The 57671-nt window shown below is 38.8% G+C and carries 58 protein-coding genes and 1 pseudogene (2 of these 59 cut by a window edge); 30 read left to right on the plus strand and 29 right to left on the minus strand.

Features of this window, described 5'->3' with window-relative positions; all coding sequences use genetic code 11:
* Positions 1-499, plus strand: the end of a protein-coding gene (locus GQR45_RS11330; RefSeq protein WP_165725949.1) for an NAD(P)H-hydrate dehydratase. It extends 977 nt beyond the left edge of the window; the window shows 499 of its 1476 coding nt (coding positions 978-1476); its start codon lies off the left edge, out of view; the stop codon is at positions 497-499.
* A 13-nt stretch (positions 500-512) separates the two neighbouring features.
* Here the strand turns inward: GQR45_RS11330 and GQR45_RS11335 are convergent, their stop codons facing one another.
* The 4 genes from GQR45_RS11335 to rnk all read right to left on the minus strand — a co-directional run bounded on the left by GQR45_RS11335 (position 513) and on the right by rnk (position 2318).
* Positions 513-950, minus strand: coding sequence for a hypothetical protein (locus tag GQR45_RS11335; RefSeq protein WP_007580023.1), 438 nt, complete (start codon positions 948-950; stop codon positions 513-515).
* 6 nt (positions 951-956) lie between these two features.
* The gene (locus GQR45_RS11340; RefSeq protein ID WP_165725950.1) at positions 957-1391 is read right to left on the minus strand and encodes a VOC family protein; all 435 of its coding nucleotides are present in this window, start codon (positions 1389-1391) and stop codon (positions 957-959) included.
* Positions 1392-1483: 92 nt separating this feature from the next.
* Positions 1484-1765 (minus strand): hypothetical protein, encoded by a 282-nt coding sequence (locus GQR45_RS11345; protein WP_024589563.1) that lies wholly within the window; start codon positions 1763-1765, stop codon positions 1484-1486.
* 139 nt (positions 1766-1904) lie between these two features.
* Positions 1905-2318, minus strand: coding sequence for a nucleoside diphosphate kinase regulator (gene rnk, locus GQR45_RS11350; protein WP_007580029.1), 414 nt, complete (start codon positions 2316-2318; stop codon positions 1905-1907).
* 580 nt (positions 2319-2898) lie between these two features.
* Here rnk and GQR45_RS11355 point away from each other — a divergent pair.
* From GQR45_RS11355 to GQR45_RS11400, 10 genes are all read left to right on the plus strand, one after another.
* Positions 2899-3603 carry an HNH endonuclease gene (locus GQR45_RS11355; protein WP_165725951.1) on the plus strand — a complete coding sequence of 235 codons (705 nt, stop codon included), beginning with the start codon at positions 2899-2901 and terminating at the stop codon, positions 3601-3603.
* A 1222-nt stretch (positions 3604-4825) separates the two neighbouring features.
* Entirely contained in the window at positions 4826-5032 is a 207-nt protein-coding gene (locus GQR45_RS11360; RefSeq protein WP_165725952.1) for an AlpA family phage regulatory protein, read from the plus strand.
* A gap of 167 nt (positions 5033-5199) precedes the next feature.
* Entirely contained in the window at positions 5200-5481 is a 282-nt protein-coding gene (locus GQR45_RS11365) for a hypothetical protein (protein ID WP_165725953.1), read from the plus strand.
* Positions 5481-7976, plus strand: coding sequence for a MobF family relaxase (mobF, locus tag GQR45_RS11370; protein ID WP_346774199.1), 2496 nt, complete (start codon positions 5481-5483; stop codon positions 7974-7976). Before GQR45_RS11365 ends, mobF begins: the two co-directional genes overlap by 1 nt.
* 55 nt (positions 7977-8031) lie before the next feature.
* Positions 8032-8403 (plus strand): MbcA/ParS/Xre antitoxin family protein, encoded by a 372-nt coding sequence (locus GQR45_RS11375; protein WP_165725955.1) that lies wholly within the window; start codon positions 8032-8034, stop codon positions 8401-8403.
* A gap of 541 nt (positions 8404-8944) precedes the next feature.
* Entirely contained in the window at positions 8945-9130 is a 186-nt protein-coding gene (locus GQR45_RS11380; protein WP_240920226.1) for a hypothetical protein, read from the plus strand.
* A 512-nt stretch (positions 9131-9642) separates the two neighbouring features.
* Entirely contained in the window at positions 9643-10038 is a 396-nt protein-coding gene (locus tag GQR45_RS11385; protein ID WP_165725957.1) for an SHOCT domain-containing protein, read from the plus strand.
* A gap of 113 nt (positions 10039-10151) precedes the next feature.
* Positions 10152-10604: a hypothetical protein gene (locus tag GQR45_RS11390; protein ID WP_165725958.1), complete on the plus strand. Its 453-nt coding sequence runs from the start codon at positions 10152-10154 to the stop codon at positions 10602-10604.
* A gap of 110 nt (positions 10605-10714) precedes the next feature.
* Positions 10715-11305 (plus strand): hypothetical protein, encoded by a 591-nt coding sequence (locus GQR45_RS11395; protein ID WP_165725959.1) that lies wholly within the window; start codon positions 10715-10717, stop codon positions 11303-11305.
* A 125-nt stretch (positions 11306-11430) separates the two neighbouring features.
* Positions 11431-12378, plus strand: coding sequence for a putative phage abortive infection protein (locus GQR45_RS11400; protein ID WP_165725960.1), 948 nt, complete (start codon positions 11431-11433; stop codon positions 12376-12378).
* Between the two features lie 180 nt (positions 12379-12558).
* Here GQR45_RS11400 and GQR45_RS11405 read toward each other — a convergent pair whose 3' ends face one another.
* The 9 genes from GQR45_RS11405 to umuD form a co-directional block, all read right to left on the minus strand.
* Positions 12559-12903 (minus strand): hypothetical protein, encoded by a 345-nt coding sequence (locus GQR45_RS11405; protein WP_149615248.1) that lies wholly within the window; start codon positions 12901-12903, stop codon positions 12559-12561.
* 421 nt (positions 12904-13324) lie between these two features.
* Positions 13325-14014 carry a hypothetical protein gene (locus GQR45_RS11410; protein ID WP_165725961.1) on the minus strand — a complete coding sequence of 230 codons (690 nt, stop codon included), beginning with the start codon at positions 14012-14014 and terminating at the stop codon, positions 13325-13327.
* Between the two features lie 635 nt (positions 14015-14649).
* Positions 14650-15468 (minus strand): DUF2971 domain-containing protein, encoded by an 819-nt coding sequence (locus GQR45_RS11415; RefSeq protein WP_165725962.1) that lies wholly within the window; start codon positions 15466-15468, stop codon positions 14650-14652.
* A gap of 237 nt (positions 15469-15705) precedes the next feature.
* Entirely contained in the window at positions 15706-16566 is an 861-nt protein-coding gene (locus GQR45_RS11420) for a hypothetical protein (protein WP_165725963.1), read from the minus strand.
* Positions 16567-16871: 305 nt separating this feature from the next.
* The gene (locus GQR45_RS11425) at positions 16872-17261 is read right to left on the minus strand and encodes a hypothetical protein (RefSeq protein WP_165725964.1); all 390 of its coding nucleotides are present in this window, start codon (positions 17259-17261) and stop codon (positions 16872-16874) included.
* Positions 17261-19045 carry a DUF4041 domain-containing protein gene (locus GQR45_RS11430; protein ID WP_165725965.1) on the minus strand — a complete coding sequence of 595 codons (1785 nt, stop codon included), beginning with the start codon at positions 19043-19045 and terminating at the stop codon, positions 17261-17263. The genes GQR45_RS11425 and GQR45_RS11430 overlap by 1 nt, the downstream gene beginning before the upstream one ends.
* A 552-nt stretch (positions 19046-19597) precedes the next feature.
* A complete protein-coding gene (locus tag GQR45_RS11435) occupies positions 19598-19876 on the minus strand; it encodes an Arm DNA-binding domain-containing protein (RefSeq protein ID WP_165725966.1) in 279 nt (92 codons plus the stop codon).
* 343 nt (positions 19877-20219) lie between these two features.
* Positions 20220-21479: a Y-family DNA polymerase gene (locus GQR45_RS11440; protein WP_165725967.1), complete on the minus strand. Its 1260-nt coding sequence runs from the start codon at positions 21477-21479 to the stop codon at positions 20220-20222.
* Positions 21464-21880 (minus strand): translesion error-prone DNA polymerase V autoproteolytic subunit, encoded by a 417-nt coding sequence (umuD, locus tag GQR45_RS11445; protein WP_165725968.1) that lies wholly within the window; start codon positions 21878-21880, stop codon positions 21464-21466. Before umuD ends, GQR45_RS11440 begins: the two co-directional genes overlap by 16 nt.
* 283 nt (positions 21881-22163) lie before the next feature.
* On the opposite strand from umuD, the gene GQR45_RS11450 reads away from it, so the two are divergent.
* Positions 22164-22901: an endonuclease gene (locus tag GQR45_RS11450; protein ID WP_165725969.1), complete on the plus strand. Its 738-nt coding sequence runs from the start codon at positions 22164-22166 to the stop codon at positions 22899-22901.
* A gap of 108 nt (positions 22902-23009) precedes the next feature.
* Here GQR45_RS11450 and GQR45_RS11455 read toward each other — a convergent pair.
* The 5 genes and pseudogenes from GQR45_RS11455 to GQR45_RS11475 form a co-directional block, all read right to left on the minus strand.
* A pseudogene (locus GQR45_RS11455) lies at positions 23010-23159 on the minus strand (integrase); the annotation flags it as partial.
* A gap of 788 nt (positions 23160-23947) precedes the next feature.
* Positions 23948-25159 carry an integrase arm-type DNA-binding domain-containing protein gene (locus tag GQR45_RS11460; RefSeq protein ID WP_165725970.1) on the minus strand — a complete coding sequence of 404 codons (1212 nt, stop codon included), beginning with the start codon at positions 25157-25159 and terminating at the stop codon, positions 23948-23950.
* Between the two features lie 228 nt (positions 25160-25387).
* The gene (gene groL, locus GQR45_RS11465) at positions 25388-27034 is read right to left on the minus strand and encodes a chaperonin GroEL (protein ID WP_165725971.1); all 1647 of its coding nucleotides are present in this window, start codon (positions 27032-27034) and stop codon (positions 25388-25390) included.
* A 48-nt stretch (positions 27035-27082) separates the two neighbouring features.
* Positions 27083-27370, minus strand: coding sequence for a co-chaperone GroES (locus GQR45_RS11470; RefSeq protein ID WP_007580032.1), 288 nt, complete (start codon positions 27368-27370; stop codon positions 27083-27085).
* Between the two features lie 110 nt (positions 27371-27480).
* Entirely contained in the window at positions 27481-27957 is a 477-nt protein-coding gene (locus GQR45_RS11475) for an FxsA family protein (protein ID WP_007580034.1), read from the minus strand.
* 178 nt (positions 27958-28135) lie between these two features.
* Here GQR45_RS11475 and cutA point away from each other — a divergent pair, with 178 nt between their 5' ends.
* The 5 genes from cutA to accC all read left to right on the plus strand — a co-directional run bounded on the left by cutA (position 28136) and on the right by accC (position 32835).
* Positions 28136-28456: a divalent-cation tolerance protein CutA gene (cutA, locus tag GQR45_RS11480; protein WP_007580036.1), complete on the plus strand. Its 321-nt coding sequence runs from the start codon at positions 28136-28138 to the stop codon at positions 28454-28456.
* On the plus strand, positions 28456-30291 hold the full coding sequence (locus tag GQR45_RS11485) for a protein-disulfide reductase DsbD (RefSeq protein WP_165725972.1): 1836 nt from the start codon (positions 28456-28458) through the stop codon (positions 30289-30291). Before cutA ends, GQR45_RS11485 begins: the two co-directional genes overlap by 1 nt.
* Before the next feature lie 228 nt (positions 30292-30519).
* Entirely contained in the window at positions 30520-30972 is a 453-nt protein-coding gene (gene aroQ / locus GQR45_RS11490; protein ID WP_007580040.1) for a type II 3-dehydroquinate dehydratase, read from the plus strand.
* A 37-nt stretch (positions 30973-31009) separates the two neighbouring features.
* A complete protein-coding gene (gene accB, locus GQR45_RS11495) occupies positions 31010-31468 on the plus strand; it encodes an acetyl-CoA carboxylase biotin carboxyl carrier protein (protein ID WP_007580042.1) in 459 nt (152 codons plus the stop codon).
* 26 nt (positions 31469-31494) lie between these two features.
* Positions 31495-32835 carry an acetyl-CoA carboxylase biotin carboxylase subunit gene (accC, locus tag GQR45_RS11500; protein ID WP_007580045.1) on the plus strand — a complete coding sequence of 447 codons (1341 nt, stop codon included), beginning with the start codon at positions 31495-31497 and terminating at the stop codon, positions 32833-32835.
* A 417-nt stretch (positions 32836-33252) separates the two neighbouring features.
* Here accC and GQR45_RS11505 read toward each other — a convergent pair whose 3' ends face one another.
* Positions 33253-33954: a FadR/GntR family transcriptional regulator gene (locus GQR45_RS11505; protein ID WP_024596672.1), complete on the minus strand. Its 702-nt coding sequence runs from the start codon at positions 33952-33954 to the stop codon at positions 33253-33255.
* 199 nt (positions 33955-34153) lie between these two features.
* On the opposite strand from GQR45_RS11505, the gene GQR45_RS11510 reads away from it, so the two are divergent.
* Together GQR45_RS11510 and GQR45_RS11515 are read left to right on the plus strand one after the other, a co-directional pair.
* Positions 34154-34912 (plus strand): SDR family NAD(P)-dependent oxidoreductase, encoded by a 759-nt coding sequence (locus GQR45_RS11510; protein WP_002958845.1) that lies wholly within the window; start codon positions 34154-34156, stop codon positions 34910-34912.
* Positions 34913-34915: 3 nt separating this feature from the next.
* Positions 34916-35866, plus strand: a complete 951-nt coding sequence (locus GQR45_RS11515) for a 2-dehydro-3-deoxygalactonokinase (RefSeq protein WP_165725973.1) — start codon at positions 34916-34918, stop codon at positions 35864-35866.
* A gap of 59 nt (positions 35867-35925) precedes the next feature.
* Here the strand turns inward: GQR45_RS11515 and glpD are convergent, their stop codons facing one another.
* The 7 genes from glpD to galE form a co-directional block, all read right to left on the minus strand.
* Positions 35926-37431 carry a glycerol-3-phosphate dehydrogenase gene (gene glpD / locus GQR45_RS11520; protein WP_165725974.1) on the minus strand — a complete coding sequence of 502 codons (1506 nt, stop codon included), beginning with the start codon at positions 37429-37431 and terminating at the stop codon, positions 35926-35928.
* 214 nt (positions 37432-37645) lie between these two features.
* Positions 37646-39142, minus strand: a complete 1497-nt coding sequence (gene glpK, locus GQR45_RS11525) for a glycerol kinase GlpK (RefSeq protein ID WP_165725975.1) — start codon at positions 39140-39142, stop codon at positions 37646-37648.
* A gap of 207 nt (positions 39143-39349) precedes the next feature.
* A complete protein-coding gene (locus tag GQR45_RS11530; protein WP_165725976.1) occupies positions 39350-40672 on the minus strand; it encodes a dienelactone hydrolase family protein in 1323 nt (440 codons plus the stop codon).
* A gap of 29 nt (positions 40673-40701) precedes the next feature.
* Positions 40702-41706, minus strand: coding sequence for a Gfo/Idh/MocA family oxidoreductase (locus tag GQR45_RS11535; RefSeq protein ID WP_165725977.1), 1005 nt, complete (start codon positions 41704-41706; stop codon positions 40702-40704).
* A 19-nt stretch (positions 41707-41725) separates the two neighbouring features.
* Complete coding sequence (galK, locus tag GQR45_RS11540) at positions 41726-42874, minus strand: galactokinase (protein WP_165725978.1); 1149 nt, start codon at positions 42872-42874, stop codon at positions 41726-41728.
* The gene (locus GQR45_RS11545) at positions 42864-43928 is read right to left on the minus strand and encodes a UDP-glucose--hexose-1-phosphate uridylyltransferase (RefSeq protein WP_165725979.1); all 1065 of its coding nucleotides are present in this window, start codon (positions 43926-43928) and stop codon (positions 42864-42866) included. The genes galK and GQR45_RS11545 overlap by 11 nt, the downstream gene beginning before the upstream one ends.
* Before the next feature lies 1 nt (position 43929).
* Positions 43930-44943: a UDP-glucose 4-epimerase GalE gene (gene galE / locus GQR45_RS11550; protein ID WP_165725980.1), complete on the minus strand. Its 1014-nt coding sequence runs from the start codon at positions 44941-44943 to the stop codon at positions 43930-43932.
* Between the two features lie 267 nt (positions 44944-45210).
* On the opposite strand from galE, the gene GQR45_RS11555 reads away from it, so the two are divergent.
* Positions 45211-46041 carry an SDR family NAD(P)-dependent oxidoreductase gene (locus tag GQR45_RS11555; RefSeq protein WP_165725981.1) on the plus strand — a complete coding sequence of 277 codons (831 nt, stop codon included), beginning with the start codon at positions 45211-45213 and terminating at the stop codon, positions 46039-46041.
* The gene (locus tag GQR45_RS11560; protein WP_165725982.1) at positions 46041-46397 is read left to right on the plus strand and encodes an antibiotic biosynthesis monooxygenase; all 357 of its coding nucleotides are present in this window, start codon (positions 46041-46043) and stop codon (positions 46395-46397) included. The genes GQR45_RS11555 and GQR45_RS11560 overlap by 1 nt, the downstream gene beginning before the upstream one ends.
* 62 nt (positions 46398-46459) lie before the next feature.
* On the opposite strand, the gene GQR45_RS11565 is transcribed toward GQR45_RS11560, so the two are convergent.
* Positions 46460-46702, minus strand: a complete 243-nt coding sequence (locus GQR45_RS11565; RefSeq protein WP_007580070.1) for a YdcH family protein — start codon at positions 46700-46702, stop codon at positions 46460-46462.
* Positions 46703-46861: 159 nt separating this feature from the next.
* The gene (locus tag GQR45_RS11570; protein WP_007580072.1) at positions 46862-47758 is read right to left on the minus strand and encodes a LysR family transcriptional regulator; all 897 of its coding nucleotides are present in this window, start codon (positions 47756-47758) and stop codon (positions 46862-46864) included.
* Between the two features lie 124 nt (positions 47759-47882).
* Between GQR45_RS11570 and GQR45_RS11575 the strand changes: the two genes are divergently transcribed.
* The 9 genes from GQR45_RS11575 (at position 47883) to speD (ending at position 56888) form a co-directional block, all read left to right on the plus strand.
* Entirely contained in the window at positions 47883-48872 is a 990-nt protein-coding gene (locus tag GQR45_RS11575; RefSeq protein ID WP_165725983.1) for a zinc-dependent alcohol dehydrogenase family protein, read from the plus strand.
* 178 nt (positions 48873-49050) lie between these two features.
* The gene (locus GQR45_RS11580) at positions 49051-49632 is read left to right on the plus strand and encodes an aminodeoxychorismate/anthranilate synthase component II (RefSeq protein WP_165725984.1); all 582 of its coding nucleotides are present in this window, start codon (positions 49051-49053) and stop codon (positions 49630-49632) included.
* A 43-nt stretch (positions 49633-49675) separates the two neighbouring features.
* The gene (locus GQR45_RS11585; RefSeq protein ID WP_165725985.1) at positions 49676-50836 is read left to right on the plus strand and encodes an HDOD domain-containing protein; all 1161 of its coding nucleotides are present in this window, start codon (positions 49676-49678) and stop codon (positions 50834-50836) included.
* A 379-nt stretch (positions 50837-51215) separates the two neighbouring features.
* Positions 51216-52421, plus strand: coding sequence for an aspartate aminotransferase family protein (locus tag GQR45_RS11590; protein ID WP_007580080.1), 1206 nt, complete (start codon positions 51216-51218; stop codon positions 52419-52421).
* A gap of 85 nt (positions 52422-52506) precedes the next feature.
* Positions 52507-53523, plus strand: a complete 1017-nt coding sequence (gene astA / locus GQR45_RS11595; protein WP_007580083.1) for an arginine N-succinyltransferase — start codon at positions 52507-52509, stop codon at positions 53521-53523.
* A gap of 15 nt (positions 53524-53538) precedes the next feature.
* A complete protein-coding gene (gene astD / locus GQR45_RS11600) occupies positions 53539-55008 on the plus strand; it encodes a succinylglutamate-semialdehyde dehydrogenase (RefSeq protein WP_165725986.1) in 1470 nt (489 codons plus the stop codon).
* 132 nt (positions 55009-55140) lie between these two features.
* The gene (locus GQR45_RS11605; protein ID WP_007580087.1) at positions 55141-55488 is read left to right on the plus strand and encodes a DUF3802 family protein; all 348 of its coding nucleotides are present in this window, start codon (positions 55141-55143) and stop codon (positions 55486-55488) included.
* An 85-nt stretch (positions 55489-55573) separates the two neighbouring features.
* Positions 55574-55987, plus strand: coding sequence for an OsmC family protein (locus tag GQR45_RS11610; protein ID WP_165725987.1), 414 nt, complete (start codon positions 55574-55576; stop codon positions 55985-55987).
* Positions 55988-56075: 88 nt separating this feature from the next.
* Positions 56076-56888, plus strand: coding sequence for an adenosylmethionine decarboxylase (gene speD / locus GQR45_RS11615; protein ID WP_007376266.1), 813 nt, complete (start codon positions 56076-56078; stop codon positions 56886-56888).
* A gap of 53 nt (positions 56889-56941) precedes the next feature.
* Here speD and GQR45_RS11620 read toward each other — a convergent pair whose 3' ends face one another.
* Positions 56942-57671: the 3' portion of a M24 family metallopeptidase gene (locus GQR45_RS11620; RefSeq protein WP_165725988.1), read on the minus strand. 614 nt of this gene lie beyond the right edge of the window; the window shows 730 of its 1344 coding nt (coding positions 615-1344); the start codon falls outside the window, past its right edge; it ends in the stop codon at positions 56942-56944.

Below are 57671 nucleotides of genomic sequence, written 5' to 3' on the forward strand. Positions count from 1 at the left end.
AGTAATGCAATATTGCCAAAACAATAAAATGCCATTGGTTATAGATGCAGATGCCCTTAATTTACTGGCTAAGCAAGCTTCATCATACACGTTAGAGCAATGCGTACTTACTCCACATCCCGGCGAAGCTTCGCGACTGCTAAGTGTTAGCACCAGCGAAATCGAATCTGATCGTTTTAACTATGCTCGTCTTTGCTCCAAGCGCTATACCGCGACTTGTGTATTAAAAGGCGCGGGAACATTAATAGATAATGCCCAGCACACGTGGGTATGTGAAGATGGCAACCCGGCATTGGCCGTTGGCGGCAGTGGCGATGTACTTACTGGTATTATTGGTGCATTGCTTGCCCAAGGTTTAACTATTGATGAAGCAGCACGCTATGGTGTAACACTGCATGCTAAAGCCGGTGATATCGCAAGTGAGCGAGACGGGCAAAGGGGAATGCTACCCAGTGATTTATTCGCAATTGTAAGAGAGTTAGTTAATAAAGTGACGTGAGTTTAAGCGTCACTCAACTATCAGTGTTCGGCTTTAAATTGTGGAACGTTATTGCACCCACTAAAAAGCATACACCTACATAAAGCCAAACACTGCTCGCTATAATATTCCACGTATCGGCTCGTATTAATGCAGGGATAATTATTAAGCTTCGTATGATACACAAGGTTGCAATAGCAATTAAAGCGGTTCTAGTAAGTACTATGTTACGCACTAAGCCAATTGCTGATAAGGCGAATGCAGTACAGGCAAACATGAGTCCAGCTATTGCAATACTACCTAAAGGCGCAAGGAATGTACCTTGCTGTGATGATTCTATTATTTGTATTGGGGCGCGAGCAAATATAAACCAACTAGTGCCACCCCATATACAAAGTAAATGCCATACAGCCGCTGCAGATGCAATAACTCCTGCGCTTAATAAAAATTTTGCTTTTATATTTAACAGCATTTTATCTCACTGATTATTAAGCTGTAATAAATCCCATTTTGTACCATACAAGTCTTCAAAAACCGCTACGGTGCCATAGGGTTCTACTCTAGGCTCTTCGTTAAATGTAACGCCTTTAAAAAGCATTAAATTATAATCTCGCCAAAAGTCATCGGTATGCAAAAATAAAAACACGCGACCACCCGTTTGATTACCAATAGCACTCATCTGTTCGGGCGTTGTGGCTTTAGCAAGCAGTAGATTAGTCCTGCTCGAATTAGTCCCATTTGAACTAGCCCCGTTTGAATTTGGAGGTGAAATCAACACCCAGCGTTTACCCTCTCCTAAATCAGTATCCTCCACTAACTCAAAGTTAAGCTTTTGAGTATAAAACTCAATGGCATCGTCGTAGTCCTTAACAACTAATGCAATGCTGCCAATATGCTGTTGAACGTTAGTCATGTTTAGCTCACTCCGTACTATTAAATAAATGTGCTTTTTATCATATTTAGTAAACGATTACGCAGGTATATGCCCGCAGTATGTAATATGAATTAACTTACGAGTTCGTCTTCATCATCGGGTGGATCACCTGAGTCTTCTTTGCGTTTTCTTTGTTCTTGTTTTGCTTTTTGTACATTTTCGTATGTAGGCGGTGGGATAGGAATAATAGAAATAAGCGGAAAGAATGCTAAAAATAAATAAGCCCCCTTAGACATACTTTTACCCCACGTGACCATTTTGAGCATAGCCCAAACTACGAATGAAAATAACCCAGTCACAAGGGCAACAAAAACAAAGAAGATGAATATTCCGTTATTATTTAATAAATCCATTTAATATAAATCTTAGTTATACGTAACTTAGATGTGGGTATAAATTAAACAATATCAATCTGCTTTATAATAAAAAGCAAAACCCAGCCGAGGCTGGGTCTACTTTAAATCGATTTTTAGTACTAAGTGCATAAAGTGTTTATCTGTGTAATTCACCAGCACGTTCTGGTTGATAGGTTACTTCTTTTATTTTTACCTTTATTAAGCCGCCACTCGGTTTAGGCCACTCAATTTCGTCGCCTTGGTTTAGCCCAAGTAATGCGCTACCAACGGGTGATAATATCGATATTTTATCGCCGCTAGAGTCACTACTCTTTGGGTACACCAAGGTTAACGTAAATTCTTCTTTAGAAGACTCAACAATAAAGTTTACAGTTGAGTTCATCGTTACAACTGACGATGGCATATCTTTAGGTTCGACTATTGTTGCTCGTGCCAGTTCAGCTTCCAATTCTTCTTTATTAGCAAAGCTACCTGCAGGCAATGATTCCATTAAGTCATACAATCTATCTGCATCGAGTGATGAGATGATTAGTTCAGGTTTTTTATTCATCTTAATATCCTTAATAATTTTTAATAAATAAAATTAACTCTGAGTATGGCTTGGCATGCATTTAAGAAGCAAAGGGATACGCGAAGTCATTTTATTAATTAGCCACACCTGTGGCTTTTACTTTATTTGTGCCCAATAGCTAAAAACCCAGCCGAAGCTGGGTTTTTATTTGAGCTAGGTGTTTAGGGGATGATTACATCATTCCGTCCATTAGCTTATTTTTAAAGGGGTGCAAGCTTAACTTCTAAAATATACCCCAACTTATACCCCACTTTTCGTATGAGTGTATTGTTGTAAGTTCATACCTATAAAATCAGTTTTTCTGAGGGAAGTAAAGAATGATATTCCCCATTATGATAATTAGCCCTTAGCGTTCTAAATATCAAAAATGCATATTCATAATAAAGTATTGACTGCATTATTTAAAGGTACTAATTAATTTCGTGTGTTATATAGGTACTGACCTCATAATATGAAGCTGTGCACCTAGCAGTGGCGATTATTTTAGGGTATCAATTTAATGGCCAGTGTAAGCCGCAGTTAGGGTGACCACTATAATCTAAAAAGGAAATATTACATTATGAGCTATAAAGATTTTAATAGTTATGAAGCTATTATACATGCGATACAGGAATACAGGTCACTAGGGCGTGAAGAGTATCTTATGAGATATAGAGGTAAAGCTACACCATCCAATAGCTTTACCTACTTCGTTTGTTACGAAGGTCTATTGTATGAATGTAAGCCTATTTTTCTAGGTGCATATTTTCATCAATTTGGTAAATATTTAGAAAATACGAGTACTAGCGGTGTTAAAGGATTCATAAAACCTATTTTGGAAAGTTTGGGCTTTTCTGTTTACTCTGGCGCTGATAGCGAAGTACCAGAAGACATTGCTGAACTAATTGCAGAACAGCCAAAGAGAGCTCCAATATTCGTTAACCGAATCATTCGGAACTCACAGATCGCAGAAGATATAAAAGAATTATATGGTCACAAATGTCAGATATGTGACGAAGTATTAGAAACACCAAAGGGGTTTTATGCTGAAGGGGCACATATAAAGCCATTAGGCTCTCCTCATCATGGTCCAGATACTAAAGAAAACCTATTGTGCCTTTGCCCAAATCACCATGCGCTTTTTGATAAAAAAGCTATTGTTATCCATGATGATTATACAGTGGAGTTTATAACATGCCCCCAAGGCAAAGAAATAAAATTGACAGTTCATGTCGGACATAAAATTGATCAAGCTTTAGTCAAATATCATAGAGAAGAAGTTTAATAGTAATTTAAATTCTTGCCTCTAAAGAGATAACGGTGGCTTCAGTTGTAGTACATGTATCTTTTATAAGGCAGACATGAGTGTCTTTAAAGGTAGCGTGAGTGCCTTTAAAGGTAGCGTGAGTGCCTTTAAAGGTAGCGTGAGTGTCTTTAAAGGTAGCGTGAGTGTCTTTAAAGGTAGCAAGCTAACATTGAGTTTTCGGCATTTTGTAAAAAAAGAAGACGCGGTTTTTTCCTACGTTACTTTTATTTATAATTTTATAATTATTTATAATCGTTATATTAATTTATAACATATTAAATTCTGTCCGTAATATCTAAATATGGTTTTAATTCACATTTTAAAAATAATTTTCATATGGATGGCATAATCAACTCCGGCAAAGGTGAGATTGTTTTTATATTTTCAGTCTAGCCTTACTTCTGATTACAGGGTGGGCTGAGCTTACTCCCAAGCTATTCTTAGGGGGGAGGGCAACTAACCCTACTTATTAGAGTTCCTGAGGCCTTAGTACCTTACTCCTGAACTATAAGAGTAGCTGAACGTTACTTCTGGTCGGCAAAAGTGAATTGAACTTACTTCCAATATTTTTAATACCTTACTTCTGAGAACAAAGAGGAGGAGCTAAGCTTACTTCAAAGCGATAAGGATCGTTGAGTCTTGCTAGAGCCTATTCTTAGAAGGTGGGGCAACTAACCCTGCTATTAGAGTTCCTGAGGACTTAGTACCATACTCCTGAACTATAAGGGTAGCTGAACGTTACTTCTGATCGGCAAAAGTTAATTGACCTTACTTCCAATATTTTTAATACCTTACTTCTGAGCACAAAGAGGAGGAGCTAAGCTTACTCCAAAGCGATAAGGAGCGTTGAGTATTGCTAGAGCCTATTCTTAGAAGGTGGGGCAACTAACCCTGCTATTAGAGCCCCTGAGGACTTAGTACCTTACACCTAACTATAGGACTAGCTGAATCCTACTTCTGATATTACTTTAGTCGCTTATTCAAAATCGTAAATTACATTGCAACTGCTTGTAAGACATATAGCCCTCTGCATGGTTTAGTCATATCTAAAATTAACTCATTTAGTCTAGTGGACTAGTTATTGATGAGAGATATCTCTCACTTTTGAAATGATCCCCAGTAAACACTTTTGAAACCTTATATTATTCTTTGGCTTGCTGATTTTCAGCAAGGGTAAATTATTAATTTATAAGGTTAAATTATGAAGTTTAAAAATAAAATCATTCGTTTGAAAGAGTTAAGGGAAGAGCTACAAGTTAGTAAAAGTACCTTATGGCGCTGGCGGCTAGATCCTAACTTTCCAAAACCTATTTTACTTGGTTCTCGCTCTGTAGGCTTTTTTGTGAAAGATGTAGATGCGTGGCTTCTTACACGTAAAAAGATGGCAGAGAAGGGGCAAGTTCAATAATCAGTTCTATTTGTCTCTAGACATTATGCACGGTTTGTATTTTTTAAAAAAATAAAAATAAAAAACCGTTACTAAACAACAGCATAAGAAAATAACCATGTAATACATGGTAACTCGAAAATATATTTAAGTGGCTAATTTAAAAGAAGAAATCAAGGTTTTCAAATATGAACGATAAATTAGAGAAATCAGTAACCATTAGGTTTACTAAAGATGATTATAACAAGTTAGAAGTTAAGGCTGAGAATGATGGTACGACTATAGCTAACATCATCCGTAAATCTTGCCTGAATTATTTTGAACAACAAAAAATAGAAAACCAGTTAACCCTTATGGAACAAAGACAAAGTGAACTTTTGATAGAAACATTTTCGGCTATGCTTAATTTGAGTGAAGATAAAAAAGAGGAGGCCATTGATCGTCTACTTGAAAATGGAATTAAAATTTAGTGATTTCGATATCGAAGCAATCACGTCTGGAATATTATATGGAAGACGATGAAGCTGGTAGTAATGCTCTGCCTATAGATGTTCTTTATGCAGGGGAAGTGGCAAAAGCGCTTAAGTTAAAGCCGAAAATGTATTTTAATGAGTTAGTTAATATATTTTCGGCATGCGATATTGATGGAACACAACTTATTGGTAGTAGTAAGAGTAAGAAGTTAAAGATACTGGATTTAGTTTTTAATGCACCTAAACCTATCTCTAAAGCTTATGCACGAGCTGATGATTTACTTCAAAAACATATAGATGACGTTCAATTTAAATCTGTTTTAGGGGCTCTAGAGTTTTTAGAGAAAAAAGTATCTTTTACTCGTACTGGACAGGGTGGGAAACATTTAGAAAAGACTAAGGGGTTTGCAGCAATACTGTTTAAGCATTACCAGTCTAGAGAAGGCGATTTTCATTTACACACGCATGTATTACTCTCCCGACTAACTTTAAGACAAGATAACAAGTGGGCTAGTTTAAAATCCCAGTTGGTATACCGTTGGCAAAAGGCTGCGGCAAAGATTTATAGAGCATTACTTGCCAGTGGCTTAAGAGAGCTAGGGTTTCAAATAATCAGGATAGATGAGACAGATTGTTTTACATTTTTAGGGAGTAACCTTGATATTTGTAGGTTTTTTTCCAAACGTAGTGAAGGAATCAAAAGTAAACTTGAAGAGATGGGGCTTGAAGATAGTAGTCCAGCTATAAAGAATAAAGTTTCACTTTATTTGAGAAAACCAAAGGTAAAGAAAAGTAGGGCTAGCCAAGTAAAGGCATGGCGTGCAGCTTTAAGCCACCAGGGCTATACAAGAGATGATTTTTATAAGAACCTGAATACAGAAAAAATACCAGCCCTAGAGGCTATTCCAATATTCCAAGTTATTAAAGAATTAACAAAATCAAAAGCAATTATTGATATCCATAAAATATATGAAATAACAGCTACTGAGGCTCAGTTTTTTCATGTGAACTTATCTGAAATTTTAAATACCGTTGATACTATCCTCAAAAACAAAAGACTACTTGGCCCACTAAATGATCCTTTTGGCAAAGAAATATACACTACGAGCTCCATGTTAAGGTCTGAACGTGAATTAATAAGTATTACTGATTTACTGCGAAAGGATACTACTTATCAGTTATCTGAAAATGTAGTTATGGTGGCCATAGAAAAGCAAGAGTTAGAGCTGGGGTTTAAGTTATCTTTTGAGCAAAAGAATTCAGTATTGGAGTTGTGTAAAACAAGGCTCGATATTTTACAAGGTAGGGCAGGCGCAGGGAAGTCTACTTCAATGGGAGCGCTGCGCATTGCTTATGAGTTATCTGGTTATAATGTGATTGGCGCTACGGTATCTAAATCTGCTGCAATTCAACTAGAAGCTGATACGGGGATAAAAAGTAGTACTTTCGAAAAATTGCTAATAGAGATCAAACACAAAAATAGAAAATTTGTAAATACAGTAGTTTTAATTGATGAAGCTGGATTAGTCCCTTCATTAGCTCTTCTAGATTTGTTAAAAGGTTTAAAGCAAGCTGGTTCGAAATTAGTTTTAGTAGGAGAAGTTGAACAATTACGCGCGATAAATCATGGTGGCTGCCTGTTGTATTTATCTAAAAGATATAGTTTTACTGAGCTACAAACAATATATAGGCAACGAGAAAATTGGGCAAGAAACCTTGTAACTTTGCTGAGAGCCGGTAACTCTGAAGAAGGACTCAAAGTAATGGCACAAAAAGATTTATTGCATATAGCTGAATCTCGAGACCATGCATTAGAAAGTTTGATTGAACATTGGGATCGATTTGTTAGAAATACTCCTAAAAAGCAGTGGATGGTTTTAGCGTATAACTGGAAAGATATCCAACCTCTTAATGGACTTATCCGAGAAAATCTTCAGCAACAAGGTATGCTTGGTAAAGAGGAGATTGAGGTTAACTGTACTGTCTCTGATAAATATTTTAAACAAAAATTTTCTAGTCAGGATCGTGTAAGGTTTACCCAAAATAATCCTGGATTAGGTTTAATCAATGGCCAATTAGGTCGGATTATAAAAGTTGAATATACCAATTCAGATATTCTCTTTATGGTAAAAAAAGACTGTGGAGAAAAAGTAACATTTTTAAAATCAGAATATTCGAACGAGAAAGACGCACTTCAGTTAGTACATGCATATGCTTTTACGGTATACAGTAGTCAGGGAAGAACGATAGATGGCGATACTTTTGTATTTTATAACAAAGCAATGGATAGGGCAGCTTCCTACGTTGCAGGCTCAAGACACAAAGATCGTTGTCATTGGTTTGTAGACGGCAGCACTTTAGATGTTCATTATGGTTTAGATGCAGTAAACGGAAAAGACCAAAATACTATTAAAGTAAAAAGGCTTGCTGAATATATGGGTTCTGAACGCTCAGAAGTAATGGCTTTAGAGTATTGGGGAAATACGGCTTAATACTGCTATAAATTTTTATTATTAAGAGACAAGTTTTTAAGGCGTAATTATACATATGGATAAAGATCTTCAACAAAACCCTCAAAGAACTGCCCAAGTGGCATTAAAAACTTTTTTTAATATAATGAAAGCTTGGCTTATCGAGCCGTATGAGCAAAAGTTATTACTGGGTAGCCAAGGTAGCCATATATATGAGAAGTGGCACCAAGGAGATACTGGAAGCCTTAGTGAGGATGTATTGATACGAATCTCTTACATCATTGGAATTTATAGAGGGCTAGGCTTAATATTTAATGACCGCTCACAGGCTGATAGTTGGATAAATAAGCCTAACGAGCACTTTAATGGCTTTTCGGCACTTGAATACATCCTTGATGACGTAGATGAGGGCTTAGAGAGTGTACGTACTCTAATAGATATCATTTAGGTAAATTGCAACTACTCCATTCAGAGCTTCCTTTTCACTGTTGTTCATTTCTTTATTTCTTATCTGTTCGCACCACACTACTTTAGATCAGCTTATTAATTCGATCGAGCGACGTGTGCGGTGCAACAGCTTGGCTCTTTGGTTGCTGCTGGATACTATCCTAGTGGGATTTCTTTCATTTTGTCATTAAAAACATAGCGAAAAAAACACTTTGCTTCTGCCTTCTTTACTGAAAAGTATAAATATTAAATAAAAACCCTAAAAGAACCTTAGAGATTGCTTTGCGTGTTTTTTAACATCATGACGAAATGAGAAGCTACAAAGATTCTAAAACTGTGGCCAAATTTTATTGACCACTACAGACCGGCAGCTATGAGCGAAAACCGGACACCGAAAAAGTTAAATTTATTTCTCTTCTTTGAGTAGGAATAAATTTTGTCCAATAACATTATTAAACGCCGTTTTGGTGTGTTATATGCCACCAAAATGGTGTTTAATAAGCTGTTAGTAATACACGAATATTTCGCATATGGAGTTGTCAATGAATAATGAAACAAATAACCCTCGCATTAAAAAAGGTATTGAGCCAACAGACCTAATTAAAATGCAAACTGAAGTCGGTTTAATTGAATCAATGTTTCAGTCGAAGACGCTTACAGCTATAGTCATCATTGCAATTATTTTGCTGGGTGGCTTTTTCATGTTCTTGTCCAAGGTGACAGGTTAGCCGCAACAGAATGTATTGCTAACAAGCATCTAAATCCGACATTGCCAGCTGCCGCACTTTTAGCAAACAACGCAAAAAGCCCGCCAGTGCAAGGCGTATTAGGCGGGCGTTATCAATGTCCGCAATTAGCACTTTTACGAAGTTTGATGACCCCGTGAAACTAGAGAAAGTAAAAAACCCATGTTATCAGTAGTTTAAGGTGGTTAGCTATGCAATTCACTCTTGGATAGCACACGATTAGCATGGGTTAACATAATTTCATACCCCCCGTTTTTGCTGGGATGTAGCGTTGTCATAGTTAAACATGAACTATGAACGGGACAGACCCAGCATGGACCCCCCCCCAAAAATAGACCCAAAATGAGCCCACAGTGGACCCACTTTTTTGCGTCATCCAGCTTATATCTCTTTTGCCATTTTTTTAGTTGTTTACAAAGTTAATCAATGGTGAAATTATTACTGTTAATAGTAAATTTGTTCCGACGTGCTATAAACCACTAAAACGGGACGTAATGGATTGTCGAAGTACTAAACAGGAGCAACAATTGAAAATCATACTTAGCGCATTCATCTTAATCCCCCTTTTAACTATTTCAGGCTGCGCGTCACCGCCACAATCTGACCCTTCCAAAGTTGATGTGGAGTGTGCTCAGCAATGTTCAAGTCATTTAGCTAGTTGTTCAAGTGGGTTTAAACTATTCCCAGTAGTCGCACAAGGGCAATGCAATGACACCTACGATGTATGCATAAAAGGGTGTCCTACCAGAACCGTTGCTGAGGACGTCGAAGAAGATATTACGTCAAACGTGACTGAACGACTAAATAAACTAGAATCTCTATTAAATTCAGGTGTTATCTCTAAGGCTGAATATGATAAAAAAAGACAAGAAATATTGGATTCTCTTTAATAGTTATATTTCTTTGGTAATTTGTTAAAACTATATAAAGCAATGGGCGTTAAGTCGGCAGAAATATGCGCGATGAGCGCACTATAAAATTGTTATGCATATAAGGAAGTATGGTGAAAATTTTAAGTTTAGTGTCATTAATATTAATTGTTTCTTTTAATCTGAATGCTAAAGATTATCCTGAAGTGACACTTTCAAAATTAATAACTCCTGCGGAGCAAAAAGCCCTCGGAGTCACCAAATTATCTCCTTCTGAAAAAGAAACTTTAAGGCTCGTTTTAATCCAAAAATATCTAGCAGGCTTCGAAGAGGGCAAGAAAAAGGCTAAAGTCGTTCAACCAACCACTCCTTCAAGCATTGAGAGTCAGATTGATGGAGATTTTGAGGGCTTTGAAGGTGAAACAATCATAAAGTTAATGAATGGCCAAATTTGGCAACAAACTGAGTATTGGTATCATTACCATTATTCGTATATGCCTAACGTCTTAATTTTTAAATCTGGTGGCGGTTATAAAATGAAAGTTGATGGAATAGATAAAGCCATCGGCGTCATGCTGTTAAATTAATATGCATATCAAGCTATTCAAGTGGGACAAATTACAGTTGGCTGGTTCCGCTTCGCATTTCAGCCAACTATAACTTTCCCCTTAACAGGGCGTTAGCTTTAAGGTGCAATATGAATAATTTTTGTATTCTATTTATTACACTATTTGTGTCGATTCAGACATATGCGAGTAGTGAAATTGCAATTTTAGGAGAACCATTAAGTAAAGAGTATGCGCTTAATGGGGATTATTATAAAGTATTCTACCAAACAGGAAAAATGGCTACTTCTTACAGTGCAGTATGTGATATGGGGCAAGCTATCCAAAATTCAAAGCAAAAAGATTGGTATACCAATAAACCAATACAGGGATTAAAACTAGAACTTAGAGCCAGAGCTGCAATTATTGATATTGACGGCAAAGTGAAACCAATTGGATTTGTTGTTGTTACAAAAAATAAAGATGTATTGATTACATTTTCCCCATTGGGGGAAATGGTAAACGGAAAATGGGAAGGTGATATCTTCAGTTCATGGTCTGGAGTTTCAACTGATATTAAAGTTTTTAGTGGCTACATAGGAAGAGCTGGGTCAGCAAATTTTGATTTGTTGGATGGTAATGGTTTTTTTTACAAAACTGGCAATACCAATCAACCTGACTATTTTCTATCAAATTGCAAAAGAATTACGAAAAACAATTTACCTATCTACAATTGGAAATAAAGCTAACAAGCGCTTTAAACGGAACAAAAACAGTTGGTTAGTTTCCGCTTCGCTCCACATTATAACCAACAATTTTTGTCCGTTTAATGCGGCGTTATGCATTCAAAGAGGATATGTCATCTCATATGTTAAATAAAAAACTCTTAAAAAATCCAATATCGTGGTTTGTGGCTTTCGCCATTGGTTTTGCAGGGCTTATATTCGGACTTTACTTTAATAATTTTTCTGGTGAATTCAGTGCTAGCCAATCCGATTGGGGGAGTTTTGGTTCATATATTGGAGGTACTATCGGGGCTGTATTTGCATTATTATCATTCCTAGCATTGGTATATACAGTTTGCTTACAGAGAAAAGAGCTGAAGTTAGCAATCGAAGCCCTTAATACAAGTGCCGATGCCCATGAACAACAAGTAGAGAATAATAAGCTCCAAAAGTTTGAATCCACGTTTTACTCCCTATTGGAACTTCATAATAATGCATTGAAAGACTTGATGTCATCAGATTCTAAATACAAGAGTATTCCAAATCGTATTGAAGATCAGTATTTAGCTTCAGTGGAAATGTTTTTGGAAAGAAAACAGAAACTAATTTTAGAAGATGAATTGCTATCACAATACTTTAGAATTCTTTATCAACTGCTAAAATTTGTAGCAAAAAATAATGTAAAAAATTCAGGTAAACGCTTTAATGCAGAAATACTTAGTAATAATAAATCAATTAAAGAAAATAATAACGAAGAAAAAATGTACGTGAGTATTATTCGTGGGTTTGTACCAGTCAATTTGTTACCTGTTCTTGCACTAAACTGCATCCCATCTTACAACTGCATAAATAATCTTGACTTGTACTGGGAAATGTTAGAAAGGTACGAGTTCTTAGAGCATATTAAGCTCGAAAACCTAAACATAGGACTATCTGCATTTACAATCCTAAATAACTACGCATTTGCACTTGGTCATAATGATTCTATAGAAGAAAAGTACCATCAATTAAAGGGTGAATTTTCATCTTTATTTGACTCAGAGTTAACAGAAGGATGCTATCTTCATGTTAGGTATAAAGTTGGAGTGTGAATGCATAACAAGGTATTTAAGCGAAACTAAAATAGTGTGTGGTGTTCCGTTTTTATTTACAGAATGACACGCAATTTAAGTCCGTTTAATGAGGTGTTACGAACGTCCGGAAATGGCACTTTTGCGAAGTTCGGCTTAGTGCCATGAGCGGACTGTCGTAACCTTAGACTCTTGTTATGTTTATTTGCTAATATAATCTAAAATACTCACTTCAAATTGGTCAATACCTTCAGTATTCAAGGTCTGACTATTATTAGCCATATGTTTAAATGAGATAGATAATAATCCAGTAAAAACATCTGTATATTTATTTGTTAGCATCAGAAGCTTATCTATGAACGCGGATAATCCCTCGACATCGGCTTTACCTGCCAACAAAAATTGACTATGTAACTTATGAACAAATATATTTCGTAAGCTGAGTAGCTCCTGAAACTCTTCATTATCAAAGCTAGGTAATTCAGTTTTAATTACTTGTACAAAAACACCTAAGGTTTGCTTTCTGTTAGCTACAGATTCATCCAAAACATTACTTAGAGATAAGCTCTTTATTCTAGGATGCCTTTTTTTAACGTCATCACTAAGTGATGACGTATATATTTGAATTAGTTTCTCTAGAAATTGAAGCTTAATTAATAACTTCCCTAAAGTTGAAAAATCGCTCTCAGATAGATTCAAATGCAATACTCTCGATAACGAGACTGTAGAATAACTCCAACAGCCAAATTTAATTAAAAAACGAGCTCCTGAAATTAACTCTAAGCGTTTTTAAAGCATTAGGTAATGCATTTGGAACCCATAAAACAGGCTGTTTTTCTTAAAAATGAGTAATTCTACAGCCTCAACGCCGTTTTAAGCGGCAAATTGCAGTTGGCTAAAATAAGTGAGGCACGAACAAAAAACCAACTGTAATTTGTCCGACTTGAAAACCCTTGTTAGGTGCGTTTTATTTACTCAATATGAAACATGCCGCGGCATTGTCATATACTGCGCCATATTCTTTGAAGGTTTTGTACGGAATATATAGGCTAGAATATAAATATATTATCAAAGCGATAAAAAGGCTAACAGTTGTTAAAACTCTTTTTCTCTTTTTAACACTCTCTCTTACCTTCTTATCCTTAAAATCATCATTAGTCATGTTTCTAATAAAAATTGCTAGAGCAGTTATCAAAGCTGAAAAAACCACAAAAAACCAAAAGGCAGGAACAAAGTGCACCACTCCATAACCTGAAACCCCTAATCCAATCCCAGATGTAGCAAACAAAAAAGTGTAAAACGCACCAGTCATAAACACTGGAATAAAACCTAAACCCGCTTTCCCAATCTTTGTTAACAATGATTTTTTACCAACCATATGAAAGTTATATGAAAAAATGAGGAAGATTGGAGGTAACACAACAAGAAAACGTTCTACCCATACATCTTGAAGGTCTAAAATACTCTTTAACTCATTACATACCGATTTAGAAACATCAGAAATTTTCTCAATAATCCCAGTCCCAGCGATTTCATAACCTAAAAGACTACTAATGCCAACAACAATAACAAGAGATGAATAAAATATTACTGCTTTATATTTACCGTACCACTCAGAAAGAGAGAATGACTTTTCATTAGTTGGAACAGCTGACATTGATAACCTTATTTAATTTATTATTTTGACAAAAACATAATGAATGTGCAGTAACTGAGCACCTAACAGCTTATTGAACACCACTTTGGTGGTTTATAGCACACCAAAACGGCGTATATTACATACCCTGATAATTTCAACAATAATTACTCTTGTAAACAAGTAATTAAAACAGCTAGGAATTAAGCATGTTATTTTGCCCCAAAACGGCGTTTAATAATGTTATCGGACAAAATTAGGCTCCTACTCAAAGAAGTAGGAATAAATTTAACTTTTTAAGTGTCCGGTTTTCGCTCAAAGCCGACCTATAGAGTATATGCGTTAACTCATAAAGGGGCAGAAACGAGTTTGGATTTCCCAGCTTTCACCAGACACCGGCTTATAACCTTAAAGTACAAAACGGAAGTAAACTTCCGATTTTAAGCTTATATTGCTATATTTCGGAAGTAAACTTGCGCTTCCAGGGCTTCAAAGGTAGTTATCGGAAATATACTTCTGTTTTTTGATAGCGTTGTTAACCTAGATAGCTATATGAGCTACTTTTTAGGGTCTTACTTGAGCGATAACCGGTCATTGAGATTGGCTAAATACGATAGAAAACTGTGAAAGTGACATCTTAGGTAATTTAGGTCTTTTTATAGCTTTTTAAACTCTATTTCATATTCAGACTTAGATATTGATGCCTTAAATACTGGTATGGAAATATTGTGATATTTAAGAGCATTTAAGATCCTTTCTTCTGTATCTTTGTTTGAGTTACTACCTAAATAAACACTAGATATTGCTTCAATAGGAATATCGGATAGCACAATGTCCATTCCGTAGTCATCTTTTCCAGAAGAACGGCGGTCATCAACATGGTTTAAGAAAATACGCTCTTCTTCTTCATAAGACCAATCTATTGATTTCTTACAAAACAATTCAAGACATGTATTATTAGTTTCATTAGAAATTTGACGTTTTGTTGAGTAGATAACAGGCTTAGGCTTTACTATTTCACCTCTTAGATTCCTTTGGTTTAAAAAAGCATGTGAATCATGAAACCCTATAATATATCCCTCATGATTCGATGCATAATGTGACCACATTAATATGTTTGAATTTGTTCTTGATAATGACAAAATGCACAAATGTCTCAAATACTCTATTAAACTTAAACCAAATGAATTAGGGCTAGTGTTTTCATAGATTTCATTTGCAAAACTATTTTTGCTATTTTCAAGTATCTTTTTATTTTCGGGGGTTCTATCTTCGTCAGGTGCATTTTCCCATATATTATCCATTTCTTTTAAAGTATTAGCTATCATACGATCATAAGTGCCATCTATGTTTTCTTGTATTTTAACAAGTGGAGAGGACTCAAATGGGTCATTTAAAGACTTAAATGGAGAGAACCTAATTGAGAGATTTTCAATAACATCTAAACGTTCAATTGGTAGGTATTTGAAAAGCATAATATCTTACTTTTACATCTAGTTATGGCAAAATCTATCATAAAGCTCTTATTAGAACAATTAAGGTAGATCTAAGATATGGTAACTATTTGTTAGTACCATTGTCCACAATTGGCACTTTGGCGAAGTCCGCCTAGAACGATTAGCAGTCGGTCGGGTAAACTCGTTTTTGGGCAAAAACGTTTTATAGCCGCCAGTGGGGCATTTGTCTTTTCAAGTTAGAAAAACTATTGTTACTTACTCTCCAAAACCCAATTCAGCCTTAGTTAGCTCAATGATATGAATATGTTGTTTGTCTATTTCTGCTAAAAACTTTTCATTTTCTTCTATAGTATGTTCCGACCATTCCCACTCTGAAATGCCCTCATCGTAATCAAATGTTTGTGAACTGGTTAACTTATCTTTGGCATGTTCAAAAAAATCACATAATTCAACAGTATTTTTGGACAATATAGCTTGATGCAAACTTATTCGATTCAATACAGAGCTAATAGAACTGATGACTGACGTAAAAAGTAATTTATCCTTTTCCTTATATTCTGGAGAAGTATACTTTTGCTCGTGTTTTGATTTTTCTGATTCAATCTCTTTTTCTGCAAATGCCCAATACTCAGCCTCCATGCGTTCGGCTTCTTCTTGATACTTTGGATCAACACCAAAAGGGGCATCAAATCCGCCACCAGAAAAACCACAGTGTTCGATATATATATTGTGGTACATTAAATGTTCTTGATTGCGTGAATAAACCAACTCTCTTAAATCTGTGATCGCTTTAGTCACAATCTGCATAATCTCTTGTCTTATTGGGAAAAACTGTTGATTAACCCACGATTTATTAGAAATTTCGTTCTGAATTGTTTCCACTAACTTAGTTGTCGATGCCAACTTACTAAGAATATTTGGGAAGTTAGCATCATCCAATTGGTCTTTAAGTTTCCGCAGCTCTTTGGCTGTTTCTTTGTCTTGCTTTTTCTTGGTGCTATAGTTTGCAGTATCGATTTTGCCCTTTAACCAATATGTCGAAATAGCTATAAATATTGGAGATATTAATATATTTCCATACTTAAGAATCTCTTGGGGGAGTAAGCTATCAGCCACGTTAATAAAGTCCTATTTTAATTGATCCGCTTTATTTCAGTCTATAAACAGATCTGAATGGTATTCAGATCATAGCATAATGGAGCATTAAAAAATCAGGTCAACTTGAAACCAAAAAATTTCTAAATATTGAATGTAATAACAAGAAATGGGGCAAAGGCGAGCTATATTTATGCCCCCCCCCTTTGGACAATTCCGCGTTATAGCGAACAATCGGCTCCATAACATCAGAGGATATTGAGGCTATTCACAATTTTAGAATTAAGTCAGTGAATGCGATTAGTTGTAGTCTTATCTGTACTAGCTCAAACTTTGATGCTTTCTATAATTTGCTTGAACATTTGAACTGAAGATAAAATAACTGCTGGGCTTTCACTGAATGCCTGCCCATACTCTTTTAAGTCTCGCCTAAGTTCCTTTTCATCACCCTCTAATTCTTTTATGATTTTATTAGTTTGACCTAATAATTCTTTAATGGATCGCGACATACACTTTTCAGAGCTTTTATCTGATACATCGATATTAATGTCTGTATAATCAAAAACAGTTGATGATAGCTCAAAGGTAAACTCTTCATACTCGAATTTACATAATAAACACGATATTTCTGCATTTGAAAAGCACTTCTCTATGGCTCTAGTTATTACTGAGGAAATGCGTTGAATGCGTTTTAGGTCGTTCGTTATCTTAGCCATTACTCTGTCAGCTCCTCTTCCAGAAGCATCGACTCCTCGTACTGATCTGAAGTTATATCACTCACTATGTTGAAATCTGTATCTACAAATTCAGTTAAAGCTTCTTCTATTTCTTTGATTGTTAATTTAAAAAACTCTCTGCGTTGGTTAACTTTGTTCACTCTTTTTGAAGCAAACTTGGTATGCAATCTATTTTCCAAAGAAGGCGCGTCATCCGATGGTATTAAGGCGTGGACATCAAAGTGGAACGGCACAGATGCACCACTCAACTCTCTAACTCGATCTAATGGCTCTAGCCTTCTGGTCATGCCTATTTTATATATATTCTCACCAAAGGATCCTTTGTTCGAAATTACATAGACATAGCCTGAGCGAGTTAACTGCGCCATGCTAAGCGCTCTATCTTTTTCATTTGTCGCACGCTCTAGTTTTACTTTAAGCTCTTCAATATGAGTGTTTAGCTTTTCAATTTCTTCTTGATTAGCGGTTTTGATCTTACTTAAAGCAGCATCGAGGCTTTTTTGGTATGTCACTTCTTCTTTTTCACGATCAGTGATAAATTTTTCTATCTCTTTTTTTACTTTAGCCTCTTCTCTCAAGGTTTCTCGCATATAACGCTGCTCATCAAGCTCCATTTCCTTTTTATATTTAAATTCAAAAAAGTGGCGTTGTTCTTCTAATCTTAAAGCTAGCAAATCTCTACTCAATTCAATGTAGCTGTCTTTACCACTTTTGTTTACTCGATCAAACCATTTTTCAATCTTTTTGGCACTGCTAGCAAAGTTGCGAGCAGTCGTGTTAGAGATTATATTATCTACCTCGGCATTGAATGCTGTTATCAAAAACTTTCCGTGCCTATTCTGCCTTGCTTTGCCGCTGGCAAGGTTATCATTCCACAAGATAAACTCTTTAAGTTTAAATCCTTTTCCTTTTAGTATTAAGGACTTTTGTTTTTCTTTAACTTTCTCTAGCTTGGACTTTATTTGATCACTCACAGGACCATTTACTAGATATTTGTATGGTGTAATCGTTTCTGCGATTTCTCGGTTTTCTGATTCGGTTTTAAGTTCTTGTTGCCTTTTTTCCAGTCTTGATACTTCTTTAGACGCTTTTAATTTTGATTCTTCCAATGCCCTAATTTCAATTTCAAGTCTGTTGAGTTTGGCTTGAGCTTCTTGTGATTGTTGCTCAGCCTTACTTTTGGCAGAGGCAATAAACTTTTCACATTCTTGAGCTGTTTTATTTATTAATTCATTAGCGCTATCTTCGGCCTTATTGATAATAATAGAGGCGTTTTCTTTAGCCTTAGTTATAAGTAATAGTGCTTTGAGTGATAACTGCACAGCTTTGCTTTTAGCAGTGGTAATAAGCTTTTCATTTTCTCTATCTGCAATTAGTTTAGTGTTATCACACTCTTGATTTGTTTTATCTATTAACTCTTTAGCACTACCCTGAGCCTCGTCGATCATAGTCGAAACACTCTCTTTAGCGGCTGTTAGAACTAGTGTTGCTTCCCGCGAGGCTGATGTAAGAATTTTATCCCTTTCTTTTGAAGTTTCGACTATTGTTTCTTCAAACTCTAATTTAGCCGAATCTATTTTTGAACGAGTTGTGGCTAACTTTTCATCCAAATCTTTTAATTTCAGACCACGGAGGTGTTCCGTAGTTGCAATTTCATTTTGAATGGCTTGTAGTTCAGACCTTGAGTGCTGAAGTTCCTTTTCAAGTGAGCTAACCCGCTTTTGTTCTTTTATTAACCTTGACTCTCTAACAAAACCTAGCATTCCCTTTCACCCGCGAATTTCATTCAAATACTAAACCACTCAAATCTAATTGAGCGCGATTACAAAATTAACTCCTTAAATGATTCACTTTTTCAGAGTTTCATTTGCATATTCTATAAACTTATTAAGTTATTGCCAATACAATTAAAAATTACTATAGCTCGTTTTTATTCAAGTACAAAAATGCGAAATTTTCTCTTTTTCTTGAATATGGGGGAAGGTCATTAAAACTGGATGTAAGTACGATGAGGCTAAATATTTAAAGGCACTTAAAGAGGGTGAGGTAGGATTACCAATTATCGGCTAATGCATTCGATACGATGATAGTCTTCTTGTTCGTTTAATAAAGTTGAAGCTATGCCATTAAAATCACGAGACACAATATCATCCATCTTATAGCCCAAACTTCATAGCTTATTATTGATTATATTTCATAATCTACTAATTCTTTAAGGCAAGTAGTTTAGCCAACAACATAGTAATTTTGCTTGTTGGCTATAATTTTAAACGTAAAAGTGAAATTTAGTTAAACTTTAAATTTTCACGAGGTCCTTAACCTTTTTGAATCTTACCTTGAGCCATAGGATCAGTTGAATTGCTAAGAAGTAAGCGGACTTGGTTCGCTTTGGTGCGAGCCTGCTCGAGAGTTGTTTGAGGGTAATTCCCCAAGACTATGTCTTTATGCTTATCATCAAAAATATAACGGAAACAAAATAGTTTTAAGCCTGTATTTTTTACTAATAAATATAAGTTTTTATCGTCATATTTTTTAATTTGTTTCTGCCCCGAATTGCATTTTAAGTTTTTAATTTCTTGATTATTTAATTTCATTTTCTAAACACCTTTTTTATTGGATTAGGTGTATCTTAATGAAAGATGGATCTATTTATATCTCGAAGTATGTGAGAAACCTCACATAAACGTATAAAAGTTTCTGTGACACCTTATGAATTTATGACTTAATAAATGTTTAGCTGGCATGGCAGCATAATTTTTAGTAGCTAAAGCTCTGTTCAATAGAGTTAAATCCTATCAGGAAGAGTGGTAAGAGCGATAAGTTGATAGTCAACTTAGTATGTTAGTATTTACTGGTTGATAAAGTAATTACTAATATAGAGCTTACTGAAAGCATGCAAATTAAAGGTACACAATACATTGATGAATGTAACCCAATTCAATCACAATCTATGATTGGAATATCAGACCAGCGTGTTGTGTAGTGGGGTGATAAAAAAGCCCGTTTCATAGTCCATGACTGTGTCAGCTTTTCACTTCCTAAAGACAAAGTGCCGACCCCATAGCGTTTATTTATAGCATCCAAGCATGCCATTACTTCTGGATTATTTTTACTCACAGCGAACATATCTGCTTGTTGAAATAACTCACTTTCTAATTCTATTGCGCCAATACCGCAGCGATAAAAGCGGGTGTTAGGTTTAAAAATATCATTAATAACATCTGAAACAGCATTGGCTATGACATTGGTATCAGATGTAGGTATAGGAAAATCATAGAGCAAAGACTTTTTATAATACATGTTTTCGTGTGGCGAGCTTGCAGCGAATATAACGAGTCGTTTTGCTAATGACTGCTGTTTCCTTAGCTTACGACCAACAATCGCTGCGTGTGTTACGAGGGCTGATTTTAATGCATTTAAATCACTCACTCTTTCCCCGAAACTTCTTGTAGAGTAGATTTCTTTTTTATCCTGTTTTACTTCATCCCAGCTCAAACAAGCGATGCCATTGAGTTCACTTACAATCCTCTCAACAACAACGCTAAAAATACGTCGCATTGCTTTTGGGTTTTGATTCGCTAAATCCCATGCACTTTTAATTCCCATCACCTTGAGTTTACTACCGAGTCGAGAACCAATACCCCAGACATCGGTAACATCCATACGTATAAGTACTTCTTGGCGTGATATATCATCATTAATAACAGCAACCCCGTTATAGCCTGACAGTTTTTTTGCTGCATGATTGGCTGCTTTAGCTAACGTTGGAGTAGTGCCAAAGCCTACCCCAACGGGCAGTCCTGTCTCACGCCATACAGCCCGGCGTATAGTGTGTCCGTAGTCAGTCCAGTCGTTAATAATTTTAGAAAAACCAGTAAAACGTAAAAATGACTCATCAATACTATAAACATAATGGTCATCACAAAAACGATTGATGACTGTCATCATTCTTTCACTCAAATCAGCGTAGAGTTCATAATTCGATGAGCGCACAACGACATTATGCTGCTCTAAATAGGGTTTTATTTTAAAGTAAGGCTCGAACTTAGGGATGTTAAGCTTTCTCGCAATAGGACATATAGCGCAGATACAGCCATCATTATTTGTTAATACAACAACGGGCTTGTGCCGTAAAGAAGGGTCAAACACCTTTTCTGCACTTGCGTAAAAGGCCACCGCATCTACGAGGGCAAACATCGATTTAACTCAACTTTATTTTTGTGTAGACGGATACTCGTAGTAACGACACCTTCGAGTTTAAAGTCATCATCTTTAGAAATATAAACAGATTTATAATCGTTAGATGCAGAGATTAGTAAACGCTTTGATTTATCTATGATTTTACAAACAAATGTACCGTTATAGTTTGCAACAATGATATCGCCTGTACTTACATCTTCAGCTCTATCAATAACTAACAAATCACCATCGAATATCCCTACGTCTTGCATAGAATGGCCTGAAGCTAGACCAATAAAAGTGGCGTTAGGATGTTTTATTATCAGCTCATCGATTGAAATATCTAGCTCAATATATTCTGCGGCAGGAGATTCAAAGCCGGTAATACCTGCTTCTATGAAAATTGGAATAATGTACATACGCACCTCTATACTGTTTATATGTACAGTATAGTTTGAGAGCTAAAACATACCAATACTTTTTTAATTTTAAGTTAGGGGGGCAAATTAAATTTGAAGATGAACCTTTATGTTAGGTAATAAATTCCTATCATTTTGTATACCACCCCACGATTATCAAGGGTCCAAGTCTGTATTCATAAAGAAGCCAGTTTATTTAAATTTATCTCTTGCCACTCTATATATTGAACTCCTCTACAGTTACAGGCATATTCATAGGAATAACTAATTATCAGGTAACACTATGAAATTATTAATAACCTTACTACTAACAATACTAGGCAGTTCAGAAGTCTTAGCTGAAAATCAAGAAATCGAATCATTTAGTAAAGCGAAAAAGATTTTAGAAAAGCAAGTTTATAACAATCACCGAAGTACGCTTTACTGTGGTGCTGAATTTGATTCTCAGAAAAAAGTAACAGCACCAAAAGGCTTTACCACGACTAAGTATCTTAAGCGTGCCAAAAAAGTTGAGTGGGAGCATATTGTGCCTGCGGAGAATTTTGGCCGTACTTTCAGTGAATGGAGAGATGGACATAGCCAATGTGTTAGTAGTAAAGGGAAGTCATTTAAAGGTCGAAGATGTGCGGAGAAAGTTAATACTGAGTATCGCCTTATGCAGGCTGACATGTTTAACCTTTATCCTGCTATAGGTGCTGTTAATGCGTTAAGAAGTAATTATAATTTCACTGTACTGCCTTCAGCACAAAGTGATTTCGGTAGTTGTGCGATGAAGATAGATAACAGAAAAGCAGAACCGCCTGAATCAGCTAGAGGAGAGATTGCACGTACTTACCTTTATATGGAGAGCGCTTATAAACGTTATAATATGAGCTCATCACAGCGACAGCTAATGAATGCGTGGGATAAAATGTACCCTGTAGATGACTGGGAATGTACTAGAGCAAAAAAAATATCTAGCTTACAGAAAAGCGAGAACAATGTAGTTAAAAGTCGGTGTGAAGCAAGTGGGCTTCTATGAGTGCTTTCATAGCTAAGTATTTACAATCTGCAAAGTGATGTTTGGGCAATTGAAAGGTTGTAACTCGTAATGGGGCAAAGGCAGTATAAGAACACTGCCTGTGTTAAATCAACAATCGGTTTCTCTCGATATCTTAATGGCGTCTTCAATCTCTATTCCCAAATATCTGATGGTGTTATAAATTTTTGTATGACCAAGTAGTAACTGAATGGCCCGTATATTTTTCGTTCGAGCATAAACCAAAGTTGCTTTGGTTCTTTGGGGTTTTAATAAAGTACTTTGCTAAATTACGGACAATTGCCAAGCCTGCCGAACTATAACGGTAAGAACTGGGTTCTAAATCTGACTTTTAGATTACCTTTGTAGAGTGGCCCAACTAGCAGTGTATGGAAAGCTGATCACCTTTTATAGAATAAACCCGTTCGCAGTGTGTGGGAAACTGATCACCTTTCCACTAAGTTACTGATACTCCTGTCTACCTGCCTAGCGATAACGACTAAAACTGGGCTCTTAATCTGACTTTTAGATCACCTTTTTGTAGAGTAGGCCAGCTTGTAGTGTGTGGGAAACGGCTCACCTTTTGTTAAATCACCGGCAATAGCCCTGTCTACCGCGCTATAATGTTAAGAACTGTGCCATTTAATATAACTTTTAGATCACCTTTTTGTAGAGTGGCCCAACTAGCAGTGTATGGAAAGCTGATCACCTTTCCACTAAGTTACTGATACTCCTGTCTACCTGCCTAGCGATAACGACTAAAACTGGGCTCTTAATCTGACTTTTAGATCACCTTTTTGTAGAGTAGGCCAGCNACTTTTAGATTACCTTTGTAGAGTGGCCCAACTAGCAGTGTGTGGAAAGCTGTTCACCTTTTACACAGAACAACTTATAGGGACCTAATAGTGAAGTCTCGGTTCATAATGTGGGAAGTAGATCACTTTATTACCTAACTTCCCGTTTTCAGTTACTTAAACACAGATAAACTAGGGGAATTACCACATAACATCAGTATAAGAACTGCTGGAAAAGTTAAACCGCAAGCCCCATTAAAAATGAGGGGGCACCGCTTCATCTCGCAATTTTTCGAGTAAGTCAGACCATCGCTGCATCATAGCTCTGCGTTGCTTTAGAAATTTTGCGTGATTATACGAGCGAGATGTTGAGTTACCTATTTGGTGAGCTAATTGCGTTTCAATATGGTGATAATCTTCTTCTAGCTCGTTTAGTATGGTAGAAGCTGTGCCACGAAATCCGTGTGATACTATTTGCTCGCTGGTGTATCCAAGAGCCTTTAATCTGTTATTTAATACATTCTTACTCATTGGCAGACATGGATTTTTTTCCGAAGGAAACACATATTCAGAGTAATTAGTGTTTTGATGAATTGCTCTTAAAAGAGCTGAGGTCTGCTGCGTAAGTGGAACAATATGTTCATTTCGAGCTTTCATCAAAAAGCTAGGGATCTTGATATATGCACTCTCAAAGTCTATATACTCCCATTTTAGATGCCGAAGTTCATGTGGGCGAATAAATAAGTGTGGCAGCAGTTTAAGTGCCTCACGAGAGCAATAGTTGCCAAAAGTGTTATTCTCGATATCGTATATCAGTTGACCTAGTTGCTTAGAGTCAGTAATAGCCGCATGATTTTTAACTCTCGGCATTTTACCTACTAATTGTGTGTAGTCGAAATTAATCAGTGGGTTGTTGTCTGTTATATTTTTTGTACTAGCATATTTAAAAATTCGATTTAACATTGACAACAACGGAGGTACTTTTTTCTTTGTATTAGCATCTACTAACAGATTAACGATTTTGATTAAGTGTTGTTTTGTTATTTGATCTATTTGTAGCTTACAGAGATTTTTTAGGTCATTGTTCAGCCATCGGGCAAGCTTTTTATAATTGTCCTCACTCCACTCGGTTTCGTTTAGTTCTAGCCATTGATGTGCAATTACGCCAAAGTTTAAATGTTCACAATAACTTTGATGTTTCTTAAGCTTTCGCTCAGCCATTGGATCAATTCCATCGAGGAGTAAAAGGCGAGCTTCATCAGCTTTTTTTCTTGCGTCTTTGAGGGGGGTTGTGGGGTATTTTCCTAAAGCCATTAATTTATGTTTTCCCCCGTACTTGTATTTAAGACGCCACAGTTTCGATCCTGTGCTATTTACTAATAAATACAAGCCATTACTATCGAACTTCTTGAGTTGTTCTTTATCTTCTGGGCACTTTAGCGCTTTGATTTTTTCATTGTTTAGCATGATTTCTTAATACCTATTTGATTAGAGTAGGGGTATTTTATTAAAAATTAGATCTATTTTTATCTCGATGTTTGTGAAGTACCCCACATAAGTACCCTAAACTTTCGAAATTTAAAAAGATCTAATGAAACCTTGTGAACTTATCAAAGTTATAAAAAAACCCGCAAAACAATGTCTTGCGGGCCTTATAAAGCTTTATGAACGCTTATGCGATCATGGGGGAGCGGTTTACATCATGCCGCCCATACCACCCATTCCGCCCATGCCACCCATATCAGCGCCACCAGCTTCATCTTTTGGGATTTCAGCTACCATTGCTTCAGTAGTGATCATTAGACCCGCAATAGACCCTGCAAACTGTAATGCAGAGCGTGTTACTTTAGTTGGATCTAGGATACCCATTTCAATCATGTCGTTGTATTCGCCAGTTGCTGCGTTGTAACCAAAGTTACCGTCGCCGCCTTTAACTGCGTTAATTACAACAGATGCTTCTTCGCCAGCGTTAGTTACGATTTGACGAAGTGGTGCTTCCATTGCACGAAGTGCAACTTTAATACCGTGGTTTTGATCTTCGTTGTCGCCAACTAAATCTACCAGCTTGCTAGCTGCACGTACAAGTGCAACGCCGCCGCCAGGTACTACGCCTTCTTCAACCGCTGCACGAGTTGCATTTAATGCATCTTCAACGCGGTCTTTTTTCTCTTTCATTTCCATTTCAGTAGCAGCACCTACTTTGATTACTGCAACACCGCCAGCTAATTTAGCCATGCGCTCTTGTAGTTTCTCTTTATCGTAGTCTGATGTTGCTTCTTCGATTTGTGCTTTAATTTGTGAAACACGACCGCTAATACCCGCTTCTTCACCAGCACCATCAATGATTGTTGTATCATCTTTAGTGATAATTACGCGCTTAGCTGTACCTAGGTCTTCAACTGTTGTTTTTTCAAGCTCTAAGCCGATTTCTTCAGAAATAACAGTACCGCCAGTTAATACAGCGATATCTTGTAGCATTGCTTTACGACGGTCGCCAAAACCAGGTGCTTTAACTGCTGATACTTTAACAATACCGCGCATGTTATTAACTACTAATGTAGCTAGTGCTTCGCCTTCAAGGTCTTCTGCGATGATTAGTAGTGGTTTGCTTGCTTTAGCAACCGCTTCTAATGTTGGTAATAATTCGCGGATGTTAGATATTTTTTTATCTACAAGTAGAATAAATGGGTTATCTAGTTCAACAGTGCCTTTTTCTGGGCTGTTGATGAAGTAAGGAGATAAGTAACCACGGTCAAACTGCATGCCTTCAACAACATCTAGTTCGTTTTCAAGTGATTGACCTTCTTCTACAGTAATAACACCACTGTTACGGCCTACTTTTTCCATTGCTTGTGCAATGATGTCGCCAATCTCTTTATCAGAGTTAGCTGAAATAGTACCTACTTGTGCAATTGCTTTAGTATCAGAACAAGGAACAGATAACGCTTTAAGCTCTGCAACAGCAGCAATAACTGCTTTGTCGATGCCGCGCTTAAGATCCATTGGGTTCATGCCCGCTGCAACAGCTTTAAGGCCTTCATTAACAATAGACTGTGCAAGTACTGTAGCGGTAGTTGTACCATCGCCGGCTGCATCATTTGCTTTAGATGCAACTTCTTTAACCATTTGTGCGCCCATGTTCTCAAACTTGTCTTCAAGTTCGATTTCTTTTGCTACAGATACACCATCTTTAGTGATAACTGGTGAGCCAAATGATTTATCTAGTACAACGTTACGGCCTTTAGGGCCTAATGTAACTTTTACTGCGTTTGCCAGGATGTTTACGCCAGTTAGCATTTTAGCGCGTGCGTCACCTGCAAAAAGTACTTCTTTTGCTGCCATGTTTTAAATTCCTCTAAATTCTTAAATGTTTATAAACGAAAAGTAGGTTTAGCCTACAATGCCTAAAATATTATCTTCACGCATGATCAGGTACTCTTGACCTTCGATCTTTTCAACTTTTTCAACATATGAGCCAAATAACACAGTGTCACCGGCTTTAACTTCTAACGCTCTCACGTCACCGTTTTCTAAAACGCGACCATTACCTACGGCTACAACTTCTCCGCGAGTTGATTTTTCAGCTGCAGAGCCAGTTAATACAATACCGCCAGCAGATTTTGTTTCTTCTTCTAGACGTTTAACGATTACGCGATCTTGTAAAGGACGAATGTTCATGTTTTTTAGTTCTCCTAACAGTTTCTGAACAGTACAGAAAAAAGCTTTTCTAATTTGCATTCATTAATGGGGGTAGAGTGAAAAATTCCAAGAGAAAAAACGATAAATTTTTAATCTTTTCGCTCATATTCACCATCAATAGTGGTTGGTCGTTCCATTTGCCCTTGCTCTCGTTCAGCATGTTGCTGCCCAGCAAACGGCGATGGCCCTTGTTGCATGCCTGCGCTCATTCTAACAGTTGCTTGGCTAGCAAGGCCTGCAGCCAATTTGTTACGAATTGCAGGGGTTAATAATAGTAGCCCAAATACGTCAGTCATAATGCCAGGAGTAAGGAGTAATACACCTGCAATTACAACGCATATTCCGGTAAATAATTCTTTGGCTGGCATTTGCCCTTGCGCCATTTGCGCTTGTACGTTTTGCAGCGCCCCCATACCTTGTGTTTTAACCATTTTGGCACCTAAAATCGCAGTAATAACAACAAGTGCAATTGTTGCAAATCCGCCAATCACGTCGCTTACTTGAATCAGTAAAGCGATTTCGATAATAGGGATGATAATAAACAACACAAATAAAAATCTAAACATAGCGCTCTCTAAATAATGACACTCAAAAGAGTTGATGAAATATAAATGAGGGTGACGAGGTCTCTTTTCAAGGTTAGGGCATAGGTATCGTCATTTTACTGATATTTTAGCGTCTACACATTGTATCGGCTATCAGATACTATGATGATAGACACTGTCCAATAAGTATAGGTTCATAATGACTACGCATTTTAAAATGATTTTTACGACCTGCAAAGACGAAGCAGAAGCACGCACACTTGCAAGGGCGTTGGTAGAAAAAAAACTAGCTGCTTGTGTAAATATTTTACCTAACATGGGCTCTATTTATATGTGGGAAGGCGAAGTTGCAGAAGCAACTGAAGCTAAGCTACTTATAAAAACGAAATCAGATAAAATGAACGATGTGTTTCTAACAATAAAAGAGTTACATAGCTACGAAGTGCCAGAGATTCAGGTTTTAGAAGTTTCTACGGGAAATTTGGCGTATTTTAATTGGATGGACGAGGTACTGAATTAATGCGTTTTTTCTTTTTATTGTTGGTTACATTATTAACCGTACCTGTAAAGGCTGCGACTAATAATGTGCTTGGTGATCTACTTGGGCCTCCTCAACACACTTTTTTACCTGTAGACCAAGCGTTTGTATTTGACTTTGATCAGCAAGGCAGCACCTTGTTTGTAGGTTGGGATATAGCACCAGACTATTATTTATATAAAAAGAAAATAGAAATCATTGCCAAGGGCGCAAACATTCAAGTAGGTGACTCTGGTAGTGGCGAAATTATTGAAGATGAATTTTTTGGTAAAACAGAAGTTTTTTTTAATATCGCGAGCGTTGTTAGTAAGTTAAGTAATATCACTGAGGGAGCGGTTGTTAAGGTTCGCTATCAGGGCTGTGCAAAAGCGGGGCTTTGTTATCCACCAGAAGTGATTAGTATCCCACTTAGTGTAATTAGTGGCGCACAGATTAAAAATGTAGATCAAAATAGCGCTACAGATGAAGCGGCAACAGCGCAAAGTACATTTGCAGCACTCAACGAGCCAACTACTGAACCTACAACAAATTCAGGTGACACCGAAAAAGAACTGACTTTTACTGAGCAATTAGCCAGTCAGAGCTTAATAACTAATTTACTCATATTTTTTGCTGTTGGTGTAGGCCTTGCTTTTACGCCATGCGTATTCCCAATGTTTCCAATTTTGTCGAGCTTAATTGCGGGTCAGCAAAACCTTTCAACTAAAAAAGCGTTTGCGTTGTCGTTTGTATATATACAAGGCATGGCAGTTACCTATGCAGCACTAGGCTTAGTTGTTGCGGCGCTTGGTGGGCAAGTGCAGGGGTATTTACAGCATCCATTTGTGTTAATCAGTTTTAGTTTATTGTTTGTATTATTGGCTATGTCGATGTTTGGTTGGTACGAAATTAAACTGCCAAGCAGTATGATGAGCAAGCTAACCCAAGTAAGTAACAACCAAAAAGGCGGCAACTACGTTGGCGTGTTTTTAATGGGTGTACTTTCAGGATTGATTGCATCACCTTGCACTACGGCACCACTGTCGGCGGCACTGTTATTTGTAGCGCAAAGTGGTGATTACTTAGTAGGTGGTTTAACACTGTACGTGCTTAGTTTAGGTATGGGGTTACCACTTTTATTACTTGGTACATCTGGCGGTAAACTGCTGCCTAAAGCAGGTGGTTGGATGGAGCAAGTTAAAACCTTGTTTGGTTTTGTGATGCTCGTTGTGCCGCTTATATTACTTGAGCGACTAGTAAGCGCCGACATTATATTATTAATGGCAGGTGTGCTTGCATTAGCAACAGCACTGTACTTACATCATTGGCAAAGTAGCCAAACACAAAGCAAGTTAAAAACTGCATTATGGTTTGCTGCAACTCTATTAGTTATTACAGGCTTTACGTTAACTAAAAACTACTTTTGGCCAGTTCAAGTACAAACAGTACAGGTAAGCTCACAAAATAATGAGTTTAAACAGGTTGCTGATTTAGCAGAATTAAAAGAAGCAGTTGCACAAGCAAACGACGAAGGTCGAATGGTTATGGTCGATTTATATGCCGACTGGTGTGTGGCGTGTAAAGAGTTTGAACATTACACCTTTCCTGATGCCAAAGTGCAAAGTGAGTTTAGCCACTATCAGCTTATTCAAATTGATTTAACTGAGAGTGATAATAAAACAATTGAGCTAATGGAAGAGTACACGGTGTTTGGTTTACCTAGTATTTTGTTTTTTAATACTCAAGGACAAGAGCTTAGTACGCAGCGCGTAACGGGCTTTTTAAATGCTGAGGACTTTGCTAAACACCTAGCAGTTGTGCGCGCCAGCGCACAATAATAGTGCAATAGTGCCACTTGAATTGACTAAGTGGCACCTTCTTAATTCTTCTTATATTTGTACCCACGACACTGATAAGACCAGTATTTTGCTGCTATTTACGTCGAAATCACTATAATAGTTGGTTAACGTGAGAAATTGTTGCTACATTGCTTTTTCTGCTTACTTAAAAGTGAAAAACTAGTTAGTAACCGCTTAACTCATTACTTATAGGATATATCGCGTATTATGGCTGCAAAATTTAACCTTTTAGTTATAAATGGTCCAAATTTAAACATGCTTGGTAAACGTGAACCGGATAAATACGGTTTTCAGACGCTGAGTGAGATTATGGAGGAGCTAACCAGTGCTGCTAATAGTCTAGATGTTGAGTTAACGCATTTTCAAAGTAATAGTGAGCAAGCACTCATCGAACGAATTCACGATGCTTGGCAAGCGGTCGATTACATAATTATCAACCCAGCTGCATTTACGCATACTAGCGTCGCATTACGTGATGCACTGTTGAGTGTTGATATTCCGTTTTTTGAGGTGCACTTAAGTAATGTGCACGCACGTGAAGCCTTTCGTCATCATTCGTATTTTTCTGATGTGGCACAAGGCGTGATATGTGGATTAGGCGCAATGGGTTATCACGCAGCATTGAATGCCGCTGTGAGCCGGTTGCAAAGCGCAATTTAATTTAAATTAACACACAAACTAACAGGCGGGTCGTGTAATGGATATTCGCAAGATAAAGAAGCTTATCGAATTAGTAGAAGAATCAGGTATTGCTGAGCTAGAAATCACTGAAGGTGAAGAATCAGTACGTATTAACCGTAACAACATGAGCGCAGGCCCAGGTTACCCGCAATTTGCTCCACAGCAATATGCACCAGCGCCAGCAGCACCAGTTGCAGCGGCTCCTGTAGCTGTTGAAGCAGCAGCACCAGCTGAGCCTACGGGTCATCAAGTTAAATCACCAATGGTTGGTTCTTTTTACTCAGCTGCGTCTCCTGAAGCTCCAGCATATGTAGAAGTTGGTCAGCAAGTTAAAGTTGGCGATACACTTTGTATTATCGAAGCTATGAAAATGATGAACCAAATTGAATCAGATAAAGCCGGTACAGTAAGAGCTATCTTAGCTGAAAATGGCGAGCCAATAGAATTTGATCAACCTCTATTCATCATTGAATAATAGCGTAACCTAAAAGGCCAACTCTAATGTTAGATAAAGTAGTCATTGCAAACCGAGGTGAAATTGCACTTCGTATATTGCGCGCCTGCAAAGAGCTTGGGATCAAAACGGTTGCTGTGCATTCAACGGCAGATCGCGATCTTAAGCATGTATTGCTTGCAGATGAAACCATCTGTATTGGTAGACCATCAGCAACTGAAAGTTATTTAGATATTCCGCGCATTATTGCTGCGGCTGAAATAACTGACGCTGTAGCGATTCATCCTGGTTACGGTTTCCTTGCAGAAAATGCTGATTTTGCCGACCAAGTTGAGCAAAGTGGTTTTGTATTTATCGGTCCTCGTGGCGACACTATTCGCCTTATGGGTGATAAAGTGTCTGCTATTGCAGCAATGCGTAAAGCCGGCGTTCCATGTGTTCCTGGCTCTGACGGCCCGGTATCAGATGATAAAGAACGCAACATGCAAATCGCTAAGCGTATCGGTTACCCGGTAATCATCAAAGCCGCTGGTGGCGGTGGTGGTCGTGGTATGCGTGTTGTTCGCAGCGAATCTGAACTTATTGATTCAATTGCATTAACACAGCAAGAAGCTAAGCAATTCTTTGGTAATAGCATGGTTTACATGGAAAAATTCCTTGAAAACCCACGCCACATCGAAGTTCAAGTATTAGCAGACGGCCAAGGTAATGCAGTACATTTAGGTGAACGTGATTGTTCTATGCAACGTCGTCACCAAAAAGTAGTTGAAGAAGCTCCAGCACCAGGAATTACTGCTGAAACGCGTAAATTCATTGGCGAGCGCTGTACACGTGCATGTATCGAAATTGGATACCGCGGTGCAGGTACGTTTGAGTTTTTATACGAAAACGGCGAGTTTTACTTCATCGAAATGAATACACGTATTCAGGTTGAACACCCTGTAACTGAAATGGTTACTGGTATCGATTTAGTGAAAGAGCAGTTAAAAATTGCAGCGGGTCAACCGTTATCATTCACTCAAGACGACGTTGTTATTCGTGGTCATGCTATTGAGTGTCGTATTAATGCTGAAGATCCTGAAACGTTTATCCCGTCACCGGGTAAAATTACACGTTTCCATCCAGCAGGTGGTTTAGGTATTCGTTGGGACAGCCATATTTACGCTGACTACACGGTTCCACCACATTACGATTCAATGATTGGTAAGTTAATTACTTACGGTGAAAACCGTGATGTAGCTATTGCCCGCGCGCGCAATGCACTTAACGAGCTAGTAATTGACGGAATTAAAACTAATACTCCTTTGCATAAGAGAATTCTTGCAGATGAAAACTTCCAAAATGGTGGTACTAACATCCACTACCTTGAGAAGAAATTAGGATTGTAATTCTAGCCTGTAAAAGGCGTTTTATCTCAGTTAATAACCTGAGTTATTAAGTTGATTTAAATAACTAAAAATCCGATATCAGGAGACTGATATCGGATTTTTTAATGTCTGTAATTTATACCAATTCGCTTAATTAAACGATCTATTTTGAGGGCGGAAAAACGTGTTGGTAGCTAGGCAAAAAATTCGCTATTTAGTTGTTCTCGGCAATTGCTCCTGCATTGCTCTACCTTCTGCATCCATGCAGTCGTAAATGAGAGTTTTTTAACGCAGGTAGCGACACGTTCAGCCCCGCAAAATGATTAAGTATTATTGCGGATTGGTATTAAGCCTTATAGGCAATAAAAAAGTCCATAAAATATACTGCAAAGAGTAAATTTGATGGACTCAATATTTATACAATATGTTGAAATAACATTAAACTAATTTAGATTCAATTAACTGTAGTGCTTCTTCTAAAATTGTTTCTACTGCTTTTTTAGCGCGCTCAGGATCGCGTGACTTTATGGTCTCTAAAATATCAGCGTGCTTAGCAACGTCTGCGCCCGGTACACCTTTAATGTGGTTTGTATAACGAATACTTACTCTAAGGGCAGTACTAATAAACTCAGTTAACTGCACAAAAAAGCGATTGTTACTGGCAACTAATATACTGGTATGAAAAGCAATGTCAGCTTCGAGTGGATCGTCCAAGCCTTCGTCTGCTTCAGCCATACGGGCTAAGGCACTATCTATATCAGCGAGTTGTTCAGCAGTTGCATTTAGTGCAGCAAGAGCGGCTGCTTGTGGTTCAAGCGCGACACGTACTTGAGTAAACTCTTTTAATAATGACAGTGATGGCTTGCTGCTTAAAATCCAACGTAGTACGTCGGTATCAAACATGTTCCAGCTACTTTCAGGTAATACACGAATACCTTGCTTAGGACGCGATGAAATTAACCCTTTAGCAGAGAGCATTTTTACCGCTTCGCGGGTAGCGCTGCGACTTACATCATACTTTATACATAAATCGGCTTCAGAAGGCAGGCCTTCGCTTACAGGGTAAACACCACGCACAATAGCAAAACCCAAATCGTGGGTTAATTGTTGTGTTAAATTTTGACGGGGTTGGCTTTTCATTGCGCAGGATTCCGAGTTGATATATTGCTTTATTATATATCATATATCATATTAATGTACTCAAGGATATGATATAAACTTTTAATTAGCTAAATATTTTAACACAGCAATAACGACTTAGTTTGGCTCTTTATACTGTAAATGTAAGTTTATAAAGAGTTTAAATAAAATTGAAAATGCGCTGTATGGAGAGTTGAATTTGAACACCCTAGCTCAATATCATAGTCTTTCTGGTAAAGTTATTTTTATTACAGGCGGTGCATCAGGCATTGGTAGAGCAATGGTTAAGTCCTTTGTAAACCAAAATGCAAAAGTAGCATTTATAGATATTGATGATAAGGCAGCGCAATCGCTTATTCGTGATTTACCCAATGCAAAACTATGGTATAGGCAAGTTGATGTAACTGACTCTCATGCACTTCAGCAATCACTTGTGGATGCATGCGCCGCTTTTGGTGCCATTAATGTACTAGTTAATAATGTAGCGAACGACCGCCGCCAAGCGAGCGAAGACGTTACAGTGCAAGACTGGGATCAGTGCTTACAAATAAACTTAAACCCTGCATTTTTTGCCTCTCAAGTTGCTATGTCTTTTATGAAAGGCGATGGAGCCGGCAGTATCATTAATTTTAGCTCTATTAACGCGATTATGGGCCAGCCACAAATGGCAGGCTATGTAACCGCAAAAGCAGGGCTAATTGGTATGACTAAGGCATTGGCTCGCGATTACGGCGAGTTTGGTATTCGCGTTAACGCTATTTTGCCAGGGTGGGTGGCCACCGACCGTCAACTAGCAAGTTGGTTTACCGAAGAAGAGCAAGTTAAGTGGATGGAAGCCATGGCGCTTAAAAAATTAGTTACCCCTGAAGATGTTGCTAATTTGGCACTCTTTTTAGCCGCCGATGAAAGCAGTATGATCACCGGGCAGAGTATTAAAATCGACGGTGGGAGGCTTTAAAGCTTGGCTAATTCATCTCTTTTTATTGCTGTTGACTGGGGCACGAGCCATTTACGTGCTTATTTGTGCGAAGTACAAGCGCAATCAACACTTAAATTATTAGCACAACGTGATGGCCCTGGTGTTGTTAAGGCAAATCAAAATTTTGAACAAACCCTAATCGACACCATTGCAGTGTGGAAGCAAGAATATGGCAGTTTACCTATATATATTGCAGGACAAATTACCTCAAGTATCGGCTGGCACGAAACGCCATATTTAGAATGCCCAATTAATCCCGAAGGGCTACTTAATGCTGCGGTTAGCTTTGGTTGCGATGGACATATTATTAAAGCGTTACCTGGCACAAAGTGTACGCTGCAAAATAGCTTATTTGATGTAATGCGCGGCGAAGAGCTGCAAATTTTAGGGTTTTTAAAACAAAATCCAGAGTATCAACAAGGTAAAATATTACTCTGTTTGCCTGGCACACATACCAAATGGGTGCTTATAAACAACGGCGAAATCATTTGCTTTAAAACAGCCATGACCGGCGAGTTATATGATTTGTTATGTCATCAAAGTGTTTTAATTCCTAACGACTGTGTAGAAGGTGAGTTTGACTTTAAAGCATTTGAGCAAGGCTGTGAGCTAACTTTAGGTAGTGATAGCGGTAACTTGGCACATGGTATTTTTAGTGTGCGTACACGCCAGCTTTCAAAGGAGTTAACGCCAGTACAAGCCAAAGCCTATTTGTCGGGTGTATTAATTGGCAGCGATGTACGAGCAGCTCGCCACGCTAGCGAATGGCAATTATTAAGTGATACACAAGTTGTGGTGATTGGCACAAAGCAGCTGAATAAGTGTTTTACTACGGCGCTTAATCAAATAGGTGTGAAGTGTGTTGAGTTTGATATTAAAACAGCGACGCTTAGCGGTTTTAATTATTTATTTAATTTAGAGTCAAAAAAATAAACCCCTCTATAAAAATTAAATTATAAAGGGGTTAACAGGAAGCTATTATAACTTAATAGTTAAGCGCTTTTAGCTGCTTGGTTATGCTCAATGTAATCATTGAGCGCAGCAACTTGTGCCTCATTAAAACGTAGTCCTAATTTGCTGCGGCGCCATAAAATATTGTATGCGTTTTCTGCCCACTCTTCATTAAGCAAGTAATCTACTTCTGCTGCAAATAAACCATGGCCAAAATCTTGGCCTAAATCACTCAACCCAGTTGCACTACCTAATATATTTTTAGCACGAGTACCATAAGTGCGTACAAAGCGTTTAAGTGTTATTTCAGGTAACCATTCATATTTTGCTTTTAGCTCTGATTTAAGTGCTTCTACAGAGCTAAAATCACCACCAGGGAGCGAGCTATGCTTGGTCCAAGCTTTGCTCATTTGTGGGTAAAAGTCTTCAAGCTTATTAACCGCAGCTTCGGCAAGTTTGCGATAAGTTGTAATTTTTCCACCAAACACACTCAGTAGAGGTGTTTGCTTAGCATCACTCGAAAGCTCTAATTTATAATCGCGAGTAACGGCTTGTGCATTAACTGATTCGTCATCAAGTAATGGGCGTACACCTGAAAAGGTATGTACTATGTCTTCGCGTTTAATCGGTTGTTTAAAGTAGGTATTAGTAATATCAATTAAGTAATCAATTTCTTCATCACTAATTTTAACGTCTTGTGGGGCACCTTTGTGCTCTACATCGGTTGTGCCAATAAGTGAGAAGTCATCTTCAAACGGAATAACAAACACAATACGCTGATCTTTATTTTGTAAAATATAAGCTTGTTTTTCATCGTGAATGCGAGGCACTACAATGTGGCTACCTTTTACAAGGCGAATATTTTGTGGTGATTTTTCTGTTAGGGCTTCATCAAATAATTTAGCTACCCAAGGACCCGCAGCATTAACAATGCCTTTGGCAGAAATAGTGTATTTAGCTTTGCTCTTTTGCTGCTCAAGCGTTACCTGCCATTTACCTTGCTCACGTTTAGCATTTACACACTTAGTTTGTGTGGTAATAACGGCGCCTTTTTCCTGCGCTGCAAGGGCGTTTAAAACGACTAAACGAGAATCGTCAACCCAGCCATCAGAGTATTCAAACCCTTTGGTAATAGAGGGTTCTAAAACGCTATTTTCACCAAATTTAATGCTTCGAGAACCCGCAAGTGTTTCGCGTTTCGCTAGGTTGTCATACATAAACAAACCAATGCGAATCATCCACGCAGGGCGTAAATGCTTTTGATGCGGCAATCTAAAAGTAAGTGGCCACATAATGTGAGATGCGTTCTTAAGTAGCACTTCTCGCTCTGCTAGGGCTTCTTTTACTAATCTAAATTCGTAATGCTCAAGGTAGCGCAGACCACCGTGGATCAGCTTAGAACTGTTTGAAGATGTTGCACAGGCAAGGTCTGATTGTTCGCACAAGAGTACTTTTAATCCTCTGCCTGCTGCATCAGCTGCTATTCCAGTGCCGTTTACACCGCCACCGATGACTAGTAAGTCATATTCGTTATCTGCTAATTCCACCGAGCTAACCTTTTTATTTGTAATATAAATAAGACATAAGCATCATAAAGCTGCTGTTTTCATTTGACAATAGAAAACCCAGATTTTTATTCGTTAATTTTGACGCCAATCCATTTTCAATTTAAAGCAGTAAAGCATGCTTTTTAAATCTAGCATTTAGCTAAGTTAAAAAAGCAAAGTGGTTAAAGTATTAGCCTTAACCACTTAGTATTTACTATGGGCAGTTTTTATTCGTTAAGCATACTTGAGCTACGCAGTGCTGCCATTTTGCGTATAGATCGTTACGCTCGTCGGCACTCATGGTTGGCTCAAAACGACGGTCGCATGTCCACATTTTAGATAACTGCTCAGTCGACTCGTACACACCTGTTTGTAAGCCAGCTAAATATGCTACGCCTAAAGAAGTGGTTTCGGTCACAGTTGGGCGCTCAACTGTTGCGCCTAAAATGTTTGATAAAAAGGTCATAACCCAATTATTTTTTACCATACCGCCATCTACACGAAGCACACTTGGGCGAAGACCATCACGCTCCATCGCTTTTTGTAAATCTTTTGTCTGGTAACCAACTGATTGCAGCGCTGCAGCAACTATGGTGCTAATACCCGAATCGCGTGTTAAGCCTAAAATAGCGCCACGTGCATTAGGGTCCCAATAAGGAGCGCCTAAACCCGTAAACGAAGGCACTAAAAATACACCATGATCGAGGGGGACATCTTTAACCATCGATTCACTTTCGCCAGCATGGCTAAGTAGTTTTAAGCCTTCAACAATCCACTGCATAGTTGCGCCAGCCATAAATATACTGCCTTCAATGGCGTAAGTTGGCTTGCCGTTTAATCTATAAGCAACAGTGGTTAATAAGCGGTTTTCTGAGGTCAGTGCTTTTTCGCCAGTGTTAAGCATTAAAAAACAGCCAGTACCGTAAGTACTTTTAGCCATGCCTTGTTCAAAACATGCGTGGCCAACAAGCGCAGCTTGCTGATCGCCTGCAATACCACAAACACGAATTGGCGCGCCAAAAATATCAGCGCTGGTTGAACCAAACTCGTCAGCTGAATCCATTACCTCTGGCAGCATAGATTCTGGGATATCGAATAACTCTAAAAGCTCTTGATCCCACTGCTGGGTATGAATATTAAATAACATGGTGCGCGATGCATTGGTTGCATCGGTGCGGTGCTCTTTGCCGCCTGTTAGCTGCCAAAGTAGGTAAGTGTCAACCGTACCGAAGTCGAGCTCACCTGCAAGGGCTTGTTCGCGTGCGCCTTCAACGTTATCTAAAATCCAACGAATTTTAGTGGCCGAAAAATAAGGGTCGAGCAATAAGCCTGTTTTATCGCTTATCGTTTGGCAAAGCTCATCAGTTGTTAGGCTTTCGCAATAGTCACTGGTGCGACGGTCTTGCCATACAATAGCGTTATAAATTGTTTTGCCTGTTTTTTTGTTCCACACCAAAGTGGTTTCGCGTTGGTTGGTGATGCCAATGGCAATAATTTCTTCAGGCTTTACATCGTTTTTAGTTAACACTTCGCGACTAGTGCTAAGCACTGTTTGCCAAATATCGTTAGGGTCGTGTTCTACCCAACCATTTTGTGGAAAATGCTGCGAAAATTCTTGTTGTGCTGTACCAAAAACGTCTGCATCTTTTGTAAACAAGATGGCCCGAGAGCTTGTGGTTCCTTGATCAATTGAGAGTATGTATTTGGACATGATATTTGTGTTATTTATCTTATCTTATATATGACTAGATTGCCTTTAACCGAAGTTAATGGCAATGGTTTTTTCTTAAAATAGCAGATTAAAAAATAAACACGCTAATATTTTCTGGTAACTCTTTTATATAAAAGGCGTTTTATTTTTGCATTATTTTAAGGGCGTACGCGGCTATTGATTAAAACAGCCGCTTAAAGCTTATTATTACTTGGTGTGAGGTTTAGCTTGTTGCCAATCCATACCGGTAGAAAAGCGATTATCAAACCCGCGCCACTGTGGCAGCGGTTTACCATCAACAACAGCTTGGTCGCCGTTTTGTGGTAAATCTAAGTATTTACACTCGCTGGCTATGCCTTTTACGTGGCAATCCATCATGGCAAGTACAAAGTGTTTGTTGATTTCGTTTAGTGTACGCATAGACCACGAAGGCTCGTAGTAATGCCCTATATCTAGCTCACTGCTGCTTTGTGCAATAGCAGGGGCTGGGTGTGGTGCAATATTATGGCGTGCATTTTTGTAAGTAAGCATGTACTTATCTTTGCTGCCTGTTTGTTCATAAAGACTTCTAATGCCTTCATAGCCTGAAATGTCATCTAGGTTACCGGCTACATAAAGCGAAGGTACTTTAATATTTTCCATTGCTTTGGCATCAAATATAGCGTGCTGTCCGCCCCATGGTGCAAAGGCCACCATCGCTTTTATACGCGGGTCTATTTTTGGGTTTTGGTATTGCCCACCAGCGCAGCTGTTTAGTAATTGCTGTACTTGTTTAATTTGAGCTGGGTCTTTCATACCCGTAAACATAGCTGTAGTTTGCTCATTAAAAGCGTAACAACCACCTATTGTATTTACCGCGCCATAGCCACCCATTGAGTAACCAATTACGCCTGCGCTTTTGTTGTCTACTTGCTTGCTTGCAAAGTTGTTTTGCTCATTAAAGTAATTAATAACAAACTGCTGATCGCGTGAGCGATTTATAAGCGTGCTAAAAAAGCCAGAGAACGGCGCATTTTTAAAATCAACATCGGCGTTGGTTGAGTCAGTATGATCAATTGCTACAACAATGTAACCGTGCGACGCTAAGTGCTCGCCAAGGTAGTACATAATTGTACGGTAACCGGTATAACCGTGCGAAAGCACTATCACAGGGTAGTGTTCTTTATTATTAATGGCGACATCACGCATTGCATCGGCTTGCAGAGTAAACTCTTTACCTGAGCGAGTTTCATCTGTGTAGCTGGTAAGTGGCGCTTTTGCTGTATTTACAGCCGGATACCACACCTCTACTTTTAAAGGACGATCTTTTTGGCCTTGTGTAGCTGGGTCAAATTGCGCAGGGTTAACTAAATCAAGTGTTTGCACACCTACATTGTAGCTACCTTTAGCTGCAAGCTCTGGGAGTACTTCGCTAGTGATTGGCGGGTATAGCTGCTCTGGTTTATTAGATTCAGCAACAGCTACACTGGCAGATAAACTGCACGTAGCAAGTAATATAGCTTTTGAAAGCGCCTTGAGTGTGTGTGTCATTGTGTGTCCTTGTTGTGTATTTTTATTTTTTAATTAGTCAGTTCAGCCGACTCGACGGCATTGCTATATTGCAACTGCCATTGTGCTCGTAAGGTATCCATTATGTTCATAACTCGTAAGCTAGTACCGAGGGGCAACACGCTGCTTTGGGTTTGTTTTTGTAATATACACTGCGTGACATGTGCAATTTCAAACTTAAAATTTTCATCGTCGCTAAAGTCGTATTCAAAGTATTGCGGGTCTTGGTCGTTTATGTGTAGCTCTAGCGTTTTTGCACCTACAAACTGAGGTATTCGAATATAGCCAAGCTCACCATTAATACATGCTTCTGTTGGGCCATTTTGCTGCAGTGCGCTGGCAAGAGATGCAAATTGCCCGTTACCGTAATCAACTATAGCAGTGCTTCGCTCATCAACACCGGTTGTGCTTTTATGTACAAAGGATTTGATGTGTTCAGGGGCTTTATTAAATACCACATCAGCAATCGAAATAGGATAAATACCTAAATCGAGTAGGGCGCCACCCGCTGTTACAGGGTTCATTAATCGGTGAGTGTTGGCAAAGCTGCCAGGTAAACTAAAGTTGGCATTAACACTGTGCACATTACCAATAACACCTTCACTTAGGAGCTGTTGTAATTTTACTATAGCTGGTAAAAACCGCATCCAAACACCTTCCATTAAAAAGCAGTTTTGTTGCTTGGCAAGCTTAGTGAGGCTTTGTAACTGCTCAGCATTAACGGTAATTGGTTTTTCGCTTAGCACGTGCTTATTGTGTGTTAAGCATTGAGCGATAGTTTTAAAGTGTTGATCGTGCGTATTGGCAATATATACGGCATCTATATTTGGGCACTGCATAAGAGCTTGATAGCTCTCATAGCCTTGAATATTGTACGGTGTGGCAAATCTTTTAGCGCGCTGCATACTCGTTGATGCAGCGCCAATAAGCTGTGCATCACTGCAATGCGCAATGCTTTTAGCAAAGGTGTGAGCTATATTGCCACACCCAATAATTCCCCAATTAACCTTTGCCATGCTTATTCCTTAAGTTTATTTAAAAAGACGTAATTTGTAATCCTGAACCCGCTGAACATACGTAAATATCAGCATTTAGGCTAAAACGCTCAAAGTAATGCTTTTCTACCGCAGCTTTAATTAGTGGTACTTCCGCATCGCGACACAAACATACAATAGCACCACCAAAGCCGCCACCCGTCATACGAACTGCGCCAAGCTCGCCCATCGCTTCTTTACAGATTTCTACTAGGCCATCGGTTGCAGGTACGGTTACTTCAAAATCGTGTTTAAGTGATTGGTGCGATGCAGCCATTAGCGTACGAAGTGCATCCATATCGTTATTTTGTAGTGCAGTAGTTGCTGCAATTACACGGTCGTTTTCGCTAATTACGTGGTGTGCACGTTTATATTCGTTTTCGCTTAATGTCGCTTTTACTGCTTGCAAGCCAGTCATGGTTGCTTGGCGAAGTGTTTCTACACCCATTTTTACAGCAGCTTGTTCGCAGTCAATACGGCGCTGGTTGTATTCGCTATCAACCAACTTGCGCGGGTAGTTAGAGTTAACAATAACAATATTTAAATCATCAGGAACTTTAACTGATTTAGTTGCTAGGTTTTCACAGTCGATTAATAGTGCATGACCGTTCTCGCCTTTAGCTGAAATAAGCTGATCCATAATGCCGCATTGGCAATGCATAAAGTCATTTTCGGCTTCTTGGCCAAATAGCGCAATTTGCTCTGGCGGTAAACCAAGCTGTGCAATATGGTTAAACATACCGCCAACTGCAACTTCTAGTGCTGCCGATGACGACAAGCCACTACCTTGCGGTAAGTTACTGTCAATTAGTAGGTCGGCGCCACGTAGTGTGTAGCCCGCTCTTTTAAGAACATAAGCCACAGCACGAATGTAGTTACCCCATTGCGACTGGCCTTCAGTGATTTCTTCATCAACACTAAAGCTGTCTTTTTCGCCTGGGTAATTTAAAGAATGCACAGTAATAATATTGTCGTCGCGCTCTTTAAACATTACTTGGGTACGAAACTCTAACGAACACGGTAAAACAAGACCGTCGTTGTAGTCGGTAAATTCGCCAATGAGGTTTACACGCCCCGGTGCTGCAGCAATACCTTGAGCAGGCGCGCCATACAGTGACAAAAATTGTTGTTGGAATTCGTTAAGCTTCATCTGTGTGTCCTGCTGTATCTTTATAGTGTGTTGTACTGGCTGCTTTTAAAATAGAAGCAGCGGTTTCTGCGCTTAAATCGCGTTGGCTTTCGCCTAGCATTTCGTAGCCTACCATGTGTTTTTTAACAGTAGCAGAGCGAAGTAGCGGCGGATAAAAATGTGCATGCAAACGCCAATGTTGCTCATCAGAGCCTCTATTAGCCGGTGCATTGTGCCATCCCATTGAGTATGGGAAGCTGCAATTAAATACGTTGTCGTACTTAGTGGTTAATACTTTAAGTGCCTGAGCCAAAGAGTCGGTTTGCACATCGTTTAGCTGGCTAAAGTTTTGAATGTTATCTTTAGTTACTAGCATTGTTTCAAACGGCCACGCTGCCCAAAATGGCACAACAACAAGCCAATGTTCGTTTTCAAATACAACACGTGTTTGATCTGCTTGCTCTTTTTGCGCGTAATCGGCAAGCATGGCTGTGCCATGCTTTTTATAATAGGCAAGCTGCTGGTTATCTTCGGCTTCTATTTCGGTTGATAAATGCGAGTGAGCCCATACTTGGCCGTGAGGATGAGGTTGCGAACAACCCATGATCTCGCCTTTATTTTCAAAAACTTGTACGCATTCGTACTGCTGTGCAAGCTCTGTGTAATTTTTTTTCCAGGTTTTTACTACTTCGTGCAATGCGTTTTGGCTAAGCTCTGGTAGTGTTTTATTATGCTCTGGAGAAAAACAAATTACGCGGCATTCGCCGCTGGCTTCGTCGGCAATAAATAAATCGCTGTCTGATTCTAAGCTTTGTAATTGCTCGCTGGCATTAGGTGTTAATGCGCCAAAGTCATTTCTAAATACGTGTGTGTATTTGTAATCTGGATTGCTGTCGCCATTTGCACGGGTATTGCTTGGGCAAAGTGGGCAGCTGTCATCGTGTTTTGGTAATACGTTTTCGTTAACGGCTTCTGTTGCGCCTAACCATGGGCGGTTATTACGATGTGGTGACACTAATACCCAACGACCCGTTAGCGGATTTTTACGTCTGTGAGTACTTTCTAATAAAGCCATATTAACTCTCCAACCCACTTGGGTAATTAGTTTGCCAGCGCCATGTGTCGTTTGTCATGTCGCTAAGTGTTAGTTCTGCGTGCCAGTTAAGTGTGTTTTGCGCTTTTGTGGCATCGGCGTAGTTACAGGCAATATCACCTGCACGGCGTGGTGCAATCTTATACGGAATATCTTTATGGGCTGATGCGCTAAATGCCTTAATCATATCAAGCACAGAATAACCTTGCCCTGTGCCTAGGTTGTAAGCATGGAAGGCGGTATCTGTTTTATGTTGCATAAATGCCGCAACATGACCTTTCGCTAAATCTAAAACATGAATATAGTCGCGCACGCCTGTGCCATCTTCGGTGTCGTAGTCGTCACCAAAAATATTAACCACGTCGCGTTTGCCTACTGCAGTTTGAGCAATAAATGGCATTAAGTTATTAGGAATACCATTAGGGCTTTCACCTAATAAACCACTTGGGTGTGCACCTACTGGGTTAAAGTAACGAAGCGCAATACCCATAAATTGACTGTTGGCATTACATACGTCTTGCATGGCTTGTTCAACCATGACTTTAGTCCAACCATAAGGGTTAGTTGCGCGTATAGGATGCTTTTCGTCAATAGGGAGGTAGTCTGGCTCGCCGTACACAGTAGCCGATGAGCTAAATATAATATGGTTAACGCCTTCATCTTGCATGTTTTGTAGCATGCTTAATGTGCCCGACACATTATTTTGATAATAACGCAGCGGTTGCTCGGTAGATTCGCCAACGGCTTTTAAAGCCGCAAAGTGAAAAACAGCTTCGGCTTTAGTATGTTTTAGGGCGAGTTTAAATTGTTGCTCGTCTTGAATGTCACCCAAAATAAACTCAAACCGAGTACCTGTAATCTTTTCGAGTTGGTCAAGTACCCGCGCACTTGCATTAGACAAGTTATCATAAATAACAGGCGTAATACCTGCTTCATGCAATGCAATACATGTGTGGCTACCTATGTAACCCATGCCGCCAGTAACTAAAACTTTCATGTTATTTCTCGAAAAGTGTATTTATATGATAAATACTACTATTAAGGGGGTTTAAAAACAATAGTTATGATTACTGGTTAATTCAAATAAAAGCATAAAAAACATTCAGCTTAAACACTCACCTGTCTTTTAAAGGAATGCTTTTATATTAACTAACATAGGCTTAGCTTTATCAATTAATTCTATAAACTGATTCAACTATTGGCCTAATTATCAGCAGTAAGTCGGGGTGCTAATATAGCGAAAATAAAGTAAGGAGAGATCAACATGAACAAAACAATTTTACTTACCGGCGCTACCGATGGCATTGGGCTAGAAACCGCAAAGATGTTATTAGCACACGGTCACACCGTATTATTACATGGCCGCAGCCAAGCAAAGCTCAGCGCGCTACAAGTAGCTTTAACCGAGCAATACCCAAATGCGAGTACACATACTTATATTGCTGATTTAAGCGATATGAGCCAAGTTCAAACTTTGGCAAAAAATGTATTAGCCGATTTGGCCGAAAATAATAACCAGCTCGACGTACTTATTAATAATGCAGGCGTTTATCAATTAGTTGATGCTACAACAATTGACGGCCTTGATGCTCGCTTTGTTGTAAACACGATTGCGCCATATCTTCTTACAAAACTATTGTTACCTGTTCTTAGTCGTAATTCGCGAGTGGTTAATGTCTCATCAGCTGCGCAATCAAGCGTTAACTTAAATGCACTTATGGGTAACACTGAACTTTCTGATAGTGCGGCTTATGCACAAAGTAAATTGGCTATTACTATGTGGTCGCGTCATTTAGGGCTTGAGCTTAAAGATACTGGGCCATTAGTTGTATCGGTAAACCCTAAATCGTTACTGGGAAGCAAAATGGTAAAAGACGCTTACGGTATAGATGGTGGGGATTTAAAAATTGGCGCAAATATTTTTTGTCGCGCAGCGCTTAGTGATGAATTTAAAGATGCCGCAGGCCTGTATTTTGATAACGATACAGGACGCTTTGCGCCTCCTCATGTTGATGCACTTGATAATGCTAAAAATCAACAACTAGTAGATACGTTAGGCAGTATTTTAGCACAGCTTAAATTAGGCAAAGCATAATGAAAAATCATGTTACCTGGACAGTACAAGGCCAAATTAAAGAAGGTAAATACGATGAGTTTTTACTGGTAATGGCACAATTAGTTACTTTGGCTAAAAGTGAAGCGGGCACTTTAATGTATGAGTGGACAGTAAGTGAAGACAAGCACAATGTACATATTTACGAGCGTTACCAAGATGAAGATGCTGCTAAAGCGCATCTTGCTGGTTGGGGCGAAAGTGGCCCACTATTTTTAAGCGTAGTTGATATGGATAAAGTAACGGTATTTAGTCAATTATCAGAAGAGTTTGCACAAACCTTTGCAGGCCCAAGCAGTGTATTTATGAAACCTGTGGGTGGCTTTGTAAAGTTTTAGAGAAAATACCCATTGTTGATCTAAAGAGCTCACCTCATCAGTGAGCTCTTTTTTTAGTGGCATTACTGCTCTTGCTGCAAGCGTTCGTATAGCCAATCTTTTAGTTCTGTACGTTCGTGTTTTAGTTGATGCATTTGCTCATCGCTTATGGGCGCATCTTTGAGCTCTAATACTCTAATCTCTTTATCTAGCTTGTCGTACTTATCTGCTTTTTTTGCAAATTCAGTATCGCTTTCATTTAACTCGGCAATGGTCTTTAAGTACTCTGGGAAGTCATTAGTTAATGAGTGGTCTTCGCCTAACATATTCGCTCCTTAGTAGGATATAAATGAGCTCACAAATAAGTGAGTTGTATAAGTGAATTACTGCCTTTCATATAATACACTGGGGCTTACATAGATATAATTCAACCATTGAGCCGCTAATGTGATGTAGCGCAAACAACCGTTTTTACTTTTTAGCCGTTACTGTTTTTCCCAATAAGGGACTTCACCAAAGTAGGCAATAAAATGATCGATAAACGCACGCACCTTAGGGGCTAATAATCTATTGCTTGGATATACAGCCCAAATATCGGCATTAGCTACCAGCGGAAAGTCTTTTAACACTTCTACTAGGCTGCCATCTTCTAAATATTTATAGCTACACCAATTTGAACTAATAGTAATACCTAACCCTTGTACGCACGCATCACGAACGGCTTCACCGTTATCAAAACGAAGTGCGCCTTTGGTTTTAATATTAAGAGTGTCTTTACCTGATTTAAAACCCCAGCTCTCTATACTGGCTAAGTTAATAGTTTGATGATTAACTAAATCTTGTGGTGTTTTAGGCAAGCCATTTTTAGCTATATACTCAGGCGATGCGCATACAATACGGTTATCTGATGCAAGTTTGCGAGCAATTAGGTTTGAATCTTTAAGTGCCGCATCGCGAATTGCAATATCAAAACCGCCTTCGACTAAATCAACAATAGTATCGCTAAAGCGGCAATCTATAGTCAGCCCTGGGTATTTTTGCATAAAGCTTTTTAAGGCAGGGACTATATGCATGCGTCCAAAAGAAGCAGGCGCAGTGATACGTAATGTACCTTGGGGCACTAAGCTTCCTGCACCTACCGAGGCGCGTGCGGTTTCTAATGTTGCTAGCACCTCTTGTGCATGAGGTAAAAATGCCTCGCCTTCTTCGGTCAGCGACACCTTGCGCGTAGTACGATGAATAAGTCGTACTCCTAAGTTCTCCTCAAGCTTACTAATATATGCACTCGCTACTGCTGGTGATAAATCAAGCTCTCTTCCTGCTAGGCTTATATTATATGTATTAGCAATGCGTACAAACAAAGCAAGATGGTCATTATTCATACTTGATTCTCAATATTATGTTGAAACAGATTGTGTATTTAGCCTTATTATCATTTATTAAAGGCAAAGCTACAATGAAACCTCATTACACATTAACTATAAACAGCTAATAGAGGCAACACTCATGAAAGCAATGACAATTAATAATTTTGGTGGCACTGAAGAGTTTGTAGCAGCAGAGGTTGCAAAACCACAAGTAACCGCAGGTAACGTATTGGTTCGCATTGCTGCAACTAGCGTAAATACAATTGATATGATGATTCGTCAAATGGGTGCCGATTTACCATTTGCTCCAAAGTTACCAGGCATTTTAGGTATGGACTTTGCGGGCACTATTGAAGCTGTGGGAGACGGTGTAACAGAGTTTACTGTAGGTGATGAAATTTACGGTTGTGCTGGTGGCCTAGGCGATTTACCAGGTGCACTTGCTGAGTTTATGCTTGCTGATAAGCGCTTAATTGCTCACAAACCTAAAAATTTAACCATGAAAGAAGCAGCCGCTATTCCACTTGTAGGTATTACTGCACTTGAAGGCTTAACGCGTGCAAATGTAAAAGCAGGTCAAAAAGTGTTAGTGCACGGTGGCGCAGGTGGTGTAGGCCATTTAGCAGTACAACTAGCTAAGCACTTTGGCGCTGATGTTTACTCAACTGGCGGTAACGCAGAGCAACTAGCACTAATAGAAAGCTTTGGCGCTACAGGCATTAACTTTAAAGACGAAACTGTAGAGCAATACGTTGAAAAACATACCAGCAATGTGGGCTTTGATATGGTGTTTGACACAGTAGGAGGCGGTAACCTTACTAACTCGTTTGCAGCAGCAAAGCTAAATGCCCAGGTATCTACAACGCTCTCTTTATTAGAAGTAGACTTAAGCCCAGTACACTTTAAAGGGCTATCGTTAAACGTAATCTTTATGCTTATCCCGATGATCCACGACTTTAACCGTCAAGACCACGGCGACAAACTTACTAAACTTGCGCAAATTGTTGAAGCAGGCGGTATGCGCCCAGTACTTGATGAGCAAGATTTTACATTAGAAGATACAGCTAAAGCGCATGACCGCTTAGCAAGTGGCCAAGCACTGGGTAAAGTGGTTATAAACGTACAATAATGCATTCAAGGCCGGCTTTTTAGCCGGCTTCTTTATAATTCTAATATTCCTTCTAAAGATAGCTCTAACGTAAGATAAACAAACCTCATTTATGTTGACGAATTAATAGTGGTAGAATGCAGCGCTTAGTACCACTTGTGTAAAGTAGTGGTCAATAATTTATAAGGTCTGTTGTGTAATGCTGTTGATGATCGACAACTACGATTCGTTTACTTACAACTTAGTGCAATATTTTCAGCGTTTAGATCAAGACGTTTTAGTAAAACGTAATGATGAGCTAAGCATTGCGCAAATAAAACAGTTAAACCCGCAGCACATCGTGTTATCGCCAGGGCCATGCACCCCTAACGAAGCGGGTATTTCACTAAATGTTGTTGAGCAACTAAAAGGGCAATATCCTATTTTAGGAATTTGCTTGGGGCATCAAACTATTGCACAAGCTTTAGGTGGAGATGTAATTCGTGCTAAAAAAGTAATGCACGGTAAAACATCACCCATAGTTCATACTAATAAAGGGGTGTTTAAAGGCTTAGCTAACCCGTTAACAGTATGTCGTTATCATTCTTTAGTGGTTAAAGAGCAAACTCTACCTAAAGAACTTGAAGTAACCGCATGGACTCAGACTGAGCAAGGCGAGTTTGACGAAATTATGGGGTTGTTACACAATGAACTAGCAATCGAAGGTGTGCAGTTTCACCCCGAAGCTATTCTAACTGATCAAGGCTTAGAACTGCTTGATAACTTTTTAACTCGCTTCTAATGTTATAATACACAGAGCATTTAATACTTTATAAATGGATGTCATGATTGAACTTGTAGCGCAACAGCGTACTGCCAAAATACTAAGCCAACGGGCTCATGACTTATTGCTTGGGCACAGCTTTGCGCATCAGCAAATTGGTTTCATCCATACATTAGATATAGATTACGGCGAACCCATGAAGCAACGTACTTTGCTTCAGGTTGAAGTGGCCGCACAGAATAAACGCCAGCAAAGCAGTACTGCACATCATAAGTACCGCGCTCAAGCGAGTGAGCAACTGCACAAAACAATTGAAACAGCTATATATAAGCAGCTTGAAGATATAGATGGCGTAATTCACAGTACTATAGGTATTGAAGATGGCATTGCCAATATACTCGATATATTAGCTGTAAAGTCGGCATCGGTAGGACGTTTAGAGCCACTGGTTAATGATATAAGCTGGTTGGGTAGAGAATTAGTAACGCTCGTTAATTTACCTTACTATCGTAATCAGCGTAGTAAAAATACGTCTGTAAAAGTAGATAAACCATCGCTTGCCCTTCGTTATATTGGCCTTGATAACTTACAGCTAGTTATTCCTACATTTGCAGCGCGTCATTGGATGCCACATAGCACCGAACCATTTTCATTATTAAAACGCCGGCTACGCGACAGCGCGATGGCAAACGCGATTGCAGCGCAAAAAATTGCACAAATCAATAATGTGAATGACGTACATGCATTTACCCTTGGTATGCTTTTAGATGTAGGGCGAATTGCATTAGTGCGCTTGTACTTAAAAACGTTTGAGAAAGTATGGCAACGCAAAGTGCAGTTAGCCCGAAATGAAAACCAAAAAGATTTGCACACCGCATTATTAGAGCTACAGCCCGACCCGCTATTTTTAACCACTCTACTTAGCAATAAGTCGATAGAAGTAAGCGCCAAAGTAATAGACAAAATGGCTTTTAAATATTTACCGTTTAAAGGTGTAATGCAGCAGCTAGTAAATGGGGTAGATAAAGGCGATACATTACTGCCGTTAACAGAAGTAATGCTAAAGGCACGTTGCTACTCTCAATATCTTAATTTAAAAGAGCATCAACTTATTGAGCCTGATGAAACTCTAAGCTGGTTTTCGTACTTTAAGTTCACTAAAACGGAACTAAAAACCCTCCAATCGAGTAATTTTACCAATTTAGCTATTCAAATTGACTAAAAATCTGAATTTTTTGTTAATTTTTTTGCGACTAACCATTCATTCTCACTCTATTGTTATATTGCATATTTGCCGATTAAAGCATGCGCGCCTTGGTGCTCATGCGGTTAGTTGTTTAAAAATAAGCATAAATAGCTATGCAAATAGTTATTCACTATCTATGAAATAATATCTTTAGCCCTTTATTTTCAAGGGATACATGAAAGTTTTTAACGAGACAGATATAAGTAATTCTGAAATAATGTGCGTCTGAAAATTGAACCACAAAGCAATTTTGCGCAATTATCAGGTTACTGATCTTGCCTATAAAGTTGGTTACAAATATTAACCAAACACCTATTTTGATGTTTTGTGTTGCTCACAATTAAGAGGAAATAAAATGACAGTCAATCGCGAATTATTTGATCACGTAATGGTTCCTAACTACGCACCTTCAAGCGTAATTCCTGTTCGAGGCGAAGGTTCTCGCGTATGGGATCAACAAGGTCGAGAGTTTATCGACTTTGCTGGTGGTATTGCAGTTAACTGTCTTGGCCATTGCCACCCTGCATTAGTAGGCGCATTAAAAGAGCAAGGCGAAAAAATCTGGCATCTATCAAATGTAATGACCAATGAGCCGGCACTTCGCCTAGCTAAAAAAATGGTTGATGCTACATTTGCTGAAAAAGTTTACTTTGCCAACTCAGGCGCAGAAGCAAACGAAGCAGCGCTTAAATTAGCGCGTCGTTTTGCACTTGATAAGTTTGGCGCAGAAAAATCACAAATCATCGCGTTCAACAAAGGTTTCCACGGTCGTACATTCTTTACCGTAACTGTTGGTGGCCAAGCTGCATATTCAGATGGTTTTGGTCCTAAGCCTGGCGACATTGTACATTGTGATTACAACGACCTAGCTGCTTTTGAAGCGCTTATCAGCGACAAAACATGTGCCGTAATGATGGAACCTCTTCAAGGTGAAGGCGGTATTGTTTCACCAACTGACGAGTTTGCTCAAGGCGTTCGCGATTTATGTACTAAACATAACGCACTGCTTATTTTTGATGAAGTTCAAACTGGTGTTGGCCGTACTGGCGATTTATACGCATACCAAGGCTTAAACATAGTACCTGATATTTTAACTTCAGCTAAAGCACTTGGCGGCGGTTTCCCTATTGGCGCTATGATCACAACAACTGAAATTGCACAGCATCTTAAAGTAGGTACTCATGGTTCTACTTATGGCGGCAACCCGCTTGCGTGTGCTGTTGCAGAAGCTGCATTTGATACAGTAAATACCCCAGAAGTACTTGCTGGCGTAAAAGCTAAAGCAGCATTATTTAATGAACTACTTACTGCGGTTAACGAAAAATACAACGTATTTAGCGAAATCCGTGGCCAAGGTTTATTAATTGGTGCAGTAGTGAGCGAGCAATATAAAGGTCGTGCAAAAGAGTTTTTAGTGGCAGGGACTGAGCAAGGCCTTATGTCATTAGTTGCTGGTGCAGACGTAATACGTTTCACTCCATCTTTAGTAATTCCTGAAGCGGACATTCGCGAAGGTATGGCACGCTTTGAAAAAGCAGTAGCAAGCGTAGTAAACGCATAAGCGACTTAAGCCAACCAATTAAGGGCAAGCACTGCTTGCCCTGCAATTCCTATTTACCGTTATTTATAAGGGAGCAAGCGGACTCATGATGATCCTTCGCCCAATCCAGCAAAATGATTATTCAGCATTACTGAAAATTGCCCACGAATCAGGGCATGGTTTTACGTCTTTGCCATTAAACGAAGAACTATTGCAAAAAAAGATCGACCATTCAGTAAGCTCTTTTGCTAAACAAACGTCACAACCTGGTGACGAAGGCTACCTGTTTGTTCTTGAAGATAGCGAAACCGGTGACGTTGTAGGAACATCTGCAATTGAAGCTGCGGTAGGGCTTGATGATGCATTTTATCATTATCACTTAAGTAAAGTGATTCACTCTTCGCGCACATTAGACGTATACAAAGCGGTTGATATTCTAACGCTATGTAACGACTACACAGGTGCTACAGAGCTTTGCACATTGTTTTTAAAAGATGGTTATCGTAAAAATTGTAACGGTAAGCTACTTTCAAAAGCGCGCTTTATGTTTATAAAACAGCATCAAGAGCGTTTTGCACAAACAGTGATCGCAGAAATGCGCGGTGTGTCTGATGAAAACGGCAGCAGCCCTTTTTGGCAGTGGCTTGAAGAGCACTTCTTCTCAATGGATTTTCCAACAGCCGATTACCTAACAGGTATTGGCCAAAAGGTTTTCATTGCTGAATTAATGCCTAAATACCCAATTTACGTAAACTTGCTAAGTAAAGATGCGCAAGCCGTAATAGGTAAAGTACACGACAACACTCGCCCAGCAATCGAGTTATTAAAAAGCGAAGGCTTTACGTTTAATGGCTACGTAGATATTTTTGACGGCGGCCCAACGGTTGAAGCAAAAGTAGATAACATTGCGACTATTCGTAATGCAAATCACTTTAACGTTGAAATTGGCGAAATGACTGGCGACACCATGGTGTTACTAGCCAACGAAAAGCTTGAAGATTTTAGAGCAACCGTTGCACCAATGACATTTGACGAACGCGCAAAAAGCCTTATTTTATCGCAAGAAATAGCAGATGCACTGCATTTGCAAACTGGCGATATTGTTAGTGCAACCACGATTTAATTTAGGAGAAAGTATATGACTCATCCTGCACAATTTATAAATGGTCAATGGTCACAAGGCCAAGGCACAGAATTTAATTCAGTAAACCCTGCAAATAACGACGTTATTTGGCAGGCTTCATCGGCAACTGCGGCGCAAGTAGACAACGCAGTAAATGCAGCGCGCGAAGCGTTTTATGCATGGGCTGATAAAAGCTTTACTGAGCGCTTGGAAATAATTAAAGCATTTGCAGCGCAATTAAAAGAAAACAGCGAAGAGCTCGCTATTACTATTGCACAAGAAACAGGTAAGCCACTGTGGGAAACTCGCACAGAAGCGGGTGCTATGGTTGGTAAAATTGCCATTTCTGAAAAAGCATTTTTAGAGCGCACTGGCGACGTAGAAAACGCAATGCCACTTGGCCGTGCGATGATTCGTCATAAGCCACATGGTGTTGTAGCCGTATTTGGTCCGTATAATTTTCCGGGTCACTTACCTAATGGCCACATTGTGCCAGCGCTTTTAGCAGGTAACACGGTTGTGTTTAAACCGTCTGAACTTACTCCTAAAGTAGCTGAGCTTACGCTTAAACTGTGGGAAAAAGCAGGTTTACCAGCAGGTGTCATTAACCTTGTACAAGGTGAAGTAGAAACGGGTAAAGCCCTTGCTGCTCACAAAGGTATTGATGGCTTGTTCTTTACGGGTTCTTCGCGTACTGGTCATATTTTACATGAACAGTTTGCGGGTCAACCTGGCAAAATTTTAGCGCTAGAAATGGGTGGTAATAACCCACTTATTATTACTGACGTTGAAGACACTAAAGCGGTTGTTCACGATATTATTCAATCAGCGTTTATCTCAAGTGGCCAGCGTTGTACGTGTGCACGTAAACTATTTTTACCAACTGGTAGCAAAGGCGATGTGATACTGGAGCGTTTAATCACAGCAACTAAAGCGATTAAAGTAGGTAATTATGACGATGCAGACCAGCCATTTATGGGCTCTATGATCTCATCAGCTGCAGCTGCGGGTATGGTTAAAGCGCAAAACGAGCTTGTTGAACTTGGTGGTGAAGTATTAGTAGAACTTGAGCACACAGCTAATACTGGCTTTGTAACACCAGGTATTATTGAGTGTACAAATATTAGTGACTTCCCAGATGAAGAGCATTTTGGACCACTTTTAAAAGTATTCCGCTTTGACGACTTTGACCAAGCAATTGATAAAGCAAACGATACAACCTTTGGTTTATCGGCTGGTTTATTAAGTGACAGTGCAGCAGATTACGACCATTTCTTACGTCGTATTCGTGCAGGTATTGTTAACTGGAATCGCCCAATTACTGGCGCATCAAGCGCAGCACCGTTTGGTGGTATTGGCGCATCGGGCAACCACAGAGCAAGTGCGTATTACGCAGCTGATTACTGTGCATACCCAGTTGCTTCGGTAGAGCTTGAAAAAGTAGCTATGCCAGCAACACTAAGCCCAGGCTTAAAAATAGATTAAGTAGTAATACTACTTAATTATTATAAAAGCAGCTTCGGCTGCTTTTTTTGTATTGCTAACGCGCAAAGCTAGCAATCAACAGCGCTTTCTGCTTAAATCAAAAATAATTAATTATACAAAGGTGGTACAAAAATGGTTTTAGATAGGCAAGGGTACGATGATTTGATCATGTATCTAACTCAAAATTTAGCATTGTTTGAGAAGCCAGGCGAAATAAAACCAGGTGCCCCAACAGTAATGGAATTAATCGAAGACGTTATTGCACAAAATGTGATGCTCATTTGCGAGCAGCACACAAACCTCAACACAGAGCAGCGTAGTCAAATTGTACGCGAAGTTGATGGCATTGTTTACGATTTAGAAGAAGTCCTCAGCAGCATCACCTCACAGCCTGTCACGGTTGAACAGCATGCCTTTATAGATGAATTTGCAGGTTTAGTAAAAAACCTCTTTGATAGCGCTTTAACACAACAATCTTAGCCATTTTATAGCCCTGCGTTGCATTTTCATTTGCAACTACGGCTAACTTGCTTACAATCAAGAAAATATTTTTTGAGATATAACAATGCAAGAAAATGTAAAATGGGTTGAAGGCGATACGTTTATTGGTCGTTCTAATTCTAACCACAATGTTGTGTTTGATGGCGGCAGCGATAGTGCAGCACCAAGCCCAATGGAAATGGTTTTAATGTCAGTTGGCTGTTGCTCATCAGTTGACGTGGTTAGTATTTTAAAAAAAGCCAAACAAGATTTTTCAGATGTACAAGTACAACTAAGTGCAGAGCGCGCCGAAACAGCCCCACGTGTGTTTACCAAAATCAACTTACACTTTGTTGTTAAAGGCAATAATGTGTCTGAAAAGCATCTTGCACGCGCGGTTTCACTCTCTGCTGAAAAGTATTGCTCAGTTGCATTAATGCTTGATAAAACAGTAGAAATTACGCATAGCCACGAAGTTGTGCAAGATCAAGCAAAATAACGCTTTTTCCACGAGGGAAATTCGTATAAAATCCGCGAACTTTTCATTCTGCAGGTGCAGAACCCACTAATTTATAGGTTGGTTTATTATGAACAAACCCTTCGATAAACTTAAACTTCATGGCTTTAACAATTTAACCAAAAGTTTAAGCTTTAGTATTTATGATATTTGTTACGCAAAGACCGAGCAACAACGTAAAGAATATATTGAATATATCGATGAGCAGTACAGTGCAGATAGACTAACCGACATTTTAGGTGAAGTTGTTGATATTATTGGTGCTAACATTTTAAATGTAGCGCGCCAAGATTATGAACCGCAAGGCGCAAGTGTAACTATTTTGGTTTCAGAAGAACCAGTAGAAGAGCAGCAAAATTACGATGCTGACGAAGCACCAGGCCCATTACCTGATTCAGTTGTTGCGCACCTAGATAAAAGCCACATTTGTGTACACACATACCCAGAAGCTCACCCTGATGATGGTATTTGTACATTCCGTGCTGATATTGAAGTGTCTACTTGTGGCATTATTTCGCCACTTAAAGCGTTAAACTTCTTAATTCATAGCCTTGAATCAGACGTAGTAACAATTGACTACCGCGTTCGTGGTTTTACCCGCGACATAAACGGTGTTAAGCACTACATTGATCATGCTATTAGCTCGATTCAAAACTTCATGACAGAAGATACAAAAGAAGCGTACCAAATGATGGACGTGAACGTGTATCAAGAAAACCTGTTCCATACCAAAATGATGTTAAAAGAAACCGATCTAAACACGTATTTGTTCGGCCTTTCTACGGCAGATTTATCTGAAGGCGAAGAAGACGAAATTCGCTCAAAGCTGACCCGTGAAATGCAAGAAATATTCTATGGCCGTAACCTGCCAGATACAGAATAATAGCAACGAATTAAATTAAAAATGGCGCTCAGTGAGCGCCATTTTTTTATGCTTTATTTTACAAGCAATAGCTGTGTTTGTCGGCCATTTAAATACCAGACACCGCTTTTATCAAAAATAGCATCTTCCTCTAGCATTATTCTTATTTCTTTATTCCACTGTTTTATAAACACAGCATTGTTAAGCTCAATTGAGTAAGCCGTATTTAAATGCAGCGGATAGTCACCATCTCCCGGTACACCTTGCTGAGAATCCCACATACCTAATGTAGTGCCAGCAGCGTGGCCATGATAGCCAAGAGGATGAGTATAAATAGTGGGTTTTAATCCCTGAACAATAGCGGCTTTTCGTGCTGCAGCTAAAACCTCATTACCGGTTTTACCTACCGCAAATTGATTGGTAAATATGTCTTGTAGTTTATTACCGCTTTTTAGTGCTTCAACTAAGTAACTAGGCGCACTCGTTTCGTTTTCTTTGAGCACATACGCATGCTGCTGCGTGTCGGTATTTAAGCGTAAATAAGTAATCCCAAAATCTACATGAAGTAAGTCACCGGCTTGTATAACGTTATCATCGTAGCCATTGGTAAAGCTTTTTTCATGATTAAACGACTTCGCATCGGCGCGCTGAATAGCAACACTTGGGTGAAACCATGTTTGTAGTTTGAGCTCTTTTACGCGCTCTCTAAACCACCATACCAAGTCATCGTTAGTTGTTTTACCCACCGTAATAGTTTTACCCGAAAACCCCTCTGCAATAATATGATGGGCAATAGCCACAATA

The organism is Pseudoalteromonas sp. SA25 (assembly GCF_011378705.1).
Lineage (GTDB): Bacteria > Pseudomonadota > Gammaproteobacteria > Enterobacterales > Alteromonadaceae > Pseudoalteromonas > Pseudoalteromonas arctica.

Bases quoted from the DNA above. Each gene is read 5' to 3' on its own strand.
- rnk (WP_007580029.1), bottom strand. From the start codon at position 2,318: ATGAATAAAAAACCTGAACTAATCATCTCATCACTCGATGCAGATAGA.
- speD (WP_007376266.1), top strand. From the start codon at position 56,076: ATGAACAAACCCTTCGATAAACTTAAACTTCATGGCTTTAACAATTTA.
- GQR45_RS11440 (WP_165725967.1), bottom strand. From the start codon at position 21,479: ATGTTTGCCCTCGTAGATGCGGTGGCCTTTTACGCAAGTGCAGAAAAG.
- GQR45_RS11565 (WP_007580070.1), bottom strand. From the start codon at position 46,702: ATGTTAGGCGAAGACCACTCATTAACTAATGACTTCCCAGAGTACTTA.
- umuD (WP_165725968.1), bottom strand. From the start codon at position 21,880: ATGTACATTATTCCAATTTTCATAGAAGCAGGTATTACCGGCTTTGAA.
- accB (WP_007580042.1), top strand. From the start codon at position 31,010: ATGGATATTCGCAAGATAAAGAAGCTTATCGAATTAGTAGAAGAATCA.
- GQR45_RS11365 (WP_165725953.1), top strand. From the start codon at position 5,200: ATGAACGATAAATTAGAGAAATCAGTAACCATTAGGTTTACTAAAGAT.
- GQR45_RS11335 (WP_007580023.1), bottom strand. From the start codon at position 950: ATGCTGTTAAATATAAAAGCAAAATTTTTATTAAGCGCAGGAGTTATT.
- galE (WP_165725980.1), bottom strand. From the start codon at position 44,943: ATGAAAGTTTTAGTTACTGGCGGCATGGGTTACATAGGTAGCCACACA.
- GQR45_RS11585 (WP_165725985.1), top strand. From the start codon at position 49,676: ATGATTGAACTTGTAGCGCAACAGCGTACTGCCAAAATACTAAGCCAA.
- GQR45_RS11435 (WP_165725966.1), bottom strand. From the start codon at position 19,876: ATGAAATTAAATAATCAAGAAATTAAAAACTTAAAATGCAATTCGGGG.
- GQR45_RS11485 (WP_165725972.1), top strand. From the start codon at position 28,456: ATGCGTTTTTTCTTTTTATTGTTGGTTACATTATTAACCGTACCTGTA.
- GQR45_RS11505 (WP_024596672.1), bottom strand. From the start codon at position 33,954: ATGAAAAGCCAACCCCGTCAAAATTTAACACAACAATTAACCCACGAT.
- GQR45_RS11340 (WP_165725950.1), bottom strand. From the start codon at position 1,391: ATGACTAACGTTCAACAGCATATTGGCAGCATTGCATTAGTTGTTAAG.
- GQR45_RS11385 (WP_165725957.1), top strand. From the start codon at position 9,643: ATGGATTGTCGAAGTACTAAACAGGAGCAACAATTGAAAATCATACTT.
- GQR45_RS11580 (WP_165725984.1), top strand. From the start codon at position 49,051: ATGCTGTTGATGATCGACAACTACGATTCGTTTACTTACAACTTAGTG.
- GQR45_RS11535 (WP_165725977.1), bottom strand. From the start codon at position 41,706: ATGGCAAAGGTTAATTGGGGAATTATTGGGTGTGGCAATATAGCTCAC.
- GQR45_RS11460 (WP_165725970.1), bottom strand. From the start codon at position 25,159: ATGCTAAACAATGAAAAAATCAAAGCGCTAAAGTGCCCAGAAGATAAA.
- astD (WP_165725986.1), top strand. From the start codon at position 53,539: ATGACTCATCCTGCACAATTTATAAATGGTCAATGGTCACAAGGCCAA.
- GQR45_RS11605 (WP_007580087.1), top strand. From the start codon at position 55,141: ATGGTTTTAGATAGGCAAGGGTACGATGATTTGATCATGTATCTAACT.
- glpK (WP_165725975.1), bottom strand. From the start codon at position 39,142: ATGTCCAAATACATACTCTCAATTGATCAAGGAACCACAAGCTCTCGG.
- GQR45_RS11430 (WP_165725965.1), bottom strand. From the start codon at position 19,045: ATGCTAGGTTTTGTTAGAGAGTCAAGGTTAATAAAAGAACAAAAGCGG.
- GQR45_RS11570 (WP_007580072.1), bottom strand. From the start codon at position 47,758: ATGAATAATGACCATCTTGCTTTGTTTGTACGCATTGCTAATACATAT.
- aroQ (WP_007580040.1), top strand. From the start codon at position 30,520: ATGGCTGCAAAATTTAACCTTTTAGTTATAAATGGTCCAAATTTAAAC.
- GQR45_RS11530 (WP_165725976.1), bottom strand. From the start codon at position 40,672: ATGACACACACACTCAAGGCGCTTTCAAAAGCTATATTACTTGCTACG.
- GQR45_RS11590 (WP_007580080.1), top strand. From the start codon at position 51,216: ATGACAGTCAATCGCGAATTATTTGATCACGTAATGGTTCCTAACTAC.
- cutA (WP_007580036.1), top strand. From the start codon at position 28,136: ATGACTACGCATTTTAAAATGATTTTTACGACCTGCAAAGACGAAGCA.
- accC (WP_007580045.1), top strand. From the start codon at position 31,495: ATGTTAGATAAAGTAGTCATTGCAAACCGAGGTGAAATTGCACTTCGT.
- GQR45_RS11470 (WP_007580032.1), bottom strand. From the start codon at position 27,370: ATGAACATTCGTCCTTTACAAGATCGCGTAATCGTTAAACGTCTAGAA.
- GQR45_RS11450 (WP_165725969.1), top strand. From the start codon at position 22,164: ATGAAATTATTAATAACCTTACTACTAACAATACTAGGCAGTTCAGAA.
- GQR45_RS11360 (WP_165725952.1), top strand. From the start codon at position 4,826: ATGAAGTTTAAAAATAAAATCATTCGTTTGAAAGAGTTAAGGGAAGAG.
- groL (WP_165725971.1), bottom strand. From the start codon at position 27,034: ATGGCAGCAAAAGAAGTACTTTTTGCAGGTGACGCACGCGCTAAAATG.
- GQR45_RS11395 (WP_165725959.1), top strand. From the start codon at position 10,715: ATGAATAATTTTTGTATTCTATTTATTACACTATTTGTGTCGATTCAG.
- GQR45_RS11380 (WP_240920226.1), top strand. From the start codon at position 8,945: ATGAATAATGAAACAAATAACCCTCGCATTAAAAAAGGTATTGAGCCA.
- GQR45_RS11475 (WP_007580034.1), bottom strand. From the start codon at position 27,957: ATGTTTAGATTTTTATTTGTGTTGTTTATTATCATCCCTATTATCGAA.
- GQR45_RS11610 (WP_165725987.1), top strand. From the start codon at position 55,574: ATGCAAGAAAATGTAAAATGGGTTGAAGGCGATACGTTTATTGGTCGT.
- astA (WP_007580083.1), top strand. From the start codon at position 52,507: ATGATGATCCTTCGCCCAATCCAGCAAAATGATTATTCAGCATTACTG.
- GQR45_RS11415 (WP_165725962.1), bottom strand. From the start codon at position 15,468: ATGCTTTTCAAATACCTACCAATTGAACGTTTAGATGTTATTGAAAAT.
- GQR45_RS11410 (WP_165725961.1), bottom strand. From the start codon at position 14,014: ATGTCAGCTGTTCCAACTAATGAAAAGTCATTCTCTCTTTCTGAGTGG.
- GQR45_RS11355 (WP_165725951.1), top strand. From the start codon at position 2,899: ATGAGCTATAAAGATTTTAATAGTTATGAAGCTATTATACATGCGATA.
- GQR45_RS11545 (WP_165725979.1), bottom strand. From the start codon at position 43,928: ATGGCTTTATTAGAAAGTACTCACAGACGTAAAAATCCGCTAACGGGT.
- GQR45_RS11560 (WP_165725982.1), top strand. From the start codon at position 46,041: ATGAAAAATCATGTTACCTGGACAGTACAAGGCCAAATTAAAGAAGGT.
- GQR45_RS11400 (WP_165725960.1), top strand. From the start codon at position 11,431: ATGTTAAATAAAAAACTCTTAAAAAATCCAATATCGTGGTTTGTGGCT.
- GQR45_RS11425 (WP_165725964.1), bottom strand. From the start codon at position 17,261: ATGGCTAAGATAACGAACGACCTAAAACGCATTCAACGCATTTCCTCA.
- GQR45_RS11575 (WP_165725983.1), top strand. From the start codon at position 47,883: ATGAAAGCAATGACAATTAATAATTTTGGTGGCACTGAAGAGTTTGTA.
- galK (WP_165725978.1), bottom strand. From the start codon at position 42,874: ATGAAGCTTAACGAATTCCAACAACAATTTTTGTCACTGTATGGCGCG.
- GQR45_RS11555 (WP_165725981.1), top strand. From the start codon at position 45,211: ATGAACAAAACAATTTTACTTACCGGCGCTACCGATGGCATTGGGCTA.
- GQR45_RS11345 (WP_024589563.1), bottom strand. From the start codon at position 1,765: ATGGATTTATTAAATAATAACGGAATATTCATCTTCTTTGTTTTTGTT.
- GQR45_RS11375 (WP_165725955.1), top strand. From the start codon at position 8,032: ATGGATAAAGATCTTCAACAAAACCCTCAAAGAACTGCCCAAGTGGCA.